General features: G+C 64.9%; 47 protein-coding genes and 1 tRNA gene (1 of these 48 running past the window's edge). 25 read left to right on the forward strand and 23 right to left on the reverse strand.

What is annotated here, in order from left to right; all coding sequences use genetic code 11:
* From IVA79_RS25025 to IVA79_RS25035, 3 genes are all read left to right on the forward strand, one after another.
* A partial coding sequence (locus IVA79_RS25025; RefSeq protein WP_247557925.1) for a DUF2147 domain-containing protein occupies positions 1-392 on the forward strand: 392 nt, incomplete at its 5' end.
* A gap of 176 nt (positions 393-568) precedes the next feature.
* Complete coding sequence (locus IVA79_RS25030) at positions 569-925, forward strand: hypothetical protein (protein WP_247557927.1); 357 nt, start codon at positions 569-571, stop codon at positions 923-925.
* A gap of 491 nt (positions 926-1,416) precedes the next feature.
* Positions 1,417-2,775, forward strand: coding sequence for a vanadium-dependent haloperoxidase (locus tag IVA79_RS25035; protein ID WP_247557929.1), 1,359 nt, complete (start codon positions 1,417-1,419; stop codon positions 2,773-2,775).
* 155 nt (positions 2,776-2,930) lie between these two features.
* Here IVA79_RS25035 and IVA79_RS25040 read toward each other — a convergent pair whose 3' ends face one another.
* Together IVA79_RS25040 and IVA79_RS25045 are read right to left on the reverse strand one after the other, a co-directional pair.
* Complete coding sequence (locus tag IVA79_RS25040; protein WP_028144578.1) at positions 2,931-3,335, reverse strand: cupin domain-containing protein; 405 nt, start codon at positions 3,333-3,335, stop codon at positions 2,931-2,933.
* A gap of 16 nt (positions 3,336-3,351) precedes the next feature.
* A complete protein-coding gene (locus IVA79_RS25045) occupies positions 3,352-4,050 on the reverse strand; it encodes a ribonuclease activity regulator RraA (RefSeq protein WP_247557931.1) in 699 nt (232 codons plus the stop codon).
* 258 nt (positions 4,051-4,308) lie between these two features.
* Here IVA79_RS25045 and pxpB point away from each other — a divergent pair, with 258 nt between their 5' ends.
* From pxpB to IVA79_RS25060, 3 genes are read left to right on the forward strand one after another with little or no spacing between them, the layout of a single operon-like run.
* Positions 4,309-5,040: a 5-oxoprolinase subunit PxpB gene (gene pxpB / locus IVA79_RS25050; protein ID WP_247557932.1), complete on the forward strand. Its 732-nt coding sequence runs from the start codon at positions 4,309-4,311 to the stop codon at positions 5,038-5,040.
* Positions 5,037-6,074 carry a biotin-dependent carboxyltransferase family protein gene (locus IVA79_RS25055; protein WP_247557934.1) on the forward strand — a complete coding sequence of 346 codons (1,038 nt, stop codon included), beginning with the start codon at positions 5,037-5,039 and terminating at the stop codon, positions 6,072-6,074. Before pxpB ends, IVA79_RS25055 begins: the two co-directional genes overlap by 4 nt.
* Before the next feature lie 34 nt (positions 6,075-6,108).
* Positions 6,109-6,879 carry a 5-oxoprolinase subunit PxpA gene (locus tag IVA79_RS25060; protein WP_247557936.1) on the forward strand — a complete coding sequence of 257 codons (771 nt, stop codon included), beginning with the start codon at positions 6,109-6,111 and terminating at the stop codon, positions 6,877-6,879.
* 111 nt (positions 6,880-6,990) lie between these two features.
* Here the strand turns inward: IVA79_RS25060 and IVA79_RS25065 are convergent, their stop codons facing one another.
* From IVA79_RS25065 to IVA79_RS25085, 5 genes are all read right to left on the reverse strand, one after another.
* Positions 6,991-7,143 carry a hypothetical protein gene (locus IVA79_RS25065; protein ID WP_063831425.1) on the reverse strand — a complete coding sequence of 51 codons (153 nt, stop codon included), beginning with the start codon at positions 7,141-7,143 and terminating at the stop codon, positions 6,991-6,993.
* A 349-nt stretch (positions 7,144-7,492) separates the two neighbouring features.
* On the reverse strand, positions 7,493-9,103 hold the full coding sequence (locus IVA79_RS25070) for a sulfite reductase subunit alpha (RefSeq protein ID WP_247557938.1): 1,611 nt from the start codon (positions 9,101-9,103) through the stop codon (positions 7,493-7,495).
* Positions 9,100-10,884, reverse strand: coding sequence for a NirA family protein (locus tag IVA79_RS25075; RefSeq protein WP_247557941.1), 1,785 nt, complete (start codon positions 10,882-10,884; stop codon positions 9,100-9,102). The genes IVA79_RS25070 and IVA79_RS25075 overlap by 4 nt, the downstream gene beginning before the upstream one ends.
* A gap of 337 nt (positions 10,885-11,221) precedes the next feature.
* Positions 11,222-12,385: a CmpA/NrtA family ABC transporter substrate-binding protein gene (locus IVA79_RS25080; protein WP_247557944.1), complete on the reverse strand. Its 1,164-nt coding sequence runs from the start codon at positions 12,383-12,385 to the stop codon at positions 11,222-11,224.
* Positions 12,382-12,972 carry an ANTAR domain-containing protein gene (locus IVA79_RS25085; RefSeq protein ID WP_008564898.1) on the reverse strand — a complete coding sequence of 197 codons (591 nt, stop codon included), beginning with the start codon at positions 12,970-12,972 and terminating at the stop codon, positions 12,382-12,384. Before IVA79_RS25085 ends, IVA79_RS25080 begins: the two co-directional genes overlap by 4 nt.
* Before the next feature lie 110 nt (positions 12,973-13,082).
* Between IVA79_RS25085 and rimO the strand changes: the two genes are divergently transcribed.
* Positions 13,083-14,408: a 30S ribosomal protein S12 methylthiotransferase RimO gene (gene rimO, locus IVA79_RS25090; protein ID WP_247557947.1), complete on the forward strand. Its 1,326-nt coding sequence runs from the start codon at positions 13,083-13,085 to the stop codon at positions 14,406-14,408.
* Between the two features lie 134 nt (positions 14,409-14,542).
* Here rimO and IVA79_RS25095 read toward each other — a convergent pair whose 3' ends face one another.
* A complete protein-coding gene (locus tag IVA79_RS25095) occupies positions 14,543-15,484 on the reverse strand; it encodes a hypothetical protein (RefSeq protein WP_247557949.1) in 942 nt (313 codons plus the stop codon).
* A 432-nt stretch (positions 15,485-15,916) separates the two neighbouring features.
* On the opposite strand from IVA79_RS25095, the gene IVA79_RS25100 reads away from it, so the two are divergent.
* Positions 15,917-17,113, forward strand: coding sequence for an acetylornithine transaminase (locus IVA79_RS25100; protein WP_247557951.1), 1,197 nt, complete (start codon positions 15,917-15,919; stop codon positions 17,111-17,113).
* A 110-nt stretch (positions 17,114-17,223) separates the two neighbouring features.
* On the opposite strand, the gene IVA79_RS25105 is transcribed toward IVA79_RS25100, so the two are convergent.
* The 3 genes from IVA79_RS25105 to pcsA form a co-directional block, all read right to left on the reverse strand.
* On the reverse strand, positions 17,224-18,198 hold the full coding sequence (locus IVA79_RS25105) for a quinone oxidoreductase (RefSeq protein WP_247557953.1): 975 nt from the start codon (positions 18,196-18,198) through the stop codon (positions 17,224-17,226).
* A 77-nt stretch (positions 18,199-18,275) separates the two neighbouring features.
* The gene (locus IVA79_RS25110; protein ID WP_247557955.1) at positions 18,276-19,010 is read right to left on the reverse strand and encodes a TerC family protein; all 735 of its coding nucleotides are present in this window, start codon (positions 19,008-19,010) and stop codon (positions 18,276-18,278) included.
* A complete protein-coding gene (gene pcsA, locus IVA79_RS25115) occupies positions 19,007-19,774 on the reverse strand; it encodes a phosphatidylcholine synthase (RefSeq protein ID WP_247557957.1) in 768 nt (255 codons plus the stop codon). The genes IVA79_RS25110 and pcsA overlap by 4 nt, the downstream gene beginning before the upstream one ends.
* An 86-nt stretch (positions 19,775-19,860) precedes the next feature.
* Between pcsA and IVA79_RS25120 the strand changes: the two genes are divergently transcribed.
* Positions 19,861-21,045 (forward strand): UbiH/UbiF family hydroxylase, encoded by a 1,185-nt coding sequence (locus tag IVA79_RS25120; RefSeq protein WP_247557959.1) that lies wholly within the window; start codon positions 19,861-19,863, stop codon positions 21,043-21,045.
* A gap of 6 nt (positions 21,046-21,051) precedes the next feature.
* On the opposite strand, the gene IVA79_RS25125 is transcribed toward IVA79_RS25120, so the two are convergent.
* On the reverse strand, positions 21,052-22,005 hold the full coding sequence (locus IVA79_RS25125) for an AEC family transporter (protein ID WP_247557961.1): 954 nt from the start codon (positions 22,003-22,005) through the stop codon (positions 21,052-21,054).
* A gap of 106 nt (positions 22,006-22,111) precedes the next feature.
* Between IVA79_RS25125 and hspQ the strand changes: the two genes are divergently transcribed.
* On the forward strand, positions 22,112-22,444 hold the full coding sequence (hspQ, locus tag IVA79_RS25130; protein ID WP_018317973.1) for a heat shock protein HspQ: 333 nt from the start codon (positions 22,112-22,114) through the stop codon (positions 22,442-22,444).
* 77 nt (positions 22,445-22,521) lie between these two features.
* Here the strand turns inward: hspQ and IVA79_RS25135 are convergent, their stop codons facing one another.
* Entirely contained in the window at positions 22,522-23,346 is an 825-nt protein-coding gene (locus IVA79_RS25135) for an invasion associated locus B family protein (RefSeq protein WP_247557963.1), read from the reverse strand.
* A gap of 261 nt (positions 23,347-23,607) precedes the next feature.
* Here IVA79_RS25135 and IVA79_RS25140 point away from each other — a divergent pair, with 261 nt between their 5' ends.
* The 3 genes from IVA79_RS25140 (at position 23,608) to IVA79_RS25150 (ending at position 28,281) form a co-directional block, all read left to right on the forward strand.
* Positions 23,608-25,464 carry an extracellular solute-binding protein gene (locus tag IVA79_RS25140; RefSeq protein ID WP_247557965.1) on the forward strand — a complete coding sequence of 619 codons (1,857 nt, stop codon included), beginning with the start codon at positions 23,608-23,610 and terminating at the stop codon, positions 25,462-25,464.
* A gap of 4 nt (positions 25,465-25,468) precedes the next feature.
* Positions 25,469-26,971: a class I adenylate-forming enzyme family protein gene (locus IVA79_RS25145; RefSeq protein WP_247557967.1), complete on the forward strand. Its 1,503-nt coding sequence runs from the start codon at positions 25,469-25,471 to the stop codon at positions 26,969-26,971.
* 86 nt (positions 26,972-27,057) lie between these two features.
* Entirely contained in the window at positions 27,058-28,281 is a 1,224-nt protein-coding gene (locus IVA79_RS25150) for a GGDEF domain-containing protein (protein WP_247557969.1), read from the forward strand.
* A gap of 131 nt (positions 28,282-28,412) precedes the next feature.
* Here IVA79_RS25150 and mfd read toward each other — a convergent pair whose 3' ends face one another.
* A complete protein-coding gene (gene mfd, locus IVA79_RS25155; RefSeq protein WP_247557971.1) occupies positions 28,413-31,931 on the reverse strand; it encodes a transcription-repair coupling factor in 3,519 nt (1,172 codons plus the stop codon).
* Positions 31,928-32,218 (reverse strand): succinate dehydrogenase assembly factor 2, encoded by a 291-nt coding sequence (locus IVA79_RS25160; RefSeq protein WP_247557973.1) that lies wholly within the window; start codon positions 32,216-32,218, stop codon positions 31,928-31,930. The genes mfd and IVA79_RS25160 overlap by 4 nt, the downstream gene beginning before the upstream one ends.
* A gap of 186 nt (positions 32,219-32,404) precedes the next feature.
* Between IVA79_RS25160 and recG the strand changes: the two genes are divergently transcribed.
* The gene (gene recG, locus IVA79_RS25165) at positions 32,405-34,513 is read left to right on the forward strand and encodes an ATP-dependent DNA helicase RecG (RefSeq protein WP_247557975.1); all 2,109 of its coding nucleotides are present in this window, start codon (positions 32,405-32,407) and stop codon (positions 34,511-34,513) included.
* 381 nt (positions 34,514-34,894) lie between these two features.
* Here the strand turns inward: recG and IVA79_RS25170 are convergent, their stop codons facing one another.
* The 4 genes from IVA79_RS25170 to glmS form a co-directional block, all read right to left on the reverse strand.
* Complete coding sequence (locus tag IVA79_RS25170; RefSeq protein WP_247557977.1) at positions 34,895-35,953, reverse strand: serine hydrolase; 1,059 nt, start codon at positions 35,951-35,953, stop codon at positions 34,895-34,897.
* Positions 35,954-36,082: 129 nt separating this feature from the next.
* Entirely contained in the window at positions 36,083-36,940 is an 858-nt protein-coding gene (locus tag IVA79_RS25175; protein ID WP_247557980.1) for an NAD(P)-dependent oxidoreductase, read from the reverse strand.
* Between the two features lie 104 nt (positions 36,941-37,044).
* Positions 37,045-37,815: a DUF502 domain-containing protein gene (locus IVA79_RS25180; protein ID WP_247557982.1), complete on the reverse strand. Its 771-nt coding sequence runs from the start codon at positions 37,813-37,815 to the stop codon at positions 37,045-37,047.
* An 84-nt stretch (positions 37,816-37,899) separates the two neighbouring features.
* Positions 37,900-39,726, reverse strand: a complete 1,827-nt coding sequence (gene glmS, locus IVA79_RS25185) for a glutamine--fructose-6-phosphate transaminase (isomerizing) (protein ID WP_247557984.1) — start codon at positions 39,724-39,726, stop codon at positions 37,900-37,902.
* Positions 39,727-39,947: 221 nt separating this feature from the next.
* Between glmS and IVA79_RS25190 the strand changes: the two genes are divergently transcribed.
* Positions 39,948-40,178, forward strand: a complete 231-nt coding sequence (locus IVA79_RS25190; protein WP_247557986.1) for a hypothetical protein — start codon at positions 39,948-39,950, stop codon at positions 40,176-40,178.
* A gap of 6 nt (positions 40,179-40,184) precedes the next feature.
* Here IVA79_RS25190 and glmU read toward each other — a convergent pair whose 3' ends face one another.
* Positions 40,185-41,540 (reverse strand): bifunctional UDP-N-acetylglucosamine diphosphorylase/glucosamine-1-phosphate N-acetyltransferase GlmU, encoded by a 1,356-nt coding sequence (glmU, locus tag IVA79_RS25195; protein WP_247557988.1) that lies wholly within the window; start codon positions 41,538-41,540, stop codon positions 40,185-40,187.
* 172 nt (positions 41,541-41,712) lie between these two features.
* Here glmU and IVA79_RS25200 point away from each other — a divergent pair, with 172 nt between their 5' ends.
* The 3 genes from IVA79_RS25200 (at position 41,713) to IVA79_RS25210 (ending at position 44,122) form a co-directional block, all read left to right on the forward strand.
* Positions 41,713-43,089, forward strand: a complete 1,377-nt coding sequence (locus IVA79_RS25200) for a hypothetical protein (protein ID WP_247557990.1) — start codon at positions 41,713-41,715, stop codon at positions 43,087-43,089.
* Positions 43,090-43,290: 201 nt separating this feature from the next.
* Positions 43,291-43,548 carry a hypothetical protein gene (locus tag IVA79_RS25205; RefSeq protein ID WP_247557992.1) on the forward strand — a complete coding sequence of 86 codons (258 nt, stop codon included), beginning with the start codon at positions 43,291-43,293 and terminating at the stop codon, positions 43,546-43,548.
* Positions 43,549-43,741: 193 nt separating this feature from the next.
* Entirely contained in the window at positions 43,742-44,122 is a 381-nt protein-coding gene (locus IVA79_RS25210) for a hypothetical protein (protein WP_247557993.1), read from the forward strand.
* On the opposite strand, the gene IVA79_RS25215 is transcribed toward IVA79_RS25210, so the two are convergent.
* On the reverse strand, positions 44,082-45,641 hold the full coding sequence (locus IVA79_RS25215; protein WP_247557995.1) for a beta-(1-6) glucans synthase: 1,560 nt from the start codon (positions 45,639-45,641) through the stop codon (positions 44,082-44,084). The two genes, IVA79_RS25210 and IVA79_RS25215, sit on opposite strands and share 41 nt — an antisense overlap.
* Before the next feature lie 329 nt (positions 45,642-45,970).
* Between IVA79_RS25215 and IVA79_RS25220 the strand changes: the two genes are divergently transcribed.
* From IVA79_RS25220 to IVA79_RS25240, 5 genes are all read left to right on the forward strand, one after another.
* Positions 45,971-46,561: a beta-1-3, beta-1-6-glucan biosynthesis protein gene (locus IVA79_RS25220; protein ID WP_247558285.1), complete on the forward strand. Its 591-nt coding sequence runs from the start codon at positions 45,971-45,973 to the stop codon at positions 46,559-46,561.
* Between the two features lie 218 nt (positions 46,562-46,779).
* Positions 46,780-49,440, forward strand: coding sequence for a glycosyltransferase (locus tag IVA79_RS25225; protein WP_247557997.1), 2,661 nt, complete (start codon positions 46,780-46,782; stop codon positions 49,438-49,440).
* Positions 49,441-49,751: 311 nt separating this feature from the next.
* A tRNA-Lys gene (locus IVA79_RS25230) sits at positions 49,752-49,827 on the forward strand.
* 905 nt (positions 49,828-50,732) lie between these two features.
* Complete coding sequence (locus IVA79_RS25235) at positions 50,733-50,903, forward strand: hypothetical protein (protein ID WP_164718586.1); 171 nt, start codon at positions 50,733-50,735, stop codon at positions 50,901-50,903.
* A gap of 220 nt (positions 50,904-51,123) precedes the next feature.
* A complete protein-coding gene (locus tag IVA79_RS25240; RefSeq protein ID WP_247557999.1) occupies positions 51,124-51,366 on the forward strand; it encodes a hypothetical protein in 243 nt (80 codons plus the stop codon).
* 171 nt (positions 51,367-51,537) lie between these two features.
* On the opposite strand, the gene IVA79_RS25245 is transcribed toward IVA79_RS25240, so the two are convergent.
* Together IVA79_RS25245 and IVA79_RS25250 are read right to left on the reverse strand one after the other, a co-directional pair.
* A complete protein-coding gene (locus IVA79_RS25245; protein WP_247558001.1) occupies positions 51,538-52,212 on the reverse strand; it encodes a hypothetical protein in 675 nt (224 codons plus the stop codon).
* A gap of 1,378 nt (positions 52,213-53,590) precedes the next feature.
* Positions 53,591-56,695 carry a DEAD/DEAH box helicase gene (locus IVA79_RS25250; protein ID WP_247558287.1) on the reverse strand — a complete coding sequence of 1,035 codons (3,105 nt, stop codon included), beginning with the start codon at positions 56,693-56,695 and terminating at the stop codon, positions 53,591-53,593.
* Between IVA79_RS25250 and IVA79_RS37055 the strand changes: the two genes are divergently transcribed.
* Both IVA79_RS37055 and IVA79_RS25260 read left to right on the forward strand, forming a co-directional pair.
* The gene (locus IVA79_RS37055; RefSeq protein ID WP_247558309.1) at positions 56,592-56,888 is read left to right on the forward strand and encodes a hypothetical protein; all 297 of its coding nucleotides are present in this window, start codon (positions 56,592-56,594) and stop codon (positions 56,886-56,888) included. The genes IVA79_RS25250 and IVA79_RS37055 overlap by 104 nt on opposite strands.
* A 584-nt stretch (positions 56,889-57,472) precedes the next feature.
* Positions 57,473-57,671, forward strand: partial view of a hypothetical protein gene (locus IVA79_RS25260; RefSeq protein WP_247558003.1) — the 5' portion only. The gene runs 41 nt beyond the window's last position; the window shows 199 of its 240 coding nt (coding positions 1-199); the start codon lies at positions 57,473-57,475; its stop codon lies off the right edge, out of view.

A 57,671-nucleotide genomic window follows, 5' to 3' on the forward strand; every position in this document is an offset into this window, starting at 1 on the left:
CGCCTCCGCCGCCCGCACCCGCAGCCCCTGCCCCCGTTCAGGCCGCCGCCGTCGCGCCGCCGGCTCCGGCAGCCGCGCCCACGCGCGATCTCAACTCACCGCTCGGCGTCTGGCTCACCGAGGAGAAGGAAGGCAAGGTCCGCATCGAACAGTGCGGCAGCAATCTGTGCGGCTATTCGGTCGACAGCAAATCGAACCAGAATGGCGAGCAGGTTCTGATCAACATGAAGCCGAGCAAGGACCAGAAATGGTCCGGCCGCATCCTCGATCCGAACTCCGGCTCGACCTATGATTCCACGATCGCGATGAAGGGCACCGACCGCTTGCGCGTGCAGGGCTGCGCCTTCGGCGGCATGTTCTGCGGTGGGCAGACCTGGACGCGCGTGAACTGAGGCCAAACGTCTTGACCGAGACAAGGGGCCCGTGATCCGGGCCCCTTTGCTTGTTGGTCGCGGCATCGTCGTGACGTGCGCCACCTCACAGAGCCTGCTGCTCGCGTGACAGCCCTCACATCGCCGGTTCCGCGCCCGTGCCACGTTCCCCGCATGGTCACCCATAGGGGCATGTCATGAACGGCTTTCGCAAAGGACTCTTCGCCACCCTCATCGCCATCGCCTTCCCGCTCGCGCAGGCTGATGCTGCGACCAGCACTTTCGACGGCACATGGAATGTCCGCATCTCGTCCTCAAGCGAGACCTGCGGCAACGGCGCGACCGTCGCGATCGGCATCAACAACGGGCAGATAGCCTCGAGCAGCACCGCCGTGACGGCGTCCGGCCGCGTGGCGAATGCCGGTGGCATCAATGTCATCTTGAGCACCGGCATCAAGCGCGCCGTCGGCTTCGGCCGGCTCAGCGGCAGCTCCGGCTCCGGCACCTGGCGCGGCGCGTTGTGCACGGGAACGTGGACGGCAGAGAAGATTTAGCGATCCTGACCAGCCAAATGAATTCGTGTGTTTTCACATCGTTAGGTGCGCGCTCGTGTGCTTTCGCGTCGGTCCCCCACTTATAGATTCACGACGCTCGGTTCGCGCGATCGAGAACGTTCTTCACTCACTGGGCCAGACCGCGGTGAGTCGTCTCGCATGGGAACTGACGGGCTGAACTTCCACTCCAATTCTTTGCGTGCCTGTAAACCAGATCACATCCATCCTCGATTACTCGCTCTAAGGTAGATAACTGGCAAGACGCGTAGAGCTCCACTGCACTGGACCTGAGCCAGCGTCGCTTCAGCCCTACAACAAGCATTTGATGTCTTGCTATTTCGTCAAATTTTGCAAACCGCCTAGGCGGCAGCAAGGAGCAATTGCAATGACAGCGACTTCAGCGAAACTTCGTTTGGGTCGACATGGCGATTGAGTGTATTCGCCGGGATCACACCCAGACGCTCAGCCCTGGCGATCAAAGAGGTCCGTTCTTGACCGCGCGTGCCCTTGGCATGGCATTGGCGGCACTCAACGATGCCCATGCGCACGCCTCTAGTGGTTCTCCTCTCCTGAACATCGCCGGCACGCCCGGCCTGAGCGGAGCCAATGCCGAAATCGCCGCGGCCGCGGCCTGCTCGCAGGTCCTGCTCCGAAGATATCCGAGCCAATTTCGTTTCTTGGATCCGGCCTGGGCACATTGGCTCGAATATTTCGAACTAGGTCAGGCAGGGAGCGCGGCCGAGCACGCCGGACGGAGCTTTGGAGACGCCATCCATGCGTTCGGCTCGACCGACATGGCCAACGCTGCTGCGGACCAATACGTCCCTACAGGCGCTCCCTATACTCATGTCGCGGCACCCAACCAGCCAATGCAGCACTACTCCGGGGGCAAATGGGGCGACGCAACACCTTTGCTTGCGACCCGGGTCATGAATTTCCCACCACCTCCAGGGCGCATTTCCGCCACCGTGGTGAACCACACGGCTCACTATGCTGCCGACTTTGCAAAGGTCGTCGACAAGGGAGTCTTCCAGCGCACGGCGGGTACGCGCAGCCTGCAGGAGGAGGTCACCGGAATCGCATGGGGCTATGACGGTCCTCCAGAAATCGGTACGCCGCCCCGGCTTTATCTTCAGGTCGTTCTCGCCGCACTTGACGCCATCGAAGCGCGGACGCCGGGCAAGCTGAGCACGGCGGAAGAATTGACCATCGTTGCCGGTGTTGGCATTGCCATGGCTGATGCCGGTATCGACGCTTGGTACTACAAATATGCTCCAACGCATATGATGTGGCGACCAATCGCCGGTATTCAGAAAGCTGAGGCGGGAAATGGGACTGCGATCCCGGGCTGGTTGCCGCTCGGGCGGCCGGATACCAACGGCAACGGCGTCGCTTTGACGCCCGACTTCCCAGCCTATCCGTCAGGACATGCCACCTTTGGTGCAGCCGCTTTTCAGCTGTTGCGGTTGTTCTTCGTCCAGAAGGGCGTCACCTCGTTCCATCCCAATGGCGTCGACAAATTCAGGCTGGATTTCGTCTCCGACGAATTCAATGGCCGCAACGTCGATCCCCGGACCATGCTGCCTCGTGATCACGTCACGCTGAGTTACGACAGCCTGTGGCAGGCGATTGCCGCTAACTCGATCAGTCGCGTCTATCTTGGTGTTCACTGGCAGTTTGATGGTATCACCAGGCGCAACGCGGCAGGTACCGATGACGAGTTTGGAATTCCAACACCCGATAGACTCGGACATACCGGCGGCGTTTGGCTCGGCGCGCAAATAGCCAACCAGATCGCACCGAAGCTCGGTATCCAGCCAGCGACGATCGCCGCATCGAAAATCAATTGACGCGAGTGCGCTCGTAGCCCGCCTGGGGCCGCGAGCGCTCTTCGTCATGAGCTCCACGACGCGGTACACCGCAGAGCCGATTCTCGACTCGCCAGTCTTGTGCCCCGGATCAGCAACGCACCACTGCACGTTGCATTATATCCGGAGCAGGAGAGCTAGCCCAACGCCGCGCCATACTCCGCGTCAGTGACCGGCTCCAGCCAGGTCGAGTAGACGCCGTCGAGCGCTTCCTGCATGGCGATGTGGCACATGCCGTTGGTCGGCGATGCCCCGTGCCAGTGCAATTCGCCCGGCGGAATCCAGACGGTGTCGCCAGGACGGATCTCCCTGACAGGGCCGCCCTTGGTCTGCACCCGCCCGACGCCGGAGATGACGTAGAGCGTCTGCCCGAGCGGATGGTGATGCCAGTTGGTGCGAGCGCCCGGCTCGAAGGCAACGCGCGAGCAGTTCAGCCGTGCCGGCGCGGGCGCCATGATGACGGGGTCCTGCCACACGGTGCCGGTGAAGTTTTCCTTGGGCGCGCGGCGGGTCGGCCGCGTGCCTGCAACGGTGATCTCCATGGGGTCCTCGCTCCTGTTACTTCTTGCTGGCGGCGTAGCGCGCCTTGGTCTCGGCGTTCATCGGATAGAGGCCCGGCAGCACCGCGCCGTTGTTCACCTCGTTGACGATCCAGGCTTCCATGCGCTCCTGTTCGACGCCCTCGTGGAGCACGTGATCGAGCATCGCCTGCGGGATCAGCACGCAGCCGTCCTGGTCGGCGACCACGATGTCGTTCGGAAACACGGCAACCCCGCCGCAGCCGATCGGCTCGCCCCAGCCGACGAAGGTGAGGCCGGCAACGGACGGCGGCGCGGCATAGCCGTCGCACCACACCGGAAGATTGGTGCCGAGCACGCCTTCGACGTCACGGACGACGCCGTCGGTGACGAGCGCGGTGACGCCGCGCTTCATCATGCGGGCGCAGAGAATATCGCCGAAGATGCCGGCATCGGTGATGCCCATGGCATCGACCACGGCGATGCATCCCTCCGGCATCGCCTCGATCGCGGTGCGGGTCGAGATCGGCGACGACCAGGATTCCGGTGTCGCCAGATCCTCGCGCGCCGGCACGAAGCGCAGCGTGAAGGCCGGTCCCACCAGGCGCGGCAAGCCCGGGCGCAGCGGCCGCGCACCCCGCATCCAAACATTGCGCAGGCCCTTCTTGAGCAGGACCGTGGTGATGGTGGCGGTGGTGATGCCGGCGAGGGTCTTGCGGGCTTCGGGGGACAGCGACATGGACGACAACGAGCTCCGAGGTGCGGGAAGGAACGCGCGCATCTTGCGAGCCACAGCTCTTGCGTCAAGGCCTTAGAGACCACCAATAACGCAGGGCGGCTGAGCCGTTATGCGACGCGATAACAAGGTCTTATCGTGCCCCCTTGCATTAATTCATTGGACTTGCGGGCGCATTTACGCGAAGCAGGACGAAGCGGAACTCTCACGTTGGGGGCCGCATTCCTCCGAAGCCCGATTTCGACAGCTCTTCGACAGCTCATGGCCGCGACGCTTCCCCCGCCCCGCCTTCTGCCCAGTGGCGACAGCGCCGTCACGGTCGAGTTCAGCCGCACCATCGATGACGACGCCAACCAGCGCGTGCTGGCGCTGGACAAGGCGCTCGCGGCAAGCCCCATCGACGGCATCACCGAGACCGTGCCTACCTATCGGTCGCTGCTGGTGCATTACGATCCCGGCACGATCGGCTTCGACGCGCTCGGCGAGAAGCTGCTCTCCCTCGCCAGCCAACCGCTGCCGCCCGCGACGAAGGCACGCCGCTGGCGCATTCCCGTCGCCTATGGCGGTGAGCACGGCATTGATCTCGAGGATGTCGCCAAGGCGCTGAACACGACGCCCGACGACATCGTCGCCCGGCATGTCGGCGGCGACTACAAGGTCGCCATGATCGGCTTCACGCCGGGCTGGTCCTATCTCAGCGGCCTCGACAAATCCCTGCACATGTCGCGGCGGCAAAATCCGCGGCTGCTGACGCCCGCGGGCACAATCTCGATCGGCGGCATCCAGGCCGGGATCCAGTGCCTCGCCGCGCCGAGCGGCTGGCACCTGCTCGGCCGCACGCCTGTCAGAACCTATCAGCTCCACCGCAGCCCGACCTTCCTCACCGAGCCCGGTGATCGCGTGACGTTCTTCGCCATCGACCACAAGACGTTCGACGAATTGGACCGCGCGGCGGAAGCCGGCGAGATCATCGCCGAGCAGGTGGACGCATGAGCCGGCTCGTCGTCGCCAGCATCGGCCCTGCAAGCTCCGTCCAGGATGGCGGGCGCCTCGGCGCGCAGCGCTACGGCCTGACGGTCAGCGGGGCGATGGACCGGGTATCCTTGGCCGCGGCGAATACGCTGGTCGGCAACGCGCCTTTCGCGGCCGCTGTCGAGATCGGGCCGTTCGGCGCCTCCTTCACCGCGCGTGACGGCGCCGTGCGCGTCGCGATTGCAGGCGCGCCGCGCAATGCGGACGTCGCCGGAAGTCCGCTCGCCTTGGACTCGTCGGTGACGCTGAAGGACGGCGAGACGCTGACGCTGGGCTTTGCCCGCGGCGGCGCCTTCACTTATCTGGCGATCGAAGGCGCCATCAAGGGCGAGAAGGTGTTCGGCAGTCTCGCAGTCAATGCCCGCGCGGGGCTCGGCAGCCCCTACCCGCGCACGCTCCAGGCCGGCGACGAGTTCAGCGTCGATACCGCGAGCGGCGTGGCGGAGTTGCGGATCGAACTGCCGAAGCCCGCAAGCGGCCCGATCCGCGTCGTGCTGGGACCGCAGGACGACGAGTTCGACGACGCCAACAAGGCGCTGTTCCTGGACAGCGAGTGGAAGATCTCGGCGACGTCCGATCGCATGGGCTATCGGCTCGAGGGCCCCGCCATCAAGCATCTCCACGGCCACAACATCGTCTCCGACGGCACCGTCAACGGCAGCATCCAGGTGCCCGGCAACGGCGCGCCGATCGCGCTGATGATGGACCGCGGCACCTCCGGCGGCTATCCGAAGATCGCAACCATCATCACGGCCGATGTCGGCCGCCTCGCCCAGACTTCGGCAGGAACGGCGTTCCGCTTCAAGGCCGTCAGCATGGCCGAGGCCCAGGACGAGGCCCGCAAATTCGCGCAATTGATCCGGACCCTGCCCGATCGCCTGCGTTCTGCAGACACCGTCGCACTCAACATCGAAGCGCTTAGCGATGCCAACGTCGCGGGCTATGCCGTGAGCGCCGTCGATGCCGGCACCTGGCAGGTCACCGCGGAGCCTTAAACGCAACAACAAGACCCAGAGGCGGAGAGCACCCATGAAGACAGTCGACCTCAATTGCGACCTCGGCGAAGGTTTTGGCGCGTGGGAAATGGGCAACGACGCCGCGATGATCGAGCTGGCGAGTTCGGTCAACGTCGCCTGCGGCTTCCATGCCGGCGACCCCGACATCATGCGCCGGACGGTGGAACTGGCGAAGGCGCGCGGCGTCTCGGTCGGCGCCCATCCTGGATATCGCGACCTGCACGGCTTCGGCCGGCATCCGATCGCGGGGCTGAAGGCGTCCGAGATCGAAAACCTCGTCGCATATCAGATCGGCGCGCTGCAGGCGATCGCGACGGCCGCGGGCCACAAGGTGACGCATGTGAAGGCGCATGGCGCGCTCTCCAATGTCGCGTGCGAGGACGACATGACGGCGAAGGCAATCGCCGCCGGCATCAAAGCGGTCGATCCCGGCCTGATCTTCGTCGTGCTCGCCAATTCGAAGCTGGTGAAGGCCGGCGAAGCCGCCAAACTGCCGATGGTGCACGAGGTGTTCGCCGACCGCGCCTATGAGGACGACGGCAATCTCGTCTCGCGCAAGAAGCCCGGCGCGGTGCTGCATGATGCCAAGGTGATCGCCGATCGCGTGGTGCGGATGGTGCAAGATGGCGCGGTGGTGTCGGTCACCGGCAAGGTGATTAAGATGCGCACGGATACGGTGTGTATCCATGGCGATACGCCCGGCGCGGTCGACATCGCGCGGACTTTGCGTCAGGCACTGAAGGCTGCGGGGATCGAGGTCGCGCCATTCAAACGCGGGGCGTGAGAAACGCTCGGTGCCGTAGGGTGGGCAAAGGCGCAACGCGCCGTGCCCACCATCTCGTCATGATTGAGACAGGTGGTGGGCACGCTTCGCTTTGCCCACCCTACGAGATCATCAGAACGGATGCACCGACAGCGTGCCAAACACGATGGCCGCAATAACCGCAAACGCGCTGTAGAGCGCCAGATGATGGGCGCTTGCCCGGGTCTGTCGCGAGAGCGAGCGCGCGTAAAAGTGCAGTCTGGCTTCCGCCGATAGTTCGCGCATGGTCGATCTCCAACGCCCCATTTGCGGGATTATGAGGGATCAACCAGGGCGGGTGGCAAGACGGCGGTGAAAATAGCGATGCGCCTCCTTCGAAGTGGCGGCATCGCAGATGTAATTTCTCCCGGGGTCCAGGTTCCGAGAATCTTATTCGTTCAAATCCGAGCCAGTTGGAACCGGCTCGGATGACACCGGAATGACAACTCTCGTAGGTGGGCAAAGCGAAGCGTGCCCACCACCTGTCTCAATCATGACGAGATGGTGGGCACGGCGCGCGAAGGGCGCGCCTTTGCCCACCCTACAGCACCGAGCTAATCGAAATGGGTTTCCTGCCCCTGATCCGCATCGCGCCTTAGTACACGTCAGCCTGGAAACGGCCCGTCTTCTTGAGCTCGGCGACAAAGCTGACGGCCTCATCGGTCGAGCGCGCGCCGAACTGGGCGACGATGTCGACCAGCGCGCGCTCGACGTCCTTGGCCATGCGCTTGGCATCGCCGCAGATGTAGAGATGAGCGCCTTCGGCGAGCCAGGTCCAGACCTCGCGGCCGACCTCGCGCATGCGGTCCTGCACGTAAAACTTCTTCTCGCCGTCGCGCGACCAGGCCAGCGACATGCGCGTGAGCAGGCCCGAGGTCTTCATCGCATTGAGCTCATCCTGATAGAAGAAGTCGCAGTCGCTGCGCTGATGGCCGAAGAACAGCCAGTTCTTGCCGGGCGCACCTGTCGCCTTGCGATCGAGAAGGAAAGCACGAAACGGCGCGATGCCGGTGCCGGGACCGATCATGATGATCGGCGTCTTCGGATCCTGCGGCAGGCCGAAGCCGTGCGCCTTCTGCACATAGACCTTGAGATTTTCGCCCTCATTGATGCGCTCGCCGAGGAAGGTCGAGGCGACACCGAGACGCTTGCGTTTGCCGACGACGTAACGCACCGAATCGACCGTCAGCGACAACTTTCCGGGCGTTGCATTGTGCGAGGACGAGATCGAATAGAGCCGCGGCTGGAGCGGCTCCAGCGCCTCGACGAAGGCCTCCGGATGCGGCCGCGTGCCGGAAAACTTCTGCAACGCCGCCATCACGTCGAGGGTGGCGGCATCGCCATCGGGATCCTCCCCCTGGGCCAGCGCCCGCGCCTTCTCGCGCGCCGCGCCACCGGTGATGAAGGAGATCAGCTCGAACAGCGTGTCGGGCGCCGGCGACAACGAGACGTCGTCGATCAGCACCTCGCGCAGCGTCTTGCCGTTGACCTTGGTGGTGTGGGAGGCGCCGAGCAGCGCGATGATCTGGTCGACGAGGCCGACATCGTTGCGCGCGAACACGCCAAAAGAGTCGCCGACGACGTAGTCGAGCTTGCTCTCGGAGAGGTCGAACTCGACGTGATAGGTTTCCTTCTCCGACTTTCCCTTGTTGAGCAGACGGCGCGACAGGAACGTCGCTGCAACAGGGTTGTCGCGGGAGCGGCCGGGCTCTGCGATCGTCACCGTCACGGCCGGCGCCGGCGCGTCCGGCTTGTCAGCCGCCTTGGCCGCCGGCGTCTTGTCGAGCTCCTCATACAGCGCCTTCAGCATCCGCGCAGTTTCCTTGCCGCCGGGAACGCACAGATTGAGCCGCGCTTCGCTACGGCCTGCGATCGCCTCCGAATAGTCGTGGCAATTGTAGCCGCACTGGCCGCAATCCTGCTGCGCCATCGCCGCCATCATCTTGCGGCGCACGGGACGGCCCTCGGCGAGCTTCATCCGCTCAGTGATCGGCATGGTCTGGTCGTGCCAGGGCGCTTCGCCGTCGTCACCGTCGCCGGCTGCGCCTTGCATGACCGCGGCGCCCTGCTCCGCCGACAGCGGCGCGGCGACGTCAGGCGACAGCAACCCGGCAAAGAATCCATTCAGCCAGGAGCGCTGCGCATCGGAGAACGGTGCGCTGGCGGGGATGATGTCGAGCCTGGGCGGAGGGGTGATCTGGTTCATGCGGACACCTGTGCATCGGCAAGCTTGCGCAGCGTTTCGCCGTCATGGCGGCGCGCGAAGGAGAGGAAGGTTTCGTCGGCAGACGCGCGATGGGCGATGTAGGCCTTGAGCAGTCCTTCGACCGTTTTCGGCGCATCCTCGGCCTTGAGGTCGTGATAGACCTCCTGACCGACGTCGGCATCGGGGCCGAAGCCGCCGCCGGTGAAGAGGTGATAACCCTCGACCGTGTCGTCTTCGTTGACAGGCACGCGCGCACCGATCAGACCGATGTCGCTGATGTAGTGCTGCGCGCAGGAATGGTGGCAGCCGGTGACGTGGATGTTGACCGGCTTGTCCATCGCGACGCGCGGCTCGCACCAGTCGCCGATCTCGGCGGCATGGCGCTTGGTATTCGCCGCGGCGAAGCGGCAGCCGGCATTGCCGGTGCAGGCGATCAGGCCGGCGCGGATGTGCGAGGCCTCGACCGCGAGCCCGATCTGCTTGATCGCCGCGATCGCAAGCTCGACGTTCTCGTCGCGCACGCCTGAAATCAACAGGTTCTGCCAGACCGTCAGCCGGATCTCGCCGTCGCCAAGATCACGCGAGACTTTGGCCAGGCCCCGCATCTGCTCGCTGGTAAGCTTGCCCAGCGTCAGCGACACGCCGATCCAGTTGAGGTCGTCCTGCTTCTGCTTGTGCACGCCGACATGAGCCATGCGGTCCGCCGCGGGACGCGGCGCGAACGCCTCCTCCGGCACACGCGTGAAAGGCGTCTTCAGCCGCTCCTCGACCAGCTTGAGGAAGCCGTCATGGCTCATGGCGTCGAGCACGTATTTCAACCGCGCCTTGTTGCGGTTGGTGCGGTCGCCATGGTCGATGAACACGCGCACGATGGCGTCGGCAACGGCGGTCGCCTGCTCCGGTTTGACGATGATGCCGGAATATTTGGCAAAGTCCTTGTGGCCGGTGATGCCGCCGAGGCCGAGGCGGAACCAGACGCCCGGCTCGACGCCGAAACCGTCCTTCACCTCATACGCCGTGAACGCGATGTCGTTGGTCTCCTCCAGCACCGCGATCTTGCCGGCGCCGTCGAAGGCGACGTTGAACTTGCGCGGCAGACCGTAGAGCGAGCGGTCGTTGAGGATGTGGTAGTGCCATTCGCGCGCATAGGGCCGCGTGTCGATGATTTCCTGCGGATCGATGCCCGCCGTCGGCGTTCCCGTCACGTTGCGAATGTTGTCGGCGCCGGAGCCGCGCGAGCACAGGCCGAGTTCCTGGATACCCTCGAGCAGTTTGATCGCGTGCTTCGGCGGGATCTCGCGCAGCTGGAGATTGGCGCGCGTCGTGACGTGGCTGTACGGGCCGCAGAGTTCATCGGCGAGATCGGCAAGGCCTGACAGCTGCCAGTGCTTCATGATGCCGTTCGGAATCCGCAGGCGGCTCATATAGGAGTCCTGCGTCGGGGCGACATAGAAGATGCCGTAATAGCGCCAGCGGAAATTGTCCGCCGGACTCGGCGGCGTGTTGTCGAGCGCCTGCTGGCGCAGCCGCGGATAGGCATCGAAGGGATGCTCGTCGCGCTTGAACTTCTCCTGGTCGGCGAGCTTCTTGCCGGACGCGATCACCTTGTCCTGCGCCTTGATGTGCACGGCGTCGGGACCAACAGGCTCGGCGTTCGCCTTGCCGCCGCCACCGCTGCCGAGGCCGCGTCCGACCTTGCTGATCTGCAGACCGGTCGTAAAACCTTCGAGATAGCGTTTCTGCTCGTCGGTAAAGTCGACTGCGAGCGTATCGATTTTCATGATCGGTAACGAAGCTCCTGCGGCCACCGGGGTGGCATCGACGGAATTGGCGAGACCCGCGAGGAACTGGGCTGGCCCCTGAGAGCCGGCTTCGCTACCCGACGGTCCGATCAGCTTCGTTGCTGCGGGACTTGGCTCAGCAGGCACCTGTGACAAGCTGGCCGCACTGCAACATTCAAGTTGCGTGCCAGCTTCCATGAAATAAAAGATGTCGCGATTTCAATATATTAGCAGCACCTCCGGAAAGTTCCGGTCCTGCCAAGGCTCATGAAATTCGAGCAGACAGCCCAAAATTTAGCCGATGATCGGAACTGCTCACAAATTACGCAGCAACGAATCAGACCTTCCAGCGTCCGACGTCGAAGGCCTCAAGATGCCCCAAAATGTTGCCGGGATCGAATGCGGGACCGGCGAATGCCCCGAACGCCGCGGGCGCCTGCTCGGGCGGCCGGCGGCCCAGGGCCGCATCGTAAAGGTCGGGCCTGAACACGGCCATCGCTGTCTTGACGCCCTCCGGAGTAAGCGCGGTCTGCCCCCAACGCACCATCTGCGCATAGAGCCAGGCGGCCTGGACCGGATCCGGGCGCCCTGCCTCCTCCCGTCCTACCAGGAGGTAGCGGCCGCTTTCGCGGAAGGTGCCATCAGGGGAAATCTTCAGGCGTCCGGTCAGGGTGCGCTGGATCACTTCGGCGTCGACGCCGATCCGCTCGGGCTGCGCCAGGATATGCGCCGCCTCGGTCCGGTTGTCCGGATGCTCAATGAACTCGGCGGCCTTCACGGCCGCGCGCACGAGGCGGGCGACCACATCCGGATTCTTGTCGGCCCAGACCTGGCGGACTGCCAGCACCTTCTCCGCTGCGCGGTCCAGAATGTCGGAGACGAAATGCAGGATATGGCCGATGCCGAGATCGACCGCGATCGAGTTCCAGGGCGCGCCGACGCAGAATGCATCGACATGGCCATTGGCGAGGCTGTCGACCATGTAGGGCGGCGGCAACACCACGAGGCGCACGTCCTCGTCGGGATCGACGCCGGCCGCGGCCATCCAGAACCTCAGTTGGTAATTGTGGGTCGAGAACGGGAAGGTCATGCCGAAGGTCAGCGGCTCGGCGCCGGCCTTGCGGCGCTTGGCAACGACCTTCGCCAACGCTTTCGCCGTGGCGAGCGGATCAAAACGGTCGCCCTCGATCTCCTCCATCAGCGACGCATGGAGCGCCGGCGACACCGTGATCGCGTTGCCGTTGATGCCGAGATTGAAGGGCGCGGCGATCGGCACCTTGACGTGGCCGAGCCCGAGTGAGGACGCGATCGCGACGGGCGCCAAGAGATGCGCCGCGTCGAACAGGCCGATATTGAGCTTGTCGCGGACGTTGGACCAGGAAACTTCGCGCACCAGCTCGACCTCGAGCCCCTCGGCGGCGGTGAACCCCTTGTCGACGGCAACGATGAGGGCTGCGGCATCGACCAGCGGAATGAACCCGATACGGAGGGGAGCAGTCATTTCAGCATCTCCGACGCGGTGATGATCGACTGCGCGATCTCGCCGATTTTCTTCTTCTCGCGCATCGCGGTGGAGCGCAGCAGCACATAGGCCTCGTCCTCGGTCAGGCCCTTCACCTTCATCAGGATGCCCTTGGCGCGTTCGATGATCTTGCGGTCCTCGAGCTGCGATTTGGTGCGCTCCAGTTCCTCCTGGAGCTTGGCAAAGGCATTGAAGCGGGACACGCAGAGGTCGAGGATCGGCTTGATACGCTCCTTCTTCAACCCATCGACGATATAGGCCGATACCCCCGCCTCGACCGAGGCCTGGATCGAGGCGGAATCGCTCTGGTCGACGAACATGGCGATCGGCCGTTTCACGGCGCGGCTGACCTGGAACATCGCCTCCAGCACGTCGCGGCTGGGGTTCTCAAGATCGATCAGGATGATGTCGGGGTCCACCGCGTAAATACGGGCAAGCAGGCTCTGCATCTCGCGAATATGGACGACCTGCGTGAATCCGGCCTCCCGCAATCCCTCCTCCAGGATCGCAGCCCGGATAGGGCTTTCGTCGACGATTACGATTTTGGGCGACTGTTCGGCGCTCATGGCTCACTCACGGCAGGTGATTCATCCATAGCACGCCCGAACGCCCTGCAAAGGGTTGTAATTGTGAGCAATTGGGACTAGCTCAGGCCGGTCAATCAGGCAGATCAGATATGGATCAGACGGCTGCGCCCAAGGTCAGCTTCGTGTCGCTCGGGTGTCCCAAGGCATTGGTGGATTCCGAGCGTATCATCACGCGCCTGCGCGCCGAGGGCTACGAGCTCGCCCGCAAGCATGACGGGGCCGACATCGTCATCGTCAACACCTGCGGCTTCCTCGACAGCGCCAAGCAGGAATCGCTCTCGGCGATCGGCGAGGCCATGGCCGAGAACGGCAAGGTGATCGTAACGGGCTGCATGGGCGCGGAACCCGAGCAGATCGAGCAGGCCTATCCCGGCGTGCTCTCCATCACCGGCCCGCAGCAATATGAGAGCGTGCTCGACGCCGTGCACCGCGCATTGCCGCCCGCCCACAATCCGCACGTGGACCTGGTGCCGCCGCAGGGCATCAAGCTGACGCCGCGCCACTACGCGTACTTGAAGATCTCCGAGGGCTGCAACAACCGCTGCACTTTCTGCATCATCCCGAAGCTGCGCGGCGACCTGGTCTCGCGTCCGGCCAACGACGTGCTGCGCGAAGCTGAACGCCTGGTCGGTGCCGGCGTCAAGGAATTGCTGGTGATCTCGCAGGACACCTCGGCCTACGGCGTCGATCTCAAATATGCCGAGAGCCCCTGGAAGGACCGCCAGGTCCGCGCCAAATTCCTCGATCTCGCGCGCGAGCTCGGCGAGCTCGGCGCCTGGGTGCGGCTGCAATATGTCTACCCCTACCCGCATGTCGACGAGGTCATCGCACTGATGACGCAAGGCACGGTGCTGCCCTATCTCGACATCCCGTTCCAGCATGCGAGCCCCGAGGTGCTGAAGGCGATGAAGCGTCCGGCGGCGCAGGACAAGACGCTGGCGCGGATCAAGCGCTGGCGCGAGGAATGTCCGGATCTCGCTTTGCGTTCCACTTTCATCGTCGGCTTCCCCGGCGAGACCGACGCCGACTTCGCTTATCTGCTCGACTGGCTGGACGAAGCCGAGATCGACCGCCTCGGCTGCTTCAAATACGAGCCGGTGGCCGGCGCCACATCGAATGCGATCGAGAACCCCGTGCCGGAAGAGGTCAAGCAGGAGCGCTACAACGCGCTGATGGCCCGCCAGCAGAAGATCTCCGTACGACGACTCAAGCGCAAGGTCGGCACGCGCCAGCAGATCATCATCGACGAGGTCGGCCCGACCGTAGCAAAAGGTCGCTCCAAGGCCGATGCGCCGGAGATCGACGGCGCGGTCTATCTCTCCAGCCGCCGTCCCTTGCGCGTCGGCGAGATCGTCACCGCGAAGATCGAGCGCGCAGACCAGTACGACCTGCACGGCAGCGTCGCGGGGTTCTGAGGCCCCGTCGTTGCGAGTAGCTCGCGACAAAATTGCGAAGCAATTTTGCGCTGATGCGACGAAGCAATCCAGAATGCCTCCTTAGTGGCAGTCTGGATTGCTTCGCTACGCTCGCAATGACGGTGTGGATGCAGCTAGGCCAGCCATTTCGGCACCCAGCGCTCCGGGCGCGGGGCACGGGCAAGATCGGCTGTCGCCTCGGCTAGCAACGCCGGCTCGCCGTCGATGGTCGGGCGTACATCATATTCGAAGTTCGGCATGATTCGGCCGTCCGCATGGAGCCCGAAATGCATCGCGTACCACAGTCCAAGTTCGGGCTGCGCTTTGCGCATCTCCTCGCGTAGATCGCGCAGCAGGGATTCGATCGAAGCGGCTTCCTCGAACGGCTGGGGCCCGCGCGAGAGCACGCACGCCTCGTACTGCTTGCCGACGATCGCGACCTCGAAGCGGGTCTGGTCCCAGGGTTTCTTGCCCCTGGGCAGATGCGCGGCCAACCGCCAGCCGAGCTCGGCCATCAGCCGGTGATTGGCCCAGTAGTCCTCGCGATCCCGGCTCCATTTTTCCACGAAGCCGCGGAAGTCGGGCAGCTCCGACGAAGTTTCCTCGAGCATCGTCGGCTCTCCATGCGGCCGTCCAGCGAGCCACTGCGCGAGCTCGACCGTCTGGCACTCGACCTCGTCATGCGGCTTGAGATCGCTCCAGGCATTGTCGAATTGTTGCGACGTCAGCTTGGCGAGCAGACCATCGAGGCTCGGCGCCAGCAATTCGTAATCACCCTCGGAGCCCAGCCCCACGATCGGTGGATTGTCGCGGTCGAGGCCTGCGCCGTACCAGCCGCCGACGGCCGAGCCATCCGGCAGCCGCATGAACAGCGAAAACCTGTCCCGCAAGGGACTGCCGTCGATGATCGGCGCGTGATCGGAGAACTGGCCCTGCAAGGAGAAGCAGCCGACGCTGCCCCAGGGCCGCCCCTTGAGCCAGGCGGCAAAGTCGACCAGCAGCGGCGGCGCGTCGACACCCGGCGGAAACGCGCCACGAATGCTGTCGAGGTCGATCGGGTACGGCGTGTCGGACAAGGCTGCAAACTGTTTTGGTTGGTCCCGCCCCTCTTGGTCTGAACCGTCATGCGTTCGGTTCGAACCATTTCGCGTCCTTAGATCACAAACGCGCCAGAGGCGCGATGGTTTCCGACCGGACGTTCATCACGTTGCGAATGACATCCGCCCATCACGCCGCCGCCTCCGGCACACGCCGAACGAGTGTTTCGCAACTGTCCGCTTGACAAGTCCTGTCATTCGGCTGTACGGACGCGCCCCATGATCAACGCTCGGATCCACCTGCGCACCGAAATGCTCCGTCGTCGCTCCCGCGACGATGAGAGGGTGCGCCATGTCCGACGACGCCGCTGAACTACTAAAATTCAGCTGAAGTCTTCGAGAAGGCCGCACCCAGGTGCGGCCTTTCTGCTTTTTGCGCCCGTTTTCCACCCGCCTCCAGAGGAGTTCGACATGACCACCGTCACCCATCCGTATGACGCGCTGATGGACATCACCGCACGGCCCAAGGCCGTGTTCGTCCGCGGCGCCGGCTCCTACCTCTGGGACGACGGTCGCAAGCGCTATCTCGATTTCGTGCAGGGCTGGGCCGTGAATTGTCTCGGCCATTCGCCGCCGGCGGTTGCCGACGCGCTGACCGCGCAGGCCAGGCGGCTGCTGACGCCGAGCCCGGCCTTCTACAACGAGCCGAGCCTGAAGCTTGCGCAGTCGCTCGTCGACAACAGTGCGTTCGACCAGGTGTTCTTCGCCAATTCCGGTGCGGAAGCCAACGAGGGCGCGATCAAGCTCGCGCGCAAATATGGCAGCCTGCACAAGGGCGGCGCGTTCGAGATCATCAGCTTCGAAGGCGGCTTCCACGGCAGGACGTTGGCGACGATGTCGGCCTCGGGCAAAAAGGCTTTCGAGCCGCTATTCGAGCCGAAGGTCGCCGGCTTCAAGAAGGCGAAGCTCAACGACATCGCCTCGGTCGAAGCGCTGATCAACGACAACACCGTCGCAGTCATGCTCGAGCCGATCCAGGGCGAATCCGGCGTGTGGCCGGCGAGCGATCAGTTCCTGCAAGAGCTGCGCGCACTCACTGAGGCGCATGGCCTGTTGCTGATCTTCGACGAGATCCAGACCGGCATGGGCCGGACCGGAAAACTCTTCCACTATGAGCACACCGGCATTGCGCCCGACATCATGACGCTCGGCAAGGGCATCGGCGGCGGCGTGCCGCTCGCCGCCCTGCTCGCGACCGAACGTGCCTCCTGCTTCGCGCATGGCGACCAGGGCGGCACGTTCAACGGCAATCCGATCATGTGCGCGGCAGGGCTTGCGGTGCTCGAGGAGGTCAGCAAGCCGGACTTCCTGAAACAGGTCACCGAGACTGGCCTCTTGCTCGAAAGCGAGTTGCAGAAGGTCTCGGCTCGGCATGGTCTTGGCGGCGTGCGGGGACGCGGCCTATTGCTCGCGCTAGACCTCAAGCTACCGATCGCGCCCGGCATCGTCGCGCAGGCCTTCGAGGCCGGCGTGCTCCTCAACGCACCGCAGGTCGACACGCTGCGCTTCATGCCGGCACTGAACGTCGCGAAGGCAGAGATCGCCGAGATGATCGATTGTCTCGACGGGATTTTGACCAAGGCCGGCGCGGCACGGCGCGTGGCGTAAGAACAGGTGCCGTAGGGTGGGCAAAACGAAGCGTGCCCACCATTCAGAAATGGTGGGCACGGCGCTTTGCGCCTTTGCCCACCCTACGAGATCTCGACCGTGACGGCGAGTTACGGCTTCAAGATCGACGCGCCCGTGGTCTTGCGGCTCTCGAGATCGATATGCGCTTTCGCGGCGTCCTTGAGCGCGTAGGCGTGGTTGATCGGCACGTGCAGCTTACCGTTGATGACGGCGGCGAACAGCGTGTCGGCGCCTTCCAGCAGCTCCTTGCGCGTGCCGACGTAGTCGTTGAGCTTCGGCCGCGTCGCGAACAGCGAGCCGTGATTGTTGAGCTCGGCGATCGCGAACGGCGGCACGGGACCCGAGGCATTGCCGAACGAGACGAACATGCCGCGCGGCTTCAGGCAGGACAGCGAGCCCGGGAAGGTCGCCTTGCCGACGCCGTCATAGACGACGTCGCAGCCTTCGTTGCGGCTGATCTGCTTGACGCGCGCGACGAAGTCTTCCTCGTTGTAGAGGATGACGTGGTCGCAGCCATTGGCCTCGGCGAGCTCGGCCTTCTCGCGCGAGCCGACGGTACCGATGACGTGCGCGCCGAGCGCCCGCGCCCATTGGCAGGCGAGCAAGCCGATGCCTCCGGCGGCGGCGTGGACCAGCACGCGGTGATGCGGCTCGACCTTGAAGGTCTTGTGCAGGAGATACCAGACCGTCAGCCCCTTCAGCATCAGCACGGCGCCCTGCTCGTGGGTGATGTGGTCGGGCAGCTTGACCAGCTTCTCCCAGGGGATGTTGCGCTCGCCGGTATAGGCGCCGAGATTGTGGTAGTAGGCGACACGGTCGCCGGGATGGAAATGCGTCACCCCGGGCCCGACCGCGACAACCTCGCCCGAGGCCTCGTTGCCGGCGATGAAGGGCAGCCCCGGCGCCTTGTAGAGACCGGTGCGGTAATAGACGTCAATGAAGTTGAGGCCGACCGCGTGCTGGCGGACGCGCACCTCGCCGGGCCCGGGCGCCGGCACCTCGACGCTCTCATAGACCAGGGCTTCGGGGCCTCCGACCTTGTGCACACGGATGGCTTTGGTCATCACCTGACCTCCTCTGCTCGCAAGACTGAGCGAAAGACATCGCGCCCGCCTTGTCAACTCGACGCTGCCTGGAACAGCTAAGCGGACCGATTGCCGATTTTCCTGCGATTGCGCTTGGCCAGCACGTTGAAGAATTCGACCGCCGCCGAGAACGCAATTGCGAAATAAATGTAACCGCGCGGAATGTGGAAGTGCAATCCGTCCGCGACCAGCGCGACGCCGATCAACACCAGGAAGGCCAGCGCCAGCATCTTGGTGGTTGGATGCTCCGCGACGAAACGCGAGACCGGTCCCGACGAAATGTACATGATCAGGCAGGCGATCACGACGGCCGCGACCATGATCTCGATGTCCTGCGCCATGCCGATCGCGGTGATGATCGAGTCCAGCGAGAACACGATGTCGATGATCACGATCTGCACGATCACCCAGAAGAACGCGCTGCGAGCCGAGGCCTGACCGCCCTCGCCTTCATCGGCTTCGACCTCGCCGTGAATCTCATGCGTTGCCTTGGCGATCAGGAACAGGCCGCCGCCGATCAGGATGAGGTCGCGCCAGGAGAGATCGTAGCCTGAGAACGAAAACACCGGCGCGGTCAGACCGATCAGCCAGACCAGCAGGCTGAGCAGGATGATGCGGAAGATCAGCGCCAGCGCGAGCCCGATCTGGCGGGCGCGATGCGCCTGCTTCTCGGGGATGCGCGAGACGATCACCGACAGGAAGATGACGTTGTCGATACCGAGCACGATCTCGAGCGCCGTCAATGTCAGCAGCGCCGCCCAGGCTTCGGGGCTGGTCAGCAGGTGCATCACGCGAAGGATCTCACCAGGCGGATCAAGGCGTCGCTGAAGCTGATCCAAAGTGCGATGGCGCAGAGCACGATGGTGACCCCGGTGCCAACGCGAAAATCCATCTCCAGCGTGTAGAGGCCGAGCAACGCCCAGATCGCGATCAGCGACATCGTCAGCCACCGCAGCCGCACGACGCGGACCGGATGCAGCACGTGGAACGGCACGAAGGTCAGCACGACCAGTGCGGTCACCAGCAGCGTCGACCATAGCGGCGGCCAGTGCAGCAGGAACAAATAGAACGCCGCCGCATTCCACAGCGCCGGAAAACCGCGGAAATGATTGTCGTCCGCCTTCATGCGCAGATCGGCGAAATATAGTGCGCTGGTGACGATGATGGCGATGCCGAGCAAGGGAGCTGCGACCGGCAGCAGCAAGCCGCTGGCCACGATCGCATAGGCCGGCACGAAGACATAGGTGACGAAGTCGACCACGAGATCGAGCACGTCGCCCGACCAGTTCGGCTGCACGTTCTTGACGTCGAGCCGGCGCGCGATCGGACCGTCGATCGCGTCGATGATCAGGGCGACGCCCAGCCACTGAAACATCGCCGCCCAGTGCTCGCGCACGGCCTCCAGCATCGCGAGCAGCGCGATCGCCGCGCCGAACGCGGTGAAGACGTGCACCGAGAAGGCCGCGGCGCGGATCGCGGGCGTGGGCTTCAGGGAATCCTCTTGGCTGTCCATGGCTTCTGCTATCAGAATGAGGCCGGCTTGCACATCCGCCATGGCGCCGCGCGGTCGCACAATTCGTCGAAAAATCAGGCAAAATCAGTGGACTTGAATTTGCCGCCGGGCGTGTCATTTGTCGTTCCATGACAGACGCATCGACACTCCATGACGCCGCCGTGATCGGCGGTGGACCGGCCGGACTTGCGGCAGCCATCGCACTGGCGCAGGCGGGTGCGCGGACCGCACTGGTGGCGCGGCGCGTGCCGTATGCCGACAATCGCACCACCGCACTGTTAGGAGCCTCCGTCGATCTACTGGAGACCCTCGACGTCTGGTCGCGCTGCAAGGACAAGGCGGCTGCGCTCGAGGTCATGCGCCTCGTCGACGACACCGGCCGGCTGTTCCGCAGCCCCGAGGTCCGCTTCTCCTGTCACGAAATCGCGCTAGACGCCTTCGGCTACAACATCGACAACCGCTCGCTGATGCTGGCGCTGGAAGCGCGTGCGGCCGAGCTGCCCCATCTCGACCGTTTCGACGACGAGGCCGAAAGCGTCGTCATCGAGGCCGACGACGTCGCGATCCGCACGGCCTCCACACAGTTTCTCTCGGCACGGCTCGTGGTCGGCGCCGACGGCCGGCATTCGCTGTGCCGCGAGGCCGCCGGCATTGCGGTGACGCGGCGCGAGCTGAACCAGACCGCGCTGACCTTCAACGTCAGCCACACGCGGCCTCATCGCAATGTCTCGACCGAGTTCCACACGCCGCACGGCCCCTGCGTGTTCGTGCCCCTGCCCGGCGACCGCTCCAGCATCGTCTGGGTTTCGGCACCCGCGGAAGCCGAACGCCTGCGCGGCCTGAGCGATGAGGACCTCTCCGCCGCGATCGAGAAGCAGTCGCACTCGATCCTCGGACGGATGACGGTCGAGCCCGGCCGCAACCTGTTCCCGCTGGCGATCGAACGTCCAAAATCCTTCGGCAGCGATCGCATCGCGCTGGTCGGCGAAGCCGCCCATGTGGTTCCCCCGATCGGCGCCCAGGGTCTCAACCTTGGCCTGCGCGATGCTGCCGACATTGCACGGCTCGCCGGCGAGGCCATCGCGGCGGGCCAGGATTCCGGGGCGGACGAGGTGCTCAAGCGCTACGACCGGGCGCGGCGTCCGGACATTCTGAGCCGGACCTTTGCAATCGACATTGCCAACCGCGCCCTGCTCAATGATTTCCTGCCGCTGCAGCCGGTCCGCGCCGTCGGCATGCACCTGCTCGGCGCCATCGGCCCGCTCCGGCGTTTTGCCATGCGCGAGGGCCTGACGCCGACCTGGCGAAGGTAGCCCCTCTTAAGGGAACGCGAGCCGTCCGGTCTGGATCGCCCACATCACACTGGTCAGCGTGACCACGGACGCGAAGGTCCCGAGCAGCACCGCGACGGAGGCGGATTCGATCCAGGCATCGTTCTGCCGGGCGATCACGAACACGTTCAGCGCCGGTGGCAGCGAGGCCATCAGCACGGCGGTCGCGGCCCAGGGCTGCGCGAACGGCCCGAATGCAAGCATCAGGCCGAACGCTGCGAGCGGATGGAACAGCAGCTTGACCGCGATCACGCCCGGCACCTCCCAGGGCACGCGGTCGAACGGCCGCAGCGCCACGGTGACGCCGAGCACGAACAGCGCGGTCGGAGCCGCGGCGTTCTGCAGGAAGGTGATGGTGCGATCGAGCGCGACCGGCATCTCGATATGCAGCGATGCGAAACCCGCGCCGAAACATGCCGACATGATCAGCGGGTTGAGCACGATCTGCTTCAGCACGACGCCGAAGGCGTGCACGATCGAGGGATGGTCCCGGTCGGAGAGCTCGATCAGCAGTGGCACGATGGTGAACAGGAAGATGCTGTCGCAGCAGAAGATCAGCGCGGTCGGCGCCGCAGCCTTGGTCCCGAGCACGGCCAGCGCCAGTCCGGGCCCCATATAGCCGATATTGCCGTAACCGCCGGAGAGACCGGCGAGCGTCGCCTCGCGCAATGTCAGCCGGCCAAAAACCTTGCCCACGACCAGCGCCAGGGTGAACGCGGCGACGGTGGACAGCGTGGTCGCGACCAGGAACGGCGGGTTGTTCAATTCCGAGAACGGCGTCTTCGACATGATCGCAAACAGCAGTGCCGGAAGCGACACGTAGAGCAGGAAGAAGTTCATCCAGGCGAGGCCCGATTCCGGCAGGGATTTGACCTTGCCGCACGCGAAACCGACGAAGATCAAGCCAAAATAAGGTAGCGCGAGATTGAGGATATCGAGCATTGATGAAGTGTTTTCTGAAGACTTGGGGGCTATCCGCCCCTGAAGTGAACGCCAATTCCAGATGAGGCCACTAGCATCGGCCACAATCCTGGTCTATCGACGGGGGATGATTAAAGCGAGGACCGCCAAATTCCAGATCGGACAGGTCGTGCGCCACCGGATCTTCTCGTTCCGGGGCGTGATCTTCGACATCGATCCGGAATTCAACAACACCGAGGAGTGGTGGCTGTCGATCCCCGAGGAGGTACGGCCCCACAAGGATCAGCCGTTCTACCACCTGCTCGCGGAGAACGCTGAGTCCGAATACGTCGCCTACGTCTCCGAGCAGAACCTGTTGCCGGACGAGTCGGGCGAACCGATCCGGCATTCCCAGGTGGCCGAGATCTTCATCAAGAACAAGGACGGCGGCTACCGCCCGCGCAATCCTTCGCTGAACTGAAATTCGCTGCCTGCCAACGGCCAGCAAAAAAGGCGCTCAAACCGAGCGCCTTTTTCATATCGGGGATTTGGCCTCGATTACTTCTGGCCAGTCGGCGCCGCGCCAGGGGCAGCACCCTGCTGCTCGAGCTTCTTGCGCTGTTCCTCGGCCTTCTTCTGAAGCTCTTCCTGGAGCTTCTTCTGGGTTTCCTCGAACACCTTCGGATCGGTCGGCGGACCGTCATAGGCCTTCTGGAATTCGCCGGTGAGCGGCAGCGGCAGGGTCAGCGGCGCGCCGTTGGCGTTGATCGCCTGGACAACGAGGTTCTGGCCCTTCTTCATGTTGTTGATGAGCTCGGGCGTCGCCTCGTAGTCCGACATGCAGCCGTTCTGGAAGCAGATCACATACGGGCTCTGCAGCGGCGCGTTGTTGTCGACGATGATGCGGGTGCCGTGCACCAGCTGCATGCCGAGCGGCAGCGTCACGCGCAGGATCTTCTTGGGCTCGCCTTCCGGCTCGATGATGACGGCTGCGATAACCGGCTGGCCCGACTCGATGCGGCCGTCCTTGCCGGTGAAGCAGACCTGCTTGGCGTTGGCGTCCTGGCCCTTGAGGCAGAACTTGGTCCAGGGGGCGTAGATCAGCTGGATCTGCTGGTCGGCCGGCTGGGCCGCGCCCTGCTGCGCCGGAGCGCCCTGGGCGGGAGCCGGTTGGGCCTGCGGAGACGCTGCGGGCGCTGGAGCCTTGGGGGCGGCTTTCGGCGCGGCCTTCGGGGCTGGAGTCGCCTTGGGTGCGGGCGCACCCGGAGCCGGCGCCGGGGTCTGAGCCTCGGCGGCAAACGGGACGACCAACGCCGTCGCCGTCAACAGGGCGAGAAGTCGCCCGCGCGGCCGTACGGACGCGGCCAAGTAACGGAAATTCATTGCGGAAAACCCTTTCTGAACGGGAAGTGCCCGAACCGCTCCGAAGCACCGAACCTAGCCGCGTTGGGCGCGGCTCTCTCCCCGTCAATTGAGGCGGATAAGTGACGGGCTCGGCGCTCTTGCGCGATTGCCCGCCTTCTTAACGTGGCCGACGAAAAGATCAATGCCGACAAGCGCCTTTGGCCACACCCGCAGCTCCACCCGGTGAAATTCCCTGTGATAGGATTCAAGACTAGCCGGCCCTCGAATCAACGTGTGCTGATGTTCATGTTCCAACGCCTTTTCGAGGGCCCCGGTGTCCGCCTTTGCGTCTTGGCCTCAGTCCTCGTCTTGCCCCTCTGCGGGGGACTCTCGACCGGCGCTGCACGGGCCGAGGAGGCTCATGCCATCGCCATGCACGGCAAGCCGGCGATGCCCGCCGATTTCACCCGCATGCCCTATGCCAATCCCGATGCTCCCAAGGGCGGCCGGTTGACCTGGGGTGTTCTCGGAACCTTCGACAGCCTCAATCCCTTCATCGTGAAGGGGCTGGCCGTGCAGCAGTTGCGGAGCTACGTGGTCGAGAGCCTGCTCGCGCGCGGCAATGACGAGCCGTTCACGCTCTATGGCCTGCTCGCCAGGAGCATTGAGACCGACGACGAGCGAAGCTTCGTCACGTTCCGCCTCGATCCCCGCGCCCGTTTCTCCGATGGCAAGCAGGTGGCGGCCGAGGACGTGCTGTTCTCCTGGCAGCTGCTGCGCGACCACGGCCGGCCGAACCACCGGCAATACTACGCCAAGGTCGCCAAGGCCGAGGCGACCGATCCCCTCACCGTCCGATTCGACCTCGCAGGCGCCAACGACCGCGAGCTGCCGCTGATCCTCGGCCTGATGCCGATCCTGCCCAAGCATGCCATCGACGTCGCGACCTTCGAGGAGACGACGCTGACGAGCCCGATCGGCTCCGGTCCCTATCGGGTCACGGCGGTGAAGCCCGGCGCCAGCGTGACGCTCACCCGCAATCCCGACTATTGGGGCCGCGACCTGGCCATCAACCGCGGGCTCTACAATTTCGACGAGATCAGGCTCGATTATTTTCGCGAGGCCAACGGCCAGTTCGAAGCCTTCAAGCGCGGCCTCTACGATTTCCGTGTCGAGCATGAGCCGCTGCGCTGGCACGACGGCTATGATTTTCCGGCCGCGAAAAGCGGCGAGGTGATCCGCGACACCGTCAAGCCGGGCCTGCCGCAGCCATCCGAGTTCCTGGTGTTCAACACCCGCCGGCCGATCTTCGCCGACATCCGCGTGCGCCGGGCGCTGACGCTGCTGTTCGACTTCGAGCTGGTCAACCGCAACTACTTCTTCGGGCTCTATTCGCGCGTTGCCGGCTATTTCGCCGGCTCTGAGCTGTCGGCCTATGGCCGGCCTGCGGATGCGCGCGAGCGCGAGCTGCTCAAGCCGTTCGCGGCTCAAATTCCGCCTGACATCATGGACGGCAGCTACCGCCTGCCGGTGACCGACGGCTCGGGGCGCGACCGCACCACGCTGCGCGCCGCGCTGAAACTCTTGTCCGAGGCCGGCTACGATCTCGACGGAACCGTGCTGCGCAATCGCGCGACAAGGGCGCCCTTCACCTTCGAGATCCTGGTCACGACCCGCGACCAGGAGCGCGTCGCACTCGCGTTCCAGCGCGACCTCAAGCGCGCCGGCATCGAGCCGAGTGTACGGTCGGTCGATCCCGTGCAGTTCGACCAGCGCCGGCTCGCATTCGAATTCGACATGATCCAGAACCGCTGGGATCAGTCGCTATCACCCGGCAACGAGCAATATTTCTACTGGGGCAGCGCCGCCGCGGACAATCAAGGGACCCGCAACTACATGGGCGCCAGGGATGGCGCGGTCGATGCCATGATCGCCGCCCTGCTCGAGGCCCGTGAACATACGGATTTCGTCGCGTCGGTACGGGCGCTCGATCGCGCCTTGATCGCGGGCTTCTACACAATCCCCCTGTTTAACGTATCCGAGCAATGGATCGCGCGCTGGAATCGGATAGAACGGCCCAAGGCCACCTCGCTCTCAGGCTATTTGCCGGAGACCTGGTGGTCGAAGGGGCAGCCGCAAGCTCATCAAGCAAAGTGACGCCGTGAACCAGCCAGCCGTATCGCCGACGCTCGACACGTTGTTTCAGCGCACGCTGATCCGGCAACCGCACGCGACCGCACTGCTCGATCCCCTCAACAAGGCGCGCGTGACCGGGCACCAGCCGCGACGGATGACCTATACCGAGGCCGACACGGCCATCGAGGCGCTGTCGGCCTATTTCGTCGAATCGGGCCTGCCGGCCAATTCCGTCATTGCGATCCAATTGCCTGCCACGGTCGAGTTCGTGCTCACCGTGCTCGCCGCCCATCGCGCCGGGCTTGTCGTCGCGGTGCTGCCGCTGCTGTGGCGGCATGCGGAACTGACCGCGGCGCTCAATCGCACCGCGGCGCGTGCCATCGTCACCATGAGCACGGTCGACGGCGTCAGCTATGCCGACCTCGCGATGCATGCGGCCGCCGAAGCCTTCTCGATCCGTCACGTCTGCGGCTTCGGCACCGATCTGCCCGAGGGCATGGCTTCGCTGGACGAGGTGCTGGCCCGCCCGCCCGGCACCACGCGGGCCGTGATCCAGGACGGCCGCAAGGCGGCGATGATCTCCTTCGACGTCACGGCGGAAGGCTTTCGGCCGGTGCCGCGGCCGCATTTCAGCCTGATCGCCGGCGGGCTGGCGATGTCGCTGGAAGCCGACATCAGGCAGGGCGCGACATTGATGGCGGCGTTCGCGCCAATGTCGTTCGCAGGCCTCGCCTCCTCGCTGGCAGTGTGGCTGCTGTGCGGCGGGGTGCTGGCGCTGCATCATCCGTTCGAGAACGAAGTGCTCGAGCAGCAGATCAACGAGCATGAATGCGAGGTGCTGATCGCGCCGGCGCAGCTTGCCTTGCGCCTTGGCGATTCCGACCTGGCGGCGCGGATGCCCAGCTTGCGCAACGTCATCGGCCTGTGGCGCGCACCCGAGCAGGTGGCCGCAAGCGATGCCTGGATCGCTCCGCATGCGCCATTGACCGACGTCTATCTGTTCGGCGAGGCCGGCCTGTTCGGCGCCCGCCGCGGCGAGGACGGCATGCCGGTCGCAGTGATGCCGGGGCCGCACGGCGCCCCGCGCGAGCAGGCGGGCTCCTCCATTGCCGGCGAGATCCTGCTGACGCCGAAGGGCACGCTCGGCCTGCGCGGCGCGATGGTGCCGATCGCGGCCTATGCCCCGCCGCAGCCCGTCGGCGACAGCCTGACGGCGCAGCCGCCGCGCGACTATGTCGACACCGGCTATGCCGCGCGGCTCGACCGCCCGAGCGGCGCGATCTGCATCACCGCGCCGCCCTCCGGCATCATGGCCGTCGGCGGCTACCGCTTCCTCTCCAACGACCTGCAGGAATGGGCCCGCCGGCTTGGCCAGGGCGCCCTCCTCACCGCGCTGCCCGACCGCCTCTCCGGCCACAGGCTGGCCGGCCGCGCCCAGGACAATGCCCGCGCCCGCGAGGCACTCAGCGAACTCGGCCTTAACCCCCTGATGGTCGAGGCTTTTCGCGACCGCTCCGGTCAGGTCTAGGCGCAGTTTCACCTGCTACGTTGACGCTGCATTAATGCGGCCAAACTAGATTGCGCGGCAACTGTCGCGTGATCAGAGTTTGTCGAATGTCCCAGGCGGGCCCGATCCTGTTTGTGTCGAATGCCGAACGGCCGCCCTTCGTCGGGGCGCTGGACGAGGCCCGGCTGTTTCCTGTGGTCGACACCGACTGGGCCAGCGCGGCACGCGCGGTCGAAGAGGTGCAGCCAGCCGCGATTCTCGCTGCGATGCATGGCGGACACGAGCCGCACATGGCCGCGCTCTCAAGGAAGATCGCCGACCAATCGCCCTACCTTCCCTTCGTCGCCGTGGATGCGGCGGGCATGCTGCCTCACAACGCCCTTCCCTTCTCCTCGCGCGGCGGCAATCCCGACCGCCTGATCGCGCGGCTTCGCGCCGCTCTGCGCGTACGCACGCTCCATGCCACGGTGCTGCGCCGGCTGCCGGAAGTGAAGGTCGCGGCGCCGGAAGGCGATCCCGCACGCGATGCCACCGTGCTCCTGATCGGCAGGGGCGCAGCCTATCCCGCGCTCTCCGTGGCGCTCGGTGAACGCGTCGGCGTGATCGGCGCGCTCTCGATCGAGGCCGCTGCGAAACATCTCAACACCCGCGATCTCGACGGCGTCGTGCTCGCCGAGGGGTTTACGGCGCGCGTCACCGACGCCTTCCTCACGGTGCTCGCCGAGGACACCCGCTTCCGCAGCCTGCCCGTGGTCGTCACCGCGCACCAGTTGACGCAGACTTACGACCTGCCCAATCTCGAGCTGATCCCGGGCGAGCCGGCCAAGGTCGCGGCCAATGCGCTGCCCTTGATCCGCCAGCACGCGATGGAAGCGCAATTGAGCCGCACGCTGCGCTCGATCGATGCCGGCGGCTGGCTCGACCCACGCAGCGGCCTGCTCACGGTGGAAGCCTTCGCCCGCGATTTCGCCAAGGCGGTCGAGCAGACGCTGGCCCACGGCGGCGGCCTGTCGGTCGCACGCTTCGCCTTCGACCCCGGCAATTCCCGCGCCCAGTTAGACGCTGCCCGCATCCTCAGCCGCCTGATGCGGCAGATGGATTTTGGCGCGGCGCAGAAGGACGGCTCGGTCATCGTGGTGTTCGCGGAGACCGACTTCCGCACCGCCCATATGATCGCGCGGCGTTTGTCGGCAGTGATGCGGCACACCTCCAACGGCAAGCACGAGATGCGCAGCGAGCCCGTCGTCAGCGTTGACTCGCTGTCGCCGTCGGATACGGCCAGGTCGTTGCTGGCGCGGCTGTCGGCTGATGCGTCAAGGGCGGCGTCGTAAGGTCTCGTAGGGTGGGTTAGCCTTGCGACTGCGCGAAGCGCAGGCGCGGGGCGTAACCCACCTTCTCTTTCCACGACAAAGCTGGTGGATTACGCCTTCGGCTAATCCACCCTACGGCACCTCGCCTCACCTTACGCCGCCTTCTTGCTCTCCGCGAGCTGCGCCAGTTGCCGCATGATCTCCGTCGTGCCGGCGAGACGCTCTTCCGGGGTCTCCCAGTCCTGCAGGAACACCACCTTCATGTCGGGCCGCACCTTGGCGGCCTGGCCGTGGCTGCGGATGAATGAGACCAGGCGATCGGGATGGGCGAACGAATTGTCGCGGAAGGCGATGACGGCGCCCTTCGGGCCGGCATCGATCTTCCCGACATTGGCTCTGCGGCAGAACGCCTTGATCGCGGCGACCTTGAACAGGTACCGCACCTCGTCCGGCAGCACGCCGAAGCGGTCGCGCATCTCGGCGCCAAAGTTCTCGATCTCCTCCTCGGTGTCGAGGTCGGCGAGGCGCCGGTACAGCGACAGCCGGACCGAGAGGTCGCTGACGTAATCCTCCGGAATGAGCACGGGCATGCCGATCGTGATCGACGGCGACCAGCGGTCGGCGGCGGGCTCGGAGACGCCGGCCTTGAGGTTGACGATCGCCTCCTCCAGCATCGATTGATAGAGCTCGAAGCCGACCTCCTTGATGTGGCCTGACTGCTCCTCGCCGAGCAGATTGCCCGCGCCGCGGATGTCGAGGTCGTGCGAGGCGAGCTGGAAGCCCGCGCCCAACGTCTCCAGCGATTGCAGCACGGTGAGCCGGCGCTCGGCCTGTGCCGTGATCTTCTGCTGCGCCGGCAGCGTGAACAGCGCATAGGCCCGCAGCTTGGCACGGCCGACGCGGCCGCGGAGCTGATAGAGCTGGGCGAGGCCGAACATGTCGGCGCGATGCACGATCAGCGTGTTGGCGTTGGGAATGTCGAGACCGGATTCCACGATCGTGGTCGACAAGAGGATGTCGAACTTGCCGTCGTAGAACGCGGTCATGATGTCCTCGATCACAGCGGGCGGCATCTGGCCGTGCGCGACCGCGACCTTCATCTCCGGGACGTTCTTGTCGAGGAAATCCTTGACCTCGGCGAGGTCGTCGATGCGCGGCACCACGTAGAACGCCTGCCCGCCGCGATAGCGCTCGCGCAACAATGCCTCGCGGATCATCAGGGGATCATGCGGGGCGACGAAGGTGCGCACCGCCAGGCGATCGACCGGGGGCGAGGCGATGATCGAGAGCTCGCGGACGCCGGTGAGCGCGAGTTGCAGCGTGCGTGGGATCGGCGTCGCCGACAGCGTCAGCACGTGCACCTCGGATCGAAGCGCTTTCAGCCGCTCCTTGTGAGTCACACCAAAGTGCTGCTCCTCGTCGACGATGACGAGGCCGAGATCGCGGAATTTGATCGCCTTGCCGAGCAGTGCATGGGTGCCGACGACGATGTCGACCGCGCCGTCGGCAATGCCCTTCTTGACCAGATTGAGTTCCTTGGTCGCGATCAGGCGCGAAGCCTGCGCCACATTCACCGGAAAGCCCTTGAAGCGCTCGGTGAAGGTTCGTGCGTGCTGGCGCGCGAGCAGCGTGGTCGGCACCACGACCGCAACCTGCTTGCCCTCGAGCGCGACGGCAAAGGCGGCGCGCAAGGCCACCTCGGTCTTGCCAAAACCGACGTCGCCGCAGATCAGCCGGTCCATCGGGCGGCCGAGTTCGAGGTCCTTCAGCGTGGATTCGATGGCCCCTAACTGATCCTCGGTTTCGTCATAGGGGAAGCGTGCGCAGAACTCGTCGTAGAGGCCGGGCTGCACCAGAAGCTTGGGCGCCTCGTGCAGATGGCGCGCGGCCGCGATCTTGATCAATTCGCCCGCGATCTCGCGGATGCGATTCTTGAGCTTCGCCTTGCGGGTCTGCCAGCCGCCGCCGCCGAGCCGGTCAAGCTCGACCGGGGTCTGGTCGGAGCCGTAGCGCGACAAGAGCTCGATGTTCTCGACCGGCAGGAACAGTTTTGTCTCGGCGGCATAATGCAGCTCGAGACAGTCATGCGGCGCGCCGGCGACATCCAGCGTTTGCAGGCCGACGAAGCGGCCGATGCCATGGTCGACATGGACGACGATGTCGCCGGCGGCAAGGCTCGTCACCTCCGAGATGAAATTGTCGAGCTTGCGGCTGGCCTTGCGCGGCCGCACCAGGCGGTCGCCCAAAATGTCCTGCTCGCTGATGAGCGCGATCTCGTCGGTCTCGAAACCGCTCTCGAGGCCGAGCACGGCAAGCATGGTCTCGTTGCGCGGGGTGGCCTGCACCGTGCGCCAGGAGTTGACGCTGGTGGTATGGGTCAGCTTGTGGTCGCGCAGCATCGAGGTCATGCGGTCGCGCGAGCCTTCGCTCCAGAGCGCGATCACGACCTTCTTGCGCTGGGCCTGCAGCGCCATCACATGGCTGACCACGGATTCGAACACGTTGACCGTGGTGTCGTTGCGCTCCGGTGCGAAGTCGCGGCCCTTGCGCGCGCCGGCGTCGACGACACTTGTGCCATCGGCCGGAACCGAGAACTGCGTCAACCGCACCAGCGGCATGTCGCGCTCGCGCTTGGTCCACTCCTCGTCGGTGAAATAAAGCCGATCCGGCGGCAGCGGCTTGTAGATCGCGCCGCCGCCCGGATGCTCCATGGCATCGCGGCGAGCCTCGTAATAGTCCAGGATCTGCTTGAAGCGCTCGCGGATTGCATCCTCGGCCTGCGGCTCGATCGCGATTGCCGCGCCTTGGAGATAGTCGAACAGCGTGTCCATCCGGTCCTGGAACAGCGGCAGCCAGTGCTCCATGCCGGGATGACGGCGGCCTTCGCTGACGGCCTCATACAACGCATCGTCGCGCTCGGGCGCACCGAACTCGGCTACATAGCCCATGCGGAAACGACGGATGGTGTCGGTGACGAGCTGGAATTCCGAGATCGGCACCAAATCGAGCGAGCGCATGTCGAGCAGCGTGCGCTGGGTCTCGGCATCAAACGAGCGGATCGATTCCAGGCTGTCGCCGAAGAAATCGAAGCGGACGGGCTGTTCGAGGCCGGCCGGGAACAGGTCCAGAATGCCGCCACGCACGGCATATTCGCCCGGCTCGCGCACGGTCGAGGAGCGGTTGTAGCCATTGTGCTCGAGCCAGGCGACGATGGTGTCCATCGGCACGACGTTGCCGGGCGCCACCGACAGCGCCTGCGCCGCGACCAGCTCGCGCGCGGGCACACGCTGCACGACGGCGTTCACCGTCGTCAGCACGATCAGCGGCTTGTCGCTGCCGGTCAGGGACGCAAGCCGTGCCAGCGTGGTCAGGCGTTGCGCCAGGATGCCGCCATGTGGCGAGACGCGGTCATAGGGCTGGCAATCCCAGGCCGGGAAGGTCAGCACCGGCAGATCGGGGGCGAAGAACTGCAGCGCGCGTTCGAGTTGCCGCATGCGCGGGCCGTCGCGGCAGACCACCGCAAGGCTGACGGCCGGCCTCTTCGGCCGCGCCGCGATGGCCCGGGCGAGATCGGAGACGACGAGGCCTTCGGCGCCCTCCGCGACATTGGCAAGCGTCAGCGCACGGCCGGGCGCTAGCAGCTCGGCCGGGGATTTCATGCCCTGTTTCATACGCCGCCGTCCGCGATCGGATAGGCCTTGATGCGGGCAAACAGAGCGCCGGTGACATCAGCCGGCAGCACCTTATCGCCGGTGATGGCGGCATAGAGATCGGGATCGTTGACCTCGAGCAGCGTCTCGAGCTGCGTCAGCTCGTCATCCGACAGATTGCCGATCTGGGCATCCGCGAAGCGGCCGAGGATCAGATCCATCTCGCGCGTGCCGCGGTGCCAGCAGCGGAACAAAAGCCGCTTGCGGCGATCGTCCAGCCCGCTGCTCGATCGTGTCGTTCCCGTCATGTCTCAAATCCAGTCAAACGCAGAAAGCCCGGACGTGCCGGGCGGGGGTGATATAGCCACTCGGGGTGGCCGTGTCAGCCCTCGATTTGGCATAGCCTGATGCCCGGACGAGGGCTCCGAAAAAAGACGTGGATGCCCGGCATAAAGCCGGGCAAGACGAGCCGAAACGATCCTAGATTCGCATCCATGCGCCCCAGCCTGCTCAATCCGCTGTTTGCTGCCGTGACCAGCCTGCCCGGCGTCGGTCCGAAGCAGGACAAGCTGCTGCAGTACCTGCTCAGCCGCAGCGAGACGCCGCGGCTGGTCGATCTCTTGCTGCATTTGCCGAGCCAGGTGATCGACCGCCGCGCGCGGCCAAAAATCCGCGACGCCGTGCAGGGAACCATGGTGACGCTGGAGGTGACGGTCGACCGCCACCGCCCGCCTCCGCCGCGCAATTCGCGCGCGCCGTATCTGGTCTACGCCAGCGACGACACCGGCGACGTCGTGCTGACCTTCTTTCGCGCCAAGCCGGGCTATGTCGAAAAACTGCTGCCTGTCGGCGAGAAGCGCTACGTCTCCGGCACGCTGCAGATGTACGACGGCATTCCGCAGATCGTGCATCCCGACCGGGTGCTGGATGAGGAAGCGGTCTCGAAACTCTCCGGCATCGATCCGGTCTATCCGCTGACGGAGGGCCTCGCGCTCGGCTCGCTCCGCCGCGCGATCGGGCAGGCGCTGCAGAAGCTGCCGGCACTGCCGGAATGGATCAGCCCGGAGGTGATGCGCCGCTGTAACTTTCCGCCGGTCGCCGAAGCGCTCACCCGCGTGCACCAGCCGGTCGAGCTCTCGGACATCCTGCCCGACCAGCCGTTCTGGTCGCGCCTCGCCTTTGACGAGCTCCTGGCCGGCCAGCTCGCGCTCGCTTTGATCCGCGCGCAACTGCGCCGTCCCGCCGGCGTCCGCAATGCCGGCGACGGACATCTGCGCAACAAGATCATCGACGCCCTGCCTTACGCCCTCACGCCGTCCCAGCGCAGCGCCGCCGCCGCCATCGCCGAGGACCTGCAACAACCCGTGCGCATGCTGCGTCTGCTCCAGGGCGACGTCGGCTCCGGTAAAACAGTCGTGGCGCTGCTTGCTGCCGCCGCCGTCGCCGAGGTCGGCAAGCAGGCGGCGCTGATGGCCCCGACCGAGATCCTGGCGCGCCAGCACATCAAGACCATCGCCCCGCTCGCCGAGCGCGCCGGCATGCGCGTCGCCATCCTCACCGGGCGCGAAAAAGGCAAGGAGCGGCGCGAGCTGCTGGCGCAGCTTGAAGCCGGCGAGATCGACCTGCTCGTCGGCACTCATGCGCTGATTCAGGACGACGTGATCTTCCACGATCTCGCGCTCGCGATCGTCGACGAGCAGCATCGCTTCGGCGTGCGCGAGCGTCTCGCGCTCACGTCCAAGGGCGAAGCCGTCGACGTGCTGGTTCTGAGCGCCACACCGATCCCGCGCACGCTTGTGCTGACCTATTTCGGCGACATGGACATCTCCGAGCTGCGCGAAAAGCCGGCGGGCCGCCAGCCGATCGACACCCGCGCGGTGCCGATGAGCCGGATCAGCGAGGTCATGGAGGGCGTCGGCCGAGCGCTCGAGGCCGGCAAGCTGGTCTACTGGATCTGCCCACTGGTCGACGAATCCGAGGCGGAGGGCACCGAGCATCTCACCAACGCGACCAAGCGTTTCGAAAGCCTGCAAAAGCGTTTCGGCGATCGCGTCGGTCTCGTTCACGGCCAGATGAAGGGCGCGGAAAAAGACCGCGTGATGGGCCAGTTCGCCGCCCACGAGATAGGGCTGCTGGTTGCGACCACAGTCGTCGAGGTCGGCGTCGACGTGCCGGCGGCGACAATCATGGTGATCGAAAACGCCGAGCGCTTCGGTCTCGCCCAGCTGCATCAGCTGCGCGGCCGCATCGGGCGCGGCTCGGAAGCCTCGACCTGCATCCTGCTCTATAGCGAGCCGCTCGGCGAGATGTCGAAGGCCCGGCTGAAGGTGATCCGCGAAACCACCGACGGCTTTCGCATCGCCGAGGAGGATCTCAAGCTGCGCGGCGAAGGCGACGTGTTAGGCGTGCGCCAGAGCGGCCTGCCCGGCTACCGCATCGCGCGCCCGGAGGTGCATGGTCAGCTCATCGCCCAGGCGAGAGACGAAGCGCTGCGGATCCTGAAGGACGATCCGAAGCTCAAGGGCGAGCGCGGCGAGGCGCTACGCTGCCTGCTGTATCTCTACGAGCGCGACGAGGCGATCCCTCTGATCGGGGCGGGTTGAGGGCTTCCGCGAAGGTGGCACGAGAGGGACTCGCAGAGTTTCCTCCTCGTCATTGCGAGCGCAGCGAAGCAATCCAGAGTGCCTCCGCGGAAAGATTCTGGATTGCTTCGCTGCGCTCGCAATGACGCGGATGGAGTCGTTGCAGAAGTCCTACCCTTTCCCCGCGGCCAACTTCATGAAATCCTCCCACCATGCGCCGGATCATCGTCGTTGGCTCCCAGAGTAGCGGAACGGTTCGACTGGAAGTTGATGCGCGAAGCATGGCGCTACGACACCGAGCGCGTGCCGGTCATCGAGGCCGAGCGCATCCAATATAGCCCTGACGTCCCGGTCGTACGCCTGAGATGCGACCGGGACATCCAGGGCTTTCTGGGCTCGGTTTCAGCGCAGCGCAGAGACCGTGCCTGATCCATCATTTGCAGCCGCAGGCAAGATGTATCGATCTAACAAGTCCAGCTCCGGCGCGACCATGTTTTTGGACTGCCGGGACGCGTTGAAGACGACAACCATGTCGAGCGCGGGGATTACGATGATCTTCTGGGAGTTGAAGCCCTTCGCGGCAACCCATTGCACGTCACGGCCCTTGTCCAGTGATCGACCAAGCCACCACTGATACCCATAGCCAGCAGAGAGCGGCTCATCCGTCTTGATTTGCTCGGCCGTCGATTGAGCCACCCAGGATGCGGAAACGATCTGCTGCCCCTCCCAAACGCCACGGTTGAGAACGAGCTGGCCGATTTTCGCCCAGTCGCGGGGGCGCAGGCTCAGCCCGTGAGCCGAGGTCGGAAGACCGCTAAGCGGATCCCGGGACCAACTCACATCCTTGATGCCGAGCGGAGCGAACAGGTCCTCTTGAGCAAGCACATCGACAGCCTTGCCTGTGACTTTTTTCAGGATGGCTCCAATAAGCTCCGTTTCCCCATCGCTGTATGCGAAAGCAATACCGGGAGCTCCGCTCGAGCCCAGTCCCGCTGACATCGTCAGCAGGTGGCGCAGGGTAATCGGATCCTTGCCGGGCATACGGAGATCGGCATTTTCCGGAAAGTACGAAACAACGGGAACATCCAGATCGCTGATCAAGCCGCGATCCATGGCGATGCCGACCAGCAACGAGACGACACTCTTGGTCATGGAATAGCCGTTGTGCCGCGTGGCCGCGTCGAAACGCGAGTAGTGGCGCTCGTAGACGAGCACGCCGTGACGAACGATGACAACGCCGTCCACGTTGGCGAGCTTGCCACCGCTGATGCCGTCGCCCATCGCGCAAAGCAGCGTCGCATTCACCCCCTGCTTTTCCGGCGAGGTCATCGTCCATCCGTCATGGACGTCCGCCGGAATGCCGCAGTCGGATGGGGCTTCGGCCCCGAACACAAATTGAGCCCCGAGGGGACTCAGGGTGAAGACACACAACGCCGCAACAACACTGCCCCACGTCCGCATGTCAGGTTTCTCCGCGACCATTTCCCACGACGGTCGAGAGTTGGTCTTGCGTGTGTCCCTTTTGCGGCGCCGTGGACTTGAAAGATGCTCAAACTGGCTGCGGCAACGCCTGATTGTTGAGCGACCGACCTAAGCCTTCTTCCGCGCGATGCTCGCCGCGAACGCCTTCAGTAGCCCCGCATCCACCGCCTCGCCCTTCGCATCCTCCGCCAGATGCTCGAACCATCGCGCAAAACCCTCGTAGATCTGGCTCGCGGGATGATCAGGCCCAAGGAAACCTGAAATCTCCCGCATCTCCGCGACCCAGCGATAGGCTTTCGGGATCATGTCCGGCAGCGCGACTTCGAGCCGGGCCAGGATCGCGGGCTGGCTCAGCGCAAGCTCGTCGCGCAGCGCGTCCGCCGCGCCCGCTTTCGTTGCCGCGATCACCATGGCCGAGCCGATGCCGGCGAGGCCTTTCACGATGCCGGCGTAGGACATTTTCAGCGCGGAGGCCGCGCCGACCGGGCCTGCGACGATCCGCACGTCGAGGCCGAGATCCTTCAGCACGGCGACATCCTTGGCGTATTCGCCGGACATGTAGAAGGCCGGGCTCTTGGCCCCGGGCTGCGGTGGGAAGCCGATGATGCCGCCATCGACGAACGGGGCCTGCGCCGAGCCGATGATCTCCTCGATCCGCAACACGGTATCGACGTTGACGGCGTTGCAATCGACCACGATCGGCTTCTTCTCCCGCCTGACGATCAGCCCCGCCAGCCGCTCCGCCAGTGCGACGGCTTCGCCCGGCGGCACGATCGAAAGAATGATGTCGGCACCTGCGATCGCGTCGTCATCGGCACCGACCATGCCGGCGTCGGCTGCGCGCTTCAATGTTGCCTCGCTGCGCCCCTTCAAGGACGTCAGCACGCGCGCGCCGTGCTCGCTGAGGCGGCGGGCGACGGCGCTGCCCATGGCGCCGGGCGCGAGGATCGCAATGGTTTTGGACATGATGCACTCCAGATCGAACGCCGAGCGAGGCGCCCGGCTCGACAGGAGACTAGCAGAGGATGTCAGCGCGCGCGTGACCGACGCCATCCCGCAAGGGAATGGCCCTACTCCACCTTCGCAGGCTCGGGCTGAAGCGCCGACGCGTTGGCGATACGCGCGGCATTCGCCACGCCGGCGAGCGCCGCGGCTTTCTTCGGATCGGGCGCCGAGCCCGGCTGCACCACGCCGGCCGACATGATCAGCGTCGCCGCGTCCTCGGCGGTGAGATCGACCTCGATGATCTTGCTCTTCGGAACATAGAAGAAGAAGCCGGTGGTCGGGTTCGGCGAGCACGGCAGGAACACCGAGACGTGCTCCTCCTGCCCCGGCAGGTTGCGCGCAATGTCCTCGTTCGGAGACTGCGAAATCAGCACGATCGACCACATACCCGGCGAGGGAAACTCGACGAGGCCGACCTTGCGAAAGCTAGAGCCCTTGCCCGAGAACAGCGTCTCGAACACCTGCTTCAAGCCGCGATAGATCGCGCGCACCGCCGGGATCCGGCCGAGGAAAGTTTCGCCGACGTCGACCAGCGTCCGGCCGATCAGATTGGCCGCGAGGAAGCCGACCAGAGTCAGCGTGAAGAACGCGACAACCAGCCCCCAGCCGGGAATGACATACGGCAGATAGGTTTCCGGCCGGTACGCGAGCGGCACGAACGGCCGCACCACGCCGTCGACCCAGGTGACGAACCACCAGACCAGATACAGCGTGATGGCGATCGGCCCTGTGACGATGAGGCCGGTCAGGAAATAATTGCGGAAGCGGCCCATCAGGCCGGTATGAGGTTCCGGCAGGGGATCAAGAGGCGCAGGCGCGTCGTCGCGGGGGGTCATTCGGGTTCCAAGTCGGTCGCAGCACACAAGCTAGGGTCTTCTAGCAGGTTTTGGAAGACCGCGACCGGTTGATATCCCTTCTGCCTATTCCACGGTCACCGATTTCGCGAGGTTGCGCGGCTGGTCGACGTCGGTGCCCATCACGACCGCCGTGTGATAGGCGAGCAGCTGCACGGGGACGGCATAGACCATCGGGGTGAAGGCCGCGGCCATGTCGGGCATGACGATGGTGACGAGGGAATCCACCGTCGCCTCTTCCGCGCCCTTGGCGTCCGTCATCAGGATGATGTTGCCGCCGCGGGCGGCGACCTCCTGCATGTTGGAGACCGTCTTTTCGAACACCCGGTCGTAAGGGGCGATGACGACGACCGGCATGGTCTCGTCGATCAGCGCGATCGGCCCGTGCTTGAGCTCACCGGCGGCATAGCCCTCGGCGTGAATGTAGGAGATCTCCTTCAGCTTCAGCGCGCCTTCGAGCGCGAGCGGAAAGCTGGTGCCGCGGCCGAGATAGAGCACGTCGCGGGACTTGGCGATCCGGTGCGCGAGCTTTTCGATCTGCAGCTCGGTGGTGAGCGCATCCGCCATCAGGCGCGGGATCTCGACCAGGCCGTGAACCAGCTTGGTCTCGTCCTCGTCGGACAATTCGCCGCGCGCCTTGCCGGCCGCGATCGCAAGGTTTGCCAGCACCATGAGCTGACAGGTGAAGGCCTTGGTCGAGGCGACGCCGATCTCGGGGCCGGCCAGCGTCTGCAGCACGGTCTCGCTCTCGCGCGCGATCGTCGAGGTCGGCACGTTGACGACGGCGACCGTGTGCACGCCCTCGGCCTTGGCATAGCGCAGTGCCGCCAGCGTGTCGGCGGTCTCGCCTGACTGCGAGATGAAGATGGCGAGATCGCCCTTGCGCAAGGGCGCTTCGCGGTAGCGGAACTCGGAGGCGACATCGACCTCGACCGGCAGGCGCGCAAAGCGCTCGAACCAGTATTTTGCGACGTAGCCGGCATAGCTCGCGGTGCCGCAGGCGGTGATGTTGATACGCTGGATATTCTTGAAGTCGAAGGGCAGCTTGACGGGCAACGCGACGCGCTCGGTCGCCATGTCGACATACCGCGCCAGCGTGTGGCCGACCACTTCAGGCTGCTCGTGGATCTCCTTGGCCATGAAGTGGCGGTAATTGGCCTTGTCGACCAGCGAGGTCGAGGCGGCGTGCCTGATCTTGTCGCGCTGGACGGCATGGCCGTCCTTGTCGAAGATCGTTGCGCTCTTGCGCGTCAGCACGACCCAGTCGCCGTCTTCGAGATAGCTGATCGTGTCGGTGAACGGGCCGAGCGCGATGGCGTCCGAGCCGAGATACATCTCGCCGTCGCCATAGCCGATCGCGAGCGGCGGGCCGTTGCGGGCACCAATCATGAGATCGTCGTCGCCGGCGAAGATGAAACCGAGGGCGAAGGCGCCGCGCAAGCGCGCCAGCGCCAGCTTGACGGCTTCGACCGGCTTGTTGCCCCGCGCGAGCAAATCGTCGACGAGATGCAGCACGATCTCGGTGTCGGTCTCGGTGTGGAACACCGCGCCGTTCTTCTCGAGCTCCTCGCGCAGCTCGCGGAAGTTCTCGATGATGCCGTTATGGACCACGGCGACGCGCTCGGTCGCGTGCGGATGGGCGTTGTTGACGGTCGGCTTGCCGTGGGTGGCCCAGCGGGTGTGGCCGATGCCGGTCGCGCCCTTGAGCGGCTCGGCTTCCAGCCGCTTCTCCAGATTCTTCAGCTTGCCTTCGGCGCGACGGCGCTCGATATGCTTGCCTTCCAGCGTGGCAACGCCGGCCGAGTCGTAGCCGCGATATTCAAGACGTTTGAGCGAATCCACCAGTTGCTCTGCTACCGGTTCGCGCCCGAGAATGCCGACAATCCCGCACATGCGGATCACTATCCCCCAAATCGTCGAAAAATCGCCTAAACGACGCGCCCGGTTTTTAGCGAAATTCGGAGGGAACCATATACTCAATAATTATTGCGGATTGAGACAGCATGGACCGCAACCTGAGCTTCGCCTGCGTCGAATTGGCCGGCCTTAAACCGCACGCGTTAACTTGCTGTCAATATGTTTGGCCAACGATTCCGGTCCAGGAGAGCATGGCCATGAAAGGCTCGTCCGACCGCAAAGGTCTGTCACCGATCCACCTGCAAGCCAGCGAGACCACCAGCACGCATCTCTCGCACTGGCCGCCGCCCCTCCGTGCCAAGGAGCGGGGCAAGGACTCCAAGCCTGTCCTCGTCAGCCAGACTGCCAGCGAACCGGCAAAGCGCGCCGGGCCGCGCGGATGGCGTCTGCAGCGGGCGATGTTTTCGAAGACCGACGAGGACGACTAGCGCCGCTCATTTCTCCGGCTTCTTGCCGCCCGTCTTCATCTCGCGGTAGCGCGCCGCGCCGCCTTCCCGGATGGTCTGCTGGTTGCGCTCGAGCGCCATGGCGTCGTCGGGCACGTCACGGGTGATTACCGAACCGGAGCCGATATAGGCGCCGTTGCCGATTCTGACCGGCGCGACCAGCGAGGAGTTGGTGCCGACGAAGGCGCCCTTCCCGATCATCGTCTTGTGCTTGCTGAAGCCGTCGTAGTTGCAGGTGATGGTGCCGGCGCCGATGTTGGAGTTGGCGCCGACGGTGGCATCGCCGATGTAGGAGAGATGATTGACCTTGACGCCGGCCTCCAGCGTCGCGGCCTTGGTCTCCACGAAATTGCCGATCCGCGCGCCGTCGCCGAGCGAGGTACCGGGCCGCAGCCGCGCATAGGGACCGATCGAAACGTTCTTGCCGAGCGTCGTCTGGACGATGTGCGAGAAGGAATGGATCACGGTGCCGTCGGCGATCGACACGCCGGGGCCGATCACCACGAACGGCTCGATGGTCACATCCTTGCCGAACACGGTGTCGGCGGCGAGATAAACGGTTTCAGGCGCGATCAGCGTGACGCCGGCCTCCATTGCCGCTTTCCGCAAGCGCGCCTGCATCACGGCCTCCGCCTCGGCGAGTTGTGCCTTGGTGTTGATGCCGCGCACCTCGTCCTCGCTGGTCTCGATCACCACGGACTCCCATCCTTGCTTGCGGACGATCTCGACCGCGTCCGTCAGATAATATTCGCCCTTGGAATTGGCATTGCCGATTTGCCCGAGGATTTGAAGCGCCCGGCGCCCGTCGATCGCCATCACGCCGGCATTGCACAGATCGATCTTGCGCTCCTCAGGGCTCGCATCGGCCTGCTCGCGGATCGCGACCAGGCGTTCGCCCTCGACGATGAAGCGGCCATAGCCGGTGGGATCGGCGGCGCGGAAGCCGAGCGCGGCGATCGCAGCGCCCTTGGCGAGCGGCGCGCGCAGCCGCGCAAAGGTCTCGGCCGAGATCAGCGGCGTATCGCCGAAGGCAATCAGGAGATCATCGACTCCGCGTCCGATCGCCTCGCGCGCCGCCAGCACCGCATGCGCGGTGCCGAGCCGCTCGGCCTGCACGAAGGTGAGCGCGTCGGGCCTGATGCGCTTCGCCTCGTCCGCGACCGCCTGGTGGTCGGGACCGATCACGACCGCGAGCGCGGTGCCGGTTCCCTTGGGTGTCGCAGCGAGCACGTGGGCAAGCAGCGTTTGCTGAGCGACCGGATGCAGCACTTTCGGCAGGCTCGATCGCATGCGCGTGCCTTCGCCGGCGGCGAGCACGATCGTGAGGCTGGAACGGGCGGTCATCGAAATCCTGTCAGATATTGCCGAATCAATTGGCGCGACGGGCGGCGGGTCATCCTGAAATGCTCTCGCCTTGCTACCCCCGCAAACGCCCGGAATTCAAGTGCGACGGGGTTTTCCTGTTAATGTTCCCTGATTGATTCGGGGAAGCTTCGGGGTTGGGCACTTAAGGTTCATGGCAAAGGATTCCGACCCACTGGCGGATGCCTTCGGCACCAAGGAGACCGGCGGCCTGTTCTCCGGACTTGTAGCCGAGGAAAGCGCGTTCGACCGCCGCATGATGTGGCGGCTGGGCTCGTGGGGCGTGGCGGCCGTGAGCGCCGTCACCATCGCGGTGATCGCCAACCAGGCCGGGCTCGGCTGGCGGCGCGACCAGCTTGCCTCCGCCGATCTCGCGCGCCAGGCCGACCGGCTCCAGCTGCTGACCAAGGACAGCCAGAACGAGGCCCGCCGCCTCGCCGCCGCCATCGACACGCTGAACGGCGACCGCGACCGGCTCTATTCGCGCGTCACCGTGCTGGAGCAAGGGCTCGATTCCGTCACCGGCGCCATCGCCAAGCAGACGACCCCGCCGCCTCAGGCCGGCAAGCCGCAGGATGCTGTGCCTGCCGCCCCCAGCGTCGCGCCGGTCGCCTCGACGCCCGCGTCCGCTGGCGACAAGCCGCGCACCGAGGCCGCCAAGGACGCGCCCAAGGAAACGAAGGAAGCGTCCAAGGACACTGCAAAGGAGCCGCCGAGCCCGCCACCGCAGACCGCGGCCGCCGCCTCGCTCGTGCAGCAATCGCCTTCCATGAATTCGGCGTTGCCGACCATTCCGCTCGTGCCGTCCAAATCGATCATGGCGCCACCCGATCCGGCTGCGTCGAAATTGATTCAGCCTGAGACAAACGAGAAGGCCACCGAGAAGAAGGCCGAGCCGGCGCCCGCTCCAACCGAAGTCGTCGCGACCGCCGCAAAGCCACCGGAAACAGCCGAGAACGAATCCCCCGCGATCGCGGTTCAGCAGACGCGTTTCGCGATCGATCTCGGCGGTGCCAATTCGATCGACGGCCTGCGCGCGCTCTGGCGCGGCGTGACCAAGTCCAATCCGGAAGTCGCAGCGCTGCGACCGATCATCATGATCAAGGAAGGCACCACTGGGCTCGGCATGCAGCTCCGCCTCGGTGCCGGCCCCCTCGTCAACGCTGCCGCCGCCGCAAAATTCTGCGCGAGTCTCGCCGAGAACGATCGTCACTGCGAGACCACCGTCTTCGACGGCCAGCGCCTGTCGATGCGTGGCTCGGAAAAGACGCAAGACAAGGGACAAGAGAAGTCTCAAGACAGGGTTCAAGAGAAGAACGCGGAGAAAACTCAGGACGCGGTCCCGCAAGCCGAAACCGCGCCTGCACCCAGCGCCAAGCCCGAGAAGCCGCAGCGCCGCCGCAGCTACTCCTCGAAACGCACCAAGCGCGAGGAGCCCGCGCCCGCCCCTCCGGCTTCGCCGGCGCCGGCGAAGCCGGAGGCCGCGTCTGCCTCCGCGGGATCGACGCTATCGTCATTCTTCAGGCGGTGAGTCTTGCGCCTCTCCAGGGCGGAAGCCGCGTCGACCTGAACGTACGGTGAATGCCGGCGTGTTTATGCACGCGGCAATGCGCCTAAATTTCGGTCCGCCAGAGAAACCACCCGCTGATTGCCAAGTTGTCCCGGTCCTGAACCGGAGCGGCCGACCTGCGACATCGCTTGCGCCGCCTCCATGACCACGGGAGAGACAGACGTGAAGACATTGATCATCGCGACGGCCGCGCTTCTGGCGACATCCTCGGCGTTTGCCCAAACGACAAAATCGCCGGGCGCTTCGAGCAACGCGCCGGGTCAGCAGATGCAGAATACGACGAAGCCTTCGACGGCGCCCGGCGCTTCCGAATATGCGCCCGGTCACCAGACCAATACCACCGCGGGACCGGGTCACTCGGAGAGCGCGCCCGGACAGAAGATGCACAACACCACCGGCTCGAGCACCAAGAAGAAGTAGTAGGGCGCGGTCGAGCTCGCTCGACAATGGCAGTCGGCGCCGACCCGGTCGGCGCCGTTGCTTTGTCAGGCGGCGCGGCGCGCCCCGCAGGACGGTCGATGATCGTTCAAAGGAATATTTGTAGCTCGCGCGCCGTACAGAAACTTCCGCCTGCCCTGTTGCCTGCCCGCGCCATCCCGACCATATTGCCGCCATGACAAAAAAGCCCTTCCGCCTCACGCCCTACCAGGTGCAGTTCCTGCTCGTCGTCGGTTTCGTCACCGTCGGCTGTGCGCTCTACGTGCGCTATCTCGCGATCGAGTTCTCGCAGGTCGCCCTCGCCTGCGACGCCGGGCTTCAGACGCTGGTCTGCAAGGCGCGGTCGGTCTCGACCGTGCTGTTCAAGAATTCGGTGTTCGGGATCGTTGCGCTGGTCGTTGCGACGCTGAACCTGATGCGCCCCTCGGTCGTGCTGCTCACGGTCGGCATCATCGCCGCCGGCCTCGGCATCGTGCTCTACAATGTCGTGCTGTCGGGCCTGGCGATCGGCCTGTTCATTCTTGGCTTTGCTCGGCCCGCGCCCGCCACAGCGTGAGCGCGAACAACAGATAGATCGCGCAGGTCCACAGCGACTGCCAATTGTCGCGGCCCTCGTTGAAGAGCACGAAGACGGCCGACAGCGCCAGCACAGCTGCGAACACCGCTTCGGCGATCGGACGCTGGCCGATCTGCGGCCGGTTCAGCATCAGAAGCGCAAACGGCACCACCGCCATCGTCAGCGCGGCATAGGGGAAATCCTTGTAGCGTGGGTCGAACACGAAGCCGAGCGCGGTCGCAGCCGCGATCACCGCCGTCACCGCGAGCGTGAGGCCGAGCACGGCGGTGAGCTTCGACCATTTGCGCCCCTCGCGCGGGCCGAGCAGGTCGAGGAAGGTCGGAAGGCTACGGCCGATCACCATCGCCTGCGCGCAGAAGATCGGCGACAGGATGCCGGAAAGCAGCAGTGCGCCCCACAGCAGCCAGCCGCCGATGCCGTAGCTCTCGTAATACATCTTGTCGGCGCCGATCCCGAGCAGGCTCCCCGCCGTCGTCGCCGAGATGGCGACACCGAGCCAGGCCGAAAAGCGCGGCGTCCAAGGCCGCCGGCGCAGCGTGATCAGCGCCACCGCGAACACCAGCACCGACAGGCCCATGCCGGCGCCCATGTACCATTTCCAGTACGGGAAATTGCTGATCGGCTCGCCCGGCGGATATTTCAGGCTGCGGCGCACCGAATCGTACAGGCCCCAATAGCCGCCGACGGTGCCTTCCAGCTTGCGCTTCCACGGCTGGTCGTAGGACTCGATCAGATTGACGCGGAACTTCTGTGCCTTCGCCAGGCTCAGGATTTCCGAGACGACGCGCGCCTGGTTGGTGCGCGAGGGCAACGAGCCGTCGCGCATGCGCCCTTCGCTCGGCCAGCCGGTTTCGCCGATCAGGATCTCCTTGCCGGGGAACGCCACCGCCATACGCTCGCGGATCGCCTCGACATGGGCGGAGGCGAATTTCGCCTTGACCGGGAAATCCTCCCAATAGGGCAGGATGTGGATCGTGACGAAATCGACGACGTCATAGACCTCGCGGTTCTTCAGCCAATATTCCCAGACGTCGGCATAGGTGACGGGCACGCTGACCTGCGCCTTCACCGAGCGGATGATGGAGACGAGGTCGGCCGTCGTCATCTCGCCGCGCAGCATCACCTCGTTGCCGACGATGAGCGTGGTGATGATGGAGGGGAATTCCTTGGTGAGGCGGACGGCGAGTGCGACCTGCTCGAAATTCTTCGTGCGGTTGCTGGAGAGCCAGATGCCCTGCAGCACTTTCAGCCCGCCGACCTTGGCGGCGATCGCCGGCACCTGGTCGAGCCCGTTCTCCATCGAATAGGTGCGGACGCAGTCGGTGATCTGCTTGAGCTGGCGCAGATCCTGCTCGATCTGCTCGGCATCGATATGGGTCCACGCCTCCAGCGGCGTCTGCTCGCCGCGGAACGGCGCGTAGGAGACGCATTGGACCTTCTCGGCGGGATCGATCGGGGCGCGCGCGAGCGTGATCGGCGTCGCCAACCACCACCACACGGCAGCAATCGCACCCAGTGAAACGAGCAGAAGCGCCAGTGGCGTACGAAGAGAAATCGGTTCCGTCCTCCGCGAAGGGTCCGTCGATTACCTGCTTGCACGCCGTCTGCCAAGGGGGTGCTCCGGTGCGGATCCGTTCCTCCCCCAGGGAAAACCGGCTGCGGCGGTTCGACCGGGGTCTAGCATCGTGACTTTGCTGGACAAAATTCCAAATACAGGTCATGGACTCCGAAAGACTTTTCCGCCGCATTGGAGACCCATTTGGACGCCATCACCGGCGCGTCCGCGGGATCCTGACGCGGACGGCCAGCGGATACATTGGGGAATTCATGCGGCAACGGGTGTTCGAGTCACGAAATGCGGTCCTGCGGCAGTTCGCCGCCACCTTGGCCGTCTCCTGCCTTCTCGCTCTCGCCGGTCTCGGTGGCGCCTCCGCCCAGAGCGGCACCCCCGCCCCGGACCAGGGCAAGGCTACCGCCCAGCCCGCCGACGCCGCCAAGGACGCCGCCCAGAACCAGCGCCGCACCGACGAGTTCGCCGAAGCCGCCCAGGTCATCAACGGCCCGGCCGGCAACCCCGAATGCGTCTGGCTCGGCCGGCGCGTGGTGCGGCTGATGTGGCGGGATGATCTCGATACCGCGTTCCGCCATCTCGACCTCTACGACCGCTTCGGCTGCCCCGGCGGCCACATCCAGGCCGCGTTCCGCTGCCTGACCCGGTTCGGCGCCCAGATCGATCCGAAGGTCGCCGAGACCCTGGACAGCCGCGTGCACGCCTGCTGGATCAACCCGGCAGCCCAGCCGCAGCAGGCGGCCGCGAGTGCCGCCCAGCCGGCCGCACCCGCTGCCAACAATGCACAGCCCCAGCCGGCCGCGAGCCCCTCGCCTGCGGCAAGTCCGACGCCGGCGCCCCAGAAATAATCGCGGGTCGTTTCAGCTCTCGTTCAGGAACGATCGGCCATAGACGCGGTTGGCACTGCCACGCGTTTTCTGGAAAAGGCCATGCCCTCATAAGGACATGAGGCCATGACAGTTGAGAAACCGCGCGGCAGAGGTATGCTCCCTTTGCCGCGGACTTGGTCGGATCTCGGGGTCGGATCCGCTTCCCTGCCCCCTCAGCCCCTTTTGGTTTAGCCGCGATGCGCGTTGTCGCCGCCGTTCTATTGCTCGTGTCTGCGCTTCACGCAGGGCTTTGGGGAGTCCTGCGCGACAAGGAACCCGCGCCCGACTTCAAGGGCTTGCTGCCGAGCCTCTCCTACACCCCGTTCGAACCCGGCCATGTCGTCGACAACAACGTCGATCCCGACAAGATTCGCGCCGACATGAAAAAGCTCTCCACCGTCACGCGCGCCATCCGCTCCTACTCTGCGACGGAAGGCAACGAGCTGGTGCCGCCAATCGCCGCCGAATTCGGCATCAAGGTCACGGTCGGCGCCTGGATCGACAAGGACGAAGACCGCAACGAGCGTGAGATCAAGGCCGCCATCGAGCTTGCCCGCAAGAACAGCAACGTGATCGGCATCGTCGTCGGCAACGAGGTGATCTTCCGCGGCGAGCAGAAGGCCGAGGACCTCGTCGGCAAGATCAAGAAGGTCAAGAGCGCGGTCCGTGTTCCCGTCACAACGGGTGAAATCTGGAACATCTGGCGCGATTTTCCGGACCTCGCTTCCAGCGTGGATTTCATTGCCGCCCACGTCCTGCCCTACTGGGAAAACTTCCGCTCGGACCAGGCGGTCGACCAGGCCGTCGACCGCTATAACCTCTTGCGCAATTTGTTCCCCGGGAAGCGCATTGTGATCGCCGAGTTCGGCTGGCCGAGCGCCGGCTACAATCTGCGCAATGCCGACCCCGGCCAGTTCCAGCAGGCGCTGACGCTGCGCAACTTCGTCAGCCGCGCCGAGGCTCTCGGCATGGAATACAACATCGTCGAGGCGATCGATCAGCCCTGGAAGTTCTTCGAAGGTGGTGTCGGCCCGTACTGGGGAATCCTCAACGCCAGCCGCGAGCCGAAATTCGCCTGGACCGGCCCCGTCGAGAACCCCGACCACTGGAAGCTGATGACGGTCGCGCTCCTGGTCGGCATCCTCCTGTCGTTGCCGATCATGCGACTGTCGCAGCCGACTGCACCGCAGGCGTTCCTGCTCTCGGTCACCGCCAACGGCGTCGGCGCCTGGGCCGCGACCGTGTTCGCCTATTGGAACGGACACTACTTCCTGTTCGGCTCGGCCTTCGCGCTGACGCTCGGCATGATCCTGCTTGTTCCCCTCGTCCTCATCGCGATGGCGCGCATCGACGAGATCGCCGCGGTCGCCTTCGGCCGGCCGCCGCAGCGGCTGATCACGAAGGACAAGCCGGTCGAGAACGTGCCCGAGGATTACTATCCGAAGGTCTCGATCCACATCCCCGCCTATTTCGAGCCGGTCGACATGCTCAAGCAGACGCTGGATGCGTTGTCGCGGTTGAACTATCCGAACTACGAATGCGTCGTCATCATCAACAACACGCCGGATCCCGCCTTCTGGCAGCCGATCCAGGACCATTGCCGCGCGCTCGGGGAACGCTTCAAGTTCATCAACGCCGAGAAGGTGCAAGGCTTCAAGGCCGGCGCGCTTCGGATTGCGATGGACCGCACCGCCGCGGATGCCGAGATCATCGGCATTCTCGATGCCGACTATGTCGTCGAGCCCGACTGGCTTAGAGATCTCGTGCCCGCTTTCGCCGATCCGCGCGTTGGCCTCGTGCAGGCGCCGCAGGAGCACCGCGACGGCGACCTGTCGATCATGCACTACATCATGAACGGCGAATATGCCGGCTTCTTCGACATCGGCATGGTCCAGCGCAACGAGCTCAACGCCGTCATCGTGCACGGCACGATGTGCCTGATCCGCCGCTCTGCGATGGACATGGCCGGCGGCTGGTCGTCCGATACGATCTGCGAGGATTCGGATCTCGGCCTTGCGATCCAGGAGCTCGGCTGGACCACGCACTACACCAACACCCGCTACGGCGCGGGCCTGCTGCCTGACACCTATGAGGCCTTCAAGAAGCAGCGTCACCGCTGGGCCTATGGCGGCCTGCAGATCGTCAAGAAGCACTGGCGCCGCTTCCTGCCCGGCGCGAGCCGGCTGACATCCGACCAAAAGCGCGAATATGGCCTCGGCTGGCTGAACTGGCTGGGCGCCGAGAGCCTCGGCGTGGTGGTGGCGCTGCTCAACCTCGTCTGGGTGCCGATCGTCGCCTTCGCCGACATCGCCATTCCCGACAAGATCCTGACGCTGCCGATCATCGGTGCCTTCATCGTCTCGCTGGCGCACTTCCTGTCGATGTACCGCGCCCGCGTCGCGATCAAGCCCGGCCAGATGCTGGGCGCCATGATCGCCGCGATGAGCGTGCAGTGGACGGTGTCGCGCGCGGTGGCGCAGGGCCTCATCACCGAGCACATCGCCTTCGCCCGCACCTCCAAGGGCGGCCTCAGCCGAATGTCGATCGAGTTCCAGGCGTTCTGGGAGGCCGTGATCGGCACCCTGCTCGTGGTCGGCGCCGGCGTCCTGATCGCCTCCAACAGCTACCGCCAGATCACCGAGATCTACATCTTCGCCGGCGTGCTGGTGCTGCAGAGCCTGCCGTTCCTGGCCGCCGTCGCCATCGCCATCCTCGAGCTCAGCCGCATCAACTCGTTCCAGTTCTGGCGCGACAGCGCCATCCGCACTGCCGAGCTGATCGGCCTTCGCCCGGTTGCGCTGCCGCCGGTGGGAGCGCCGCAGCCGGTGCCGAACGAGGTTCGGCGGGAGATGAACTGACGAGCTCCCAGCCAGTTGGGGCCTCGTCATCGAAAGTCACATGCTCTTCGACGTGGATGATGGCCCGCCAATCGGGTTGAGAATTCCGGCCTAAGCCGCGGAGACCGCGAGCAAATCCCCGCCCCTGCCGAGACTTTCAGCAGCCCCCCGCACTATTGACCTGCGCAGCCACTGCCCCTACACAGCGCAGGCCGAAAGCATGATCCGGAAACAGCCGGTTTTCCCCGCGACGCCCTTTAGCGCAGCGGCAAGACATGCTTCTCGAATGTCCGAACACGATGGCAATCTCCTCAAGCCATCAGCGGCCATGGGAGCGCGTAGCTCAGCCGGTAGAGCACGTGACTTTTAATCACGGGGTCCTGGGTTCGAGCCCCAGCGCGCTCACCAAAGCCGGATCAATTACTCAAAAGTCGTTTCCGCGCTCCCGGGCGCCTTGGCGCGCGTCTTGCCATAGAGACCTCCCAAGCATGGAGGCGTGCACCGATGGCACAACGAGTTCGTGTTCCTAGACGCCCAAGGCCCAGTTTGAAGCATATCGCGCGCAAGCTGGTTAGATTGCTGGACGCGATCGATGAGCTCGAAGACCTGAAAGAAAGGGTCCAGGCCGCCGAAGCCTCGCGCGTCCTGCATTAGAGCGCCCGAAAGTCCACTAAACTCGTTCGCGACTCTTGCGGGCTGCGGTTATTCGGATGAGTGCACGACTCCACGTACTAAGTGCATTGTCACCCAAATAGCCTACGAAATAATCCTCAAAGGCCGCCAAGTGACCGACCGAATTGCCCGCGATGGGATTCGCAAGAGCTCAACCATCCTACGCGCCGTTCATGCGGCGCCGACTTCGTCGACGCGTGCAACGCCTCCTTCGCCTCAAAAGCGCGCCAAATTCCGATAGAGTCCAGTAGTCGCCCCGAGATGAACCGCACGCAGCATGCGCCTACTGTGCCCTCCCCACTTGGGCATTTCGGCGATGGTTTGCGTAGCGAAAGACAGTCCGCCCGTTCTGATCTGCTCCAAGTGCGGACGGCCGATGACGTTTTTGGCGACGCTACCAGCAATCCTCACGCTTCCCGCCGAGCATGCTTACCTGTGCCGTCCCTGTCGGCGGGTGGATACCATCCCGCTGGATTGAGGCCGGAATTGCCGAGCTAGCGCCCGCTGCGGTAGACCGTGCTCTCAACTGCCGCACCCTGCCATTGCTTGGCATCCGCGGCTGCTCTAGGCAGCCTGGCCTCAAAAAGCCGGAAGACAACCGGCCCGAAACGTGTAGGATTCACCAAAACCGGAGGAGCGGCATGTTTGAAATCAACGGTTTCGACACGGCGGGCGTCGTCAGCCTCAAGCGGGCTTCACTCGCCGCCGCCCTCAAGAAGGCCAAAGAGCTTGTCGAGGACGGGTGCTGGGACGTTCGGGTCGTTGATCCCAGCGGCCGCGTCTACACCTCGTTTGAAGAGCAGGCCGCCTAGCTCCGAACGATAACTTTGCGCCATCCGCCTCGGCCGGCCTTCGACGAGGCATTGCTCAGCCAGCCCCGTGTTGCTTTGCGGCTTCACAAGCTGCCGAGATTAGTGCGCACTCTTCCCATCACACTAGCCGACCGTCGGCAGACGCGCGTTGAGTTGCCAGTCCAGTGGTTTGGGAGCAGGCTCCCTCAAGGCGCTTCAAGACGCCGCACGGGAGAGACACATGAAGGAACAGGGCCTGGATGGCCGCCACCGCGACAAGGACGGCGGGATCAGCAAGAAGCACGGCAACACGCTGGTCGGCACATTGCGCAAGATCTACGGAAAGGGTTTTGCGGCCGGGTATCCCGATGCGACGCCACTCAGCGAGGTCCTGGCCCAGCTGAACGAGACGTCGCTCAGCCAGTTGCGCCGCGATCACGACACCGGGCATTTGGGACACAAAATCGATCACGCCTTGAAGTGACCGGACGACCATGACAGCTCGTAGGATGGGTTGAGCTCTTGCGAAACCCATCTACGCGTTGCGATGAGCGCTATCGCTGTCCCGACGATTGCTGGAGCAGTCCGAACAGCCGCGAGGTAGCGACCGAAATTCTGGCGATGGGTTTCGCAAGAGCTCAACCCATCCTACGCGCTAGCTCTCTGGCGCCGACACGGCCGCCGGCACGCTCAGCGGAGCGCCACCAACCGAAACCGGCCCCAGAGGCCCAAGAGGTTTGGTCTCCCGAACGATCCGCTTGCGCATCGCGGCGGACAGTCCATAGCGCGCATGCGCCCTTCGAATGGAGGACGTGACGTCCGACATCGCCATCGTGCTTTGCAGCGTATCGACCTTCGCGATCAGCGTCGACAGCTGCGAGGAAATCTTCTTCACATCGACCCGTTCGTCGGTGATGCTCTGTCGCAGGGACAGCAGCAGCATTGAATCCTGCTGCAGCAAAACCGAGTTCTGATCCGCGGCCTGGTTGTTCTGCTGCAGCAACGCGGTGTGTTGCTGCTGGGCAGCCTGAATGTCCTTCAACGCAGCGAAAACGGGATCCGGCTTTGGCTCGGACGCTTCGAGGCGCGGGAGCAGTTCGGCCAGGCGGCTGACGTTCAGCGACGAAAAATCAGATGGCGAGGTATAGATGGCCGCCGCGCCGTTGATGGCCAGGGCACACACCGAAAAGGCCAGGATTGATTTGCGCCTGGACCGCTTGACCGGCTCCGGAGCTTGGGGAGTTTCGGATTCATGCGCTGCCGCGGCGTCTGCCAGTGCGACAGCGTCGAGCTCTTCTGCGAAGCTTGCCGTTTCGAAAGTCGCGGTCATCTGCGTTGACCCCAATGAGCGAGCAAAAGGAAGCCGCCCCTGGAACGCCCTCGCGACGTACCGTTTACGCAGCACCCATACACAACTGCCTAAAATTGTGAGCATTCTGAATTAATTCCACGTTAGCGGCCGGGCCGGCCCAAGGGCCGGGCGACCCCGGCCGATTACGGGGGCGGAGCGAAGAGCAGAGGCTTTACGCTGACATTCCCGTGGGCAAAGCGACTTGTGCGGCGAAGCTCGGAGAGCGAAGGCGGAAGCGTGCCCACGCGCCTGTGGCCGGATCGGAAAGATCATAGGCACGACGCTTCGCGCCTTTGCCCATTCTACGGCAGCCGTTGCAGGCTCAACATTTCGAAGGACGGATTATCCAAAGCGGGCGAACATCCCTGTTTTGCCCGACGCCGCAAACGCGCCCATTCCGCCGGATTCAAAAGTCCTTGCGCCAGTAGCACTTAGCTACTGTGCATGGGGTTGTTTTCGCCTTTTTGATGCGCTCTCCCCCTCAACCGGCAGCTCGAACAGCTTTCTCCACCGACCCAGCGGCGCGTCCCGCATCGGGCTGTGGTCGAGAGCGATGACGCATTGCGCCGGTTCTGTCTCGTCGCCCCTTCGCTCGCAGGCTACAAACCTGACGGTATCGGGCTCGGAACGCGTCTGGGCGACACAGTTGTTCGTCGCTCGACCTGCGCTTTGGCGTCCAGCACCTTGTCCCCAGCCCGTGCGGCTCGTGGCCCTCTGATCTGGTCCGAAAGACTTGGGCCTCTTCCCGGCAGACCTACTGAGCCAGACTTGGTGTTTCCTTGGGCCTGTGTTGCCGGCCGGAAGCTGTTTCGCGAGGGGACCGTGGCCAATTGATCCTCATTGCTCGTGCCGCTCCCAATTGCGCCGATCGGCAGACCATTTGGAGCGTGACCGACCCCGGCATTTTTCGCCGCCTGGGCTGCCGCCCGCGACCTCGCGGGCGTCGCGGACTGAACGTTCGGATTGATCGGTTGGCTGTCGGCGCCCAGATTTCCACCGGGGGCGGTGTCTTTCGTCCCCATCCCTGGAGGCGCTGAGGGACGCGCATTGCCTGCGCTCGTCCCTGTTCCGGAAGGTGCCGACCCGCCAGCGCTACCCGGCCCCGTCCCCATGCCCGCTCCTCCGGATCCGGCAATTGCACCGCCTGCTTGCGCCAGAACCAACAGAAACGAGCTTGCGATAATCGCGACAATGATCGGAGGGATGGCACGGGACATCGGACAATCTCCATCGCCAAACTTCATTAAATATAATGATGAGGCCGCCTTCCCGCCATGAATTCGCGGTTGCAGAAGTCCGCCGCTGCAAGAGTTCTAGATCTGCCAAACGATGTATCCGTGCTGACGAAGCGCGAGACCTACCCCTCGTCCAGCAGCTCGAACAGCTCCTCCACCCGCTCGAACGGCGCGTCCTGCATCTTGGCGTGGTAGACCACGCGGTCACCGTCGCGCTGCAGTGACTTGCCCCGCGACTTCCGCAAGCGTCCCGGCAGGAACGTCGCGGCCGCAGCCTCAGGGCCGACGTCGAGGCGGACGATGCCGCGTCGCTTGCATTCGAGCCTGAGCCTGGCCGCGGCAAAGAAGTCGCGCGCGACCTTCGGCAAAGGTCCGAAGCGGCGGGAGGTTTCCTCCTCGAGATCTTCGAGGTCGTCCTCGTCCGTGCATCTTGCGGCGCGCGCATAGAATTCGAGACGTACCGGCTCGGACTGCACGTAGGTCTCGGGCAGCATGTCCGCGACCGGCAGGTTGAGGTCGGGCACCCACACCGCCTGCCCCTCGTCGAGCTTCTCCGACGCCATTTTCAGGAGGTGGCTGTAGAGCACGGGCCCGAACACCTGGACATGGCCGGATTGCTGCTCCGAAAACAGATCGCCGGCGCCGCGCAGATCGAGGTCGCGCTCGCTGATGGCAAAGCCCGCGCCGGGCCGGCTGAACTCTTCGAGCACGGCCAGGCGCTTCTCGGATTGCCCGGATGCCGTCTCGGTCAACAGATGCGCGAAGGCGCGGATGCCGCCACGCCCGACGCGCCCACGCAGCTGATGCAGCTGGGCGAGGCCGAATTTCTCCGGCCAGCACACCACGATGGTATTCGCACGGGGAATATCGAGCCCGCTCTCGACGATGTTGGTCGCGAGCAGGACGTCGGCCCTGCCCTCGACGAAGCTCATCATGCGGTCGTCGATCTCGTCGGCCGCCAATCTGCCGTGCAGGCAGACGATGCCTAAGTCAGGCGCCACCGCCTGCACCCGCGCCAGCATCGGATCGAGATCCTGGATGCGCGGGCAGATCAGAAAGCTCTGGCCGTGACGCCGCTGCTCGCGCAGCAGCGCCGAGGCAATCGCCGCATCCGACAGCGGCGCGATCCGGGTCGCGACCGGCAGCCGGTGCACCGGGGGCGATGCGATCACGCTGAGGTCGCGGAAGCCGGCAAGGCCCGCGGCGAGGGTGCGCGGGATCGGCGTCGCGCTCATCATCAGCACGTGGACGTTCTTGGCGAGGCCGGACAGCTTCGCTTTCTCGGCCGCGCCAAAATGCTGCTCCTCGTCGATGATGACGAGGCCGAGATCGTCGAACTTGACGTCCTTGCCCGTGAGCGCCTGGGTGCCGATCACGACCTTGATCCGGCCGCTGCGCAGTCCTTCCCTTGTCTCGCGCAGCTGTGCGCCCGAAGTCGCCCGCGACAAATTGCCGACCTCGATGCCGAACGGCGCAAAGCGTTTCTGGAACGTTGCGACATGCTGGCGTGCCAGCACCGTCGTCGGCACCGCGATCGCCACCTGCTTGCCCGACAGCACCACGGCCGCCGCCGCCCGCAGCGCCACCTCGGTCTTGCCGAAGCCGACATCGCCACAGATCACCCGGTCCATGGGGTGACCCGAGGCAAGATCGTCGAGCACGTCGGCGATCGCCTTGGCCTGGTCACTGGTAGTGAAGTAAGGGAAACGCGCGACGAACTTCTCGTAGGCCGATCCCGGCGGAACCAGCTTTTCGCCGCGCCGCCGGCGGCGCTGGCTGATGTGCTTGGCAAGCATCCTGCCGGCGGCCTGGATCTCGCGCTCGGCCGACGTTCGGCGGGCCCACCATGTGCTGCCATCCGCCTTGTCGAGCGCCAGCTTGCCGAGCTCTGCCGCGTAGGGCCACATCAACGCAAGATCAGGCGGCGGCACCAGCACCGCGTTGTCGCCGGCGAACTTCAGGCGGATCATCTCCCGCAGAGCGCCGCCGCCCGTGTTCACGGTCTGCAAGCCGTCGAGCACGCCGAGGCCGCGCTGGAGATGGATCACCACCGTGCCCTGCTCGGGCACATCGGGATGGTCGAAGGCCGCGCTCCAGGCGCGCGCCATCGGTTGCGGATGATGCGCCCTGCTGCCGAGCACGTCGGAGGCCGTCACGACGACGAGAGGCTTTTTCCCCGGCACGACGAAGCCCGCATCGAGATCGGCCAGCAGCGCCGCTTCGCCGTTCCGCCCGCGCGCCGCCTCGTCCCAATCGTCACAGCGCTGCGCCTTGAGGCCGCTCATCCGCTCCATCACGCGCAGATCGTCTTCCTGCGCGGCGAAGAGGATCAGTCGCGATCCGGCCCGGCGCGTCTCCTCGACGAAGCCACGCAGCGCCTTCCTGGCGGATGTCAGCTTCGAAAACTCCGGGATGCTCTGGAAGGACGAAGCGCGCGGCAGCACCTTCATGCCCCTGGAGAGCTGCTTCCAGTCGCGCCGACCGAGATATTCGCGCTCACGCTCGGCGCGCGGCGCGGCCTCCTCGATCGTATCGAGCCAGCCCTCGGCGTGCACCGGGACGCCCGCATCGGCGATCCATTTGGCGCGCCCGCAATAGTCGAACAGGCTCGCGCGCTTGCTGCCTTTGCCGGCAAGGCCAAGCCGCTCCGACATGGGATCGACCAGAAGCTCCTTGGTCTCGAAGATGATCCTGTGCTCGTTCGGATCGAACGCCACGATCCGCTTGATCGCGCGATCCGAATGCTCGATCCGGAACGGCCCCAGCGCGCCCGCGGGGAATATCTCGAAGGTCTGCCCGTGGAACAGCGCCCCGCCCGGATAGTCCGGCTCGTCGTCGAGATCGTATCCGAGCGATTCGAGGCGCGCCTCGAGGTCGCTTTCTGAGAACGTGCCGCCCACCTTCAAGCTCAGGCTCAGGCGCGCCAGACTTGCCGGCGGCGGCAGGCGCTCCATCACCGCTTCCGCGGTCGAGACGAGAAACAGCGGCTTCTTGGATTTTGCGAGGCGTCGCAGCACCGAAGCTCTACGCCCTGCGAGCTCGTGCGACGGCTCCAGCTGATCGAACGGCAGAGTGTTCAATCGCGGAAACACCAGGACCTCGCAAGCAGGGTCGAGCGCGTGAATGACACTGCCCAGCCGCTCCGCCCTGTTCTCGCTCTCGGCGAGAAAAACGATGCCGCTGCGTCCAGACTGTTTCCATTGGGCAAGCAGGTGGAGGGCCAGCACGCCGAGCGGCGACGATGACGAGATCGTTGCGCGCTGCGCCGCTTTGCTCTTCCTTGACGACGTCCTGTTTGGCAACGCCTTCTGCGGCGGCGTCTTCTTCGGGAGCGGCTTCTTCGGGAGCGCTTTGGCCACCCGCGCCTTTTTGGTCAGCCTCACTTGGATCCGTTTCTGGTCGCAAACTGTCGTCAACTGAACGCCAGCCGCCCTCATTTTCGATTCGGCAACTTTCGCCCTGCATATGGGATTTGCCCCGCGAACGCACCCCTCGTGGCAACGTTCGGCGCGGCGCTGCGATCCCGACGCATGGGCTGTTTGATCAAGCTATGGATCGGAACTGGCGCGGCGCGGGATCTGCGTCGCTCGATGCGACGCCTGGCGGATTGTAAACGACTTGCGCACAGGGAGCCACGAAAAAGCCCCAGCGCTTGGAGCCACGCTGGGGCGTTTCGTTCAAAATAAATCAGTTAAGCAATGACGTCTTCATAGCAGCGGATTCGCCGCGCGCTTGTGAACTGGTTCACATGTCTTGCAACAAACAAACGACCTCGGGGACCGAGGTCGCCAACCTTTGTGGGGAAGGTTTTCTCCCGGCCCGGGGGCTTTGGGGGCTTGGGGGATGGGCCGAGAGCCAGGATTCGACGCCTGCCACGCACCATCGTTCCAAACCTGCCGCACGAAAACCCGCCGGCCCGTTCCGGACCGGAGCGGGATACCGCGTCGCACCGGTTTGAGTGCGCACGCGCCGCGCGCTACGATGGCCCTTTTACGGAGGCTCATTTGAAATCATTCATTGTCATCGCCGCCAGCGCACTGCTTGCGACGGCTCCCGCCCGCTCACAGCCGCTGGTCGATCCCAACAAGGTCGCTCCCGAATACCGCGAGGCGGCCGAGAAGCGCCGGGCCGAGCAGTTGCGCCAGCGCGAATGCGCGCTGAAGGCAGATCTCGAGAAGGTGCTGCCCAGGGATCGCACCGCTT

This window comes from Bradyrhizobium sp. 138, from assembly GCF_023074075.1.
GTDB lineage: Bacteria > Pseudomonadota > Alphaproteobacteria > Rhizobiales > Xanthobacteraceae > Bradyrhizobium.

Coding starts and splice junctions, on each gene's coding strand:
- IVA79_RS25045 (WP_247557931.1), bottom strand. CDS start 4,050: ATGTCGCTGTCCCCCGAAGCCCGCAAGACCCTCGCCGGCATCACCACC.
- rimO (WP_247557947.1), top strand. CDS start 13,083: ATGGATCAGACGGCTGCGCCCAAGGTCAGCTTCGTGTCGCTCGGGTGT.
- IVA79_RS25220 (WP_247558285.1), top strand. CDS start 45,971: ATGCGGCAACGGGTGTTCGAGTCACGAAATGCGGTCCTGCGGCAGTTC.
- glmS (WP_247557984.1), bottom strand. CDS start 39,726: ATGTGCGGGATTGTCGGCATTCTCGGGCGCGAACCGGTAGCAGAGCAA.
- IVA79_RS25160 (WP_247557973.1), bottom strand. CDS start 32,218: ATGACGGGAACGACACGATCGAGCAGCGGGCTGGACGATCGCCGCAAG.
- IVA79_RS25150 (WP_247557969.1), top strand. CDS start 27,058: ATGTCCCAGGCGGGCCCGATCCTGTTTGTGTCGAATGCCGAACGGCCG.
- glmU (WP_247557988.1), bottom strand. CDS start 41,540: ATGACCGCCCGTTCCAGCCTCACGATCGTGCTCGCCGCCGGCGAAGGC.
- pxpB (WP_247557932.1), top strand. CDS start 4,309: ATGGCCGCGACGCTTCCCCCGCCCCGCCTTCTGCCCAGTGGCGACAGC.
- hspQ (WP_018317973.1), top strand. CDS start 22,112: ATGATTAAAGCGAGGACCGCCAAATTCCAGATCGGACAGGTCGTGCGC.
- IVA79_RS25180 (WP_247557982.1), bottom strand. CDS start 37,815: ATGACCCCCCGCGACGACGCGCCTGCGCCTCTTGATCCCCTGCCGGAA.
- IVA79_RS25245 (WP_247558001.1), bottom strand. CDS start 52,212: ATGACCGCGACTTTCGAAACGGCAAGCTTCGCAGAAGAGCTCGACGCT.
- IVA79_RS25225 (WP_247557997.1), top strand. CDS start 46,780: ATGCGCGTTGTCGCCGCCGTTCTATTGCTCGTGTCTGCGCTTCACGCA.
- IVA79_RS25135 (WP_247557963.1), bottom strand. CDS start 23,346: ATGAATTTCCGTTACTTGGCCGCGTCCGTACGGCCGCGCGGGCGACTT.
- mfd (WP_247557971.1), bottom strand. CDS start 31,931: ATGAAACAGGGCATGAAATCCCCGGCCGAGCTGCTAGCGCCCGGCCGT.
- IVA79_RS37055 (WP_247558309.1), top strand. CDS start 56,592: ATGACACTGCCCAGCCGCTCCGCCCTGTTCTCGCTCTCGGCGAGAAAA.
- IVA79_RS25100 (WP_247557951.1), top strand. CDS start 15,917: ATGACCACCGTCACCCATCCGTATGACGCGCTGATGGACATCACCGCA.
- IVA79_RS25240 (WP_247557999.1), top strand. CDS start 51,124: ATGAAGGAACAGGGCCTGGATGGCCGCCACCGCGACAAGGACGGCGGG.
- IVA79_RS25055 (WP_247557934.1), top strand. CDS start 5,037: ATGAGCCGGCTCGTCGTCGCCAGCATCGGCCCTGCAAGCTCCGTCCAG.
- IVA79_RS25030 (WP_247557927.1), top strand. CDS start 569: ATGAACGGCTTTCGCAAAGGACTCTTCGCCACCCTCATCGCCATCGCC.
- IVA79_RS25120 (WP_247557959.1), top strand. CDS start 19,861: ATGACAGACGCATCGACACTCCATGACGCCGCCGTGATCGGCGGTGGA.
- IVA79_RS25065 (WP_063831425.1), bottom strand. CDS start 7,143: ATGCGCGAACTATCGGCGGAAGCCAGACTGCACTTTTACGCGCGCTCG.
- IVA79_RS25085 (WP_008564898.1), bottom strand. CDS start 12,972: ATGAGCGCCGAACAGTCGCCCAAAATCGTAATCGTCGACGAAAGCCCT.
- IVA79_RS25140 (WP_247557965.1), top strand. CDS start 23,608: ATGTTCATGTTCCAACGCCTTTTCGAGGGCCCCGGTGTCCGCCTTTGC.
- IVA79_RS25210 (WP_247557993.1), top strand. CDS start 43,742: ATGACAAAAAAGCCCTTCCGCCTCACGCCCTACCAGGTGCAGTTCCTG.
- recG (WP_247557975.1), top strand. CDS start 32,405: ATGCGCCCCAGCCTGCTCAATCCGCTGTTTGCTGCCGTGACCAGCCTG.
- pcsA (WP_247557957.1), bottom strand. CDS start 19,774: ATGGCGGATGTGCAAGCCGGCCTCATTCTGATAGCAGAAGCCATGGAC.
- IVA79_RS25040 (WP_028144578.1), bottom strand. CDS start 3,335: ATGGAGATCACCGTTGCAGGCACGCGGCCGACCCGCCGCGCGCCCAAG.
- IVA79_RS25125 (WP_247557961.1), bottom strand. CDS start 22,005: ATGCTCGATATCCTCAATCTCGCGCTACCTTATTTTGGCTTGATCTTC.
- IVA79_RS25075 (WP_247557941.1), bottom strand. CDS start 10,884: ATGAAAATCGATACGCTCGCAGTCGACTTTACCGACGAGCAGAAACGC.
- IVA79_RS25080 (WP_247557944.1), bottom strand. CDS start 12,385: ATGACTGCTCCCCTCCGTATCGGGTTCATTCCGCTGGTCGATGCCGCA.
- IVA79_RS25175 (WP_247557980.1), bottom strand. CDS start 36,940: ATGTCCAAAACCATTGCGATCCTCGCGCCCGGCGCCATGGGCAGCGCC.
- IVA79_RS25170 (WP_247557977.1), bottom strand. CDS start 35,953: ATGCGGACGTGGGGCAGTGTTGTTGCGGCGTTGTGTGTCTTCACCCTG.
- IVA79_RS25105 (WP_247557953.1), bottom strand. CDS start 18,198: ATGACCAAAGCCATCCGTGTGCACAAGGTCGGAGGCCCCGAAGCCCTG.
- IVA79_RS25200 (WP_247557990.1), top strand. CDS start 41,713: ATGGCAAAGGATTCCGACCCACTGGCGGATGCCTTCGGCACCAAGGAG.
- IVA79_RS25060 (WP_247557936.1), top strand. CDS start 6,109: ATGAAGACAGTCGACCTCAATTGCGACCTCGGCGAAGGTTTTGGCGCG.
- IVA79_RS25235 (WP_164718586.1), top strand. CDS start 50,733: ATGTTTGAAATCAACGGTTTCGACACGGCGGGCGTCGTCAGCCTCAAG.
- IVA79_RS25190 (WP_247557986.1), top strand. CDS start 39,948: ATGAAAGGCTCGTCCGACCGCAAAGGTCTGTCACCGATCCACCTGCAA.
- IVA79_RS25070 (WP_247557938.1), bottom strand. CDS start 9,103: ATGAACCAGATCACCCCTCCGCCCAGGCTCGACATCATCCCCGCCAGC.